The organism is Pantoea sp. LMR881 (assembly GCF_027157825.1).
Classification (GTDB): Bacteria; Pseudomonadota; Gammaproteobacteria; order Enterobacterales; family Enterobacteriaceae; genus Pantoea; species Pantoea haifensis.
Genome location: NZ_JAPVOK010000001.1, coordinates 168,928 through 226,598, shown reverse-complemented (window position 1 = coordinate 226,598; position 57,671 = coordinate 168,928). Strand labels below are relative to the sequence as shown.

The 57,671-nt window shown below is 47.8% G+C and carries 45 protein-coding genes and 13 pseudogenes (2 of these 58 only partly in view); 22 read left to right on the top strand and 36 right to left on the bottom strand.

Annotated elements, in window-relative coordinates:
• The 4 genes and pseudogenes from fdhF to O3W44_RS01270 form a co-directional block, all read left to right on the top strand.
• Positions 1-137, top strand: a pseudogene (gene fdhF, locus O3W44_RS01285) (formate dehydrogenase subunit alpha); it begins 2,835 nt to the left of the window's first position.
• Positions 137-622 carry a DUF1641 domain-containing protein gene (locus O3W44_RS01280; RefSeq protein WP_269291679.1) on the top strand — a complete coding sequence of 162 codons (486 nt, stop codon included), beginning with the start codon at positions 137-139 and terminating at the stop codon, positions 620-622. The pseudogene fdhF and the gene O3W44_RS01280 overlap by 1 nt, the downstream one beginning before the upstream one ends.
• Positions 615-1,988, top strand: a complete 1,374-nt coding sequence (locus O3W44_RS01275) for a cytochrome ubiquinol oxidase subunit I (RefSeq protein WP_269291678.1) — start codon at positions 615-617, stop codon at positions 1,986-1,988. Before O3W44_RS01280 ends, O3W44_RS01275 begins: the two co-directional genes overlap by 8 nt.
• 6 nt (positions 1,989-1,994) lie before the next feature.
• Positions 1,995-2,843 (top strand): cytochrome d ubiquinol oxidase subunit II, encoded by an 849-nt coding sequence (locus tag O3W44_RS01270; protein WP_269291677.1) that lies wholly within the window; start codon positions 1,995-1,997, stop codon positions 2,841-2,843.
• A 116-nt stretch (positions 2,844-2,959) separates the two neighbouring features.
• On the opposite strand, the gene O3W44_RS01265 is transcribed toward O3W44_RS01270, so the two are convergent.
• Positions 2,960-4,099, bottom strand: a complete 1,140-nt coding sequence (locus tag O3W44_RS01265) for an iron-containing alcohol dehydrogenase (RefSeq protein WP_269291676.1) — start codon at positions 4,097-4,099, stop codon at positions 2,960-2,962.
• Positions 4,100-4,391: 292 nt separating this feature from the next.
• Between O3W44_RS01265 and O3W44_RS01260 the strand changes: the two genes are divergently transcribed.
• Entirely contained in the window at positions 4,392-6,038 is a 1,647-nt protein-coding gene (locus tag O3W44_RS01260) for a dihydroxyacetone kinase subunit DhaK (protein WP_269291675.1), read from the top strand.
• Between the two features lie 46 nt (positions 6,039-6,084).
• On the opposite strand, the gene O3W44_RS01255 is transcribed toward O3W44_RS01260, so the two are convergent.
• The 3 genes from O3W44_RS01255 to O3W44_RS01245 all read right to left on the bottom strand — a co-directional run bounded on the left by O3W44_RS01255 (position 6,085) and on the right by O3W44_RS01245 (position 9,086).
• Positions 6,085-7,611, bottom strand: a complete 1,527-nt coding sequence (locus O3W44_RS01255) for an amino acid ABC transporter permease/ATP-binding protein (RefSeq protein WP_269291674.1) — start codon at positions 7,609-7,611, stop codon at positions 6,085-6,087.
• Positions 7,612-7,634: 23 nt separating this feature from the next.
• On the bottom strand, positions 7,635-8,462 hold the full coding sequence (locus O3W44_RS01250; protein ID WP_269291673.1) for an ABC transporter substrate-binding protein: 828 nt from the start codon (positions 8,460-8,462) through the stop codon (positions 7,635-7,637).
• Between the two features lie 108 nt (positions 8,463-8,570).
• Positions 8,571-9,086 (bottom strand): flavin reductase family protein, encoded by a 516-nt coding sequence (locus O3W44_RS01245; protein WP_269291672.1) that lies wholly within the window; start codon positions 9,084-9,086, stop codon positions 8,571-8,573.
• Positions 9,087-9,309: 223 nt separating this feature from the next.
• Here O3W44_RS01245 and O3W44_RS01240 point away from each other — a divergent pair, with 223 nt between their 5' ends.
• The 3 genes and pseudogenes from O3W44_RS01240 to argE all read left to right on the top strand — a co-directional run bounded on the left by O3W44_RS01240 (position 9,310) and on the right by argE (position 11,561).
• Entirely contained in the window at positions 9,310-9,729 is a 420-nt protein-coding gene (locus O3W44_RS01240; protein ID WP_269291671.1) for a RidA family protein, read from the top strand.
• Position 9,730: 1 nt separating this feature from the next.
• Positions 9,731-10,405, top strand: a complete 675-nt coding sequence (locus O3W44_RS01235) for a DUF1028 domain-containing protein (protein ID WP_269291670.1) — start codon at positions 9,731-9,733, stop codon at positions 10,403-10,405.
• Positions 10,383-11,561, top strand: a pseudogene (gene argE, locus O3W44_RS01230) (acetylornithine deacetylase). The gene O3W44_RS01235 and the pseudogene argE overlap by 23 nt, the downstream one beginning before the upstream one ends.
• Here the strand turns inward: argE and O3W44_RS01225 are convergent.
• Positions 11,558-12,505 (bottom strand): LysR family transcriptional regulator, encoded by a 948-nt coding sequence (locus tag O3W44_RS01225; RefSeq protein WP_269291669.1) that lies wholly within the window; start codon positions 12,503-12,505, stop codon positions 11,558-11,560. The pseudogene argE and the gene O3W44_RS01225 sit on opposite strands and share 4 nt — an antisense overlap.
• A 63-nt stretch (positions 12,506-12,568) precedes the next feature.
• Between O3W44_RS01225 and O3W44_RS01220 the strand changes: the two genes are divergently transcribed.
• Both O3W44_RS01220 and O3W44_RS01215 read left to right on the top strand, forming a co-directional pair.
• Entirely contained in the window at positions 12,569-12,700 is a 132-nt protein-coding gene (locus O3W44_RS01220; RefSeq protein ID WP_269291668.1) for a hypothetical protein, read from the top strand.
• A 195-nt stretch (positions 12,701-12,895) separates the two neighbouring features.
• A pseudogene (locus tag O3W44_RS01215) lies at positions 12,896-14,160 on the top strand (flavin-containing monooxygenase).
• A 53-nt stretch (positions 14,161-14,213) separates the two neighbouring features.
• Here the strand turns inward: O3W44_RS01215 and O3W44_RS01210 are convergent.
• A complete protein-coding gene (locus O3W44_RS01210) occupies positions 14,214-15,095 on the bottom strand; it encodes a LysR family transcriptional regulator (RefSeq protein ID WP_269291667.1) in 882 nt (293 codons plus the stop codon).
• A gap of 123 nt (positions 15,096-15,218) precedes the next feature.
• On the opposite strand from O3W44_RS01210, the gene O3W44_RS01205 reads away from it, so the two are divergent.
• Positions 15,219-15,944, top strand: a complete 726-nt coding sequence (locus O3W44_RS01205) for a pirin family protein (protein WP_269291666.1) — start codon at positions 15,219-15,221, stop codon at positions 15,942-15,944.
• Between the two features lie 292 nt (positions 15,945-16,236).
• Here the strand turns inward: O3W44_RS01205 and proP are convergent, their stop codons facing one another.
• Positions 16,237-17,712, bottom strand: coding sequence for a glycine betaine/L-proline transporter ProP (gene proP, locus O3W44_RS01200; protein ID WP_269291665.1), 1,476 nt, complete (start codon positions 17,710-17,712; stop codon positions 16,237-16,239).
• A 397-nt stretch (positions 17,713-18,109) separates the two neighbouring features.
• Positions 18,110-19,011: pseudogene (locus O3W44_RS01195) on the bottom strand (LysR family transcriptional regulator).
• Between the two features lie 100 nt (positions 19,012-19,111).
• Between O3W44_RS01195 and O3W44_RS01190 the strand changes: the two are divergent.
• A complete protein-coding gene (locus O3W44_RS01190) occupies positions 19,112-20,179 on the top strand; it encodes an SDR family oxidoreductase (RefSeq protein ID WP_269291664.1) in 1,068 nt (355 codons plus the stop codon).
• A 229-nt stretch (positions 20,180-20,408) separates the two neighbouring features.
• Here the strand turns inward: O3W44_RS01190 and O3W44_RS01185 are convergent.
• From O3W44_RS01185 to O3W44_RS01175, 3 genes and pseudogenes are all read right to left on the bottom strand, one after another.
• Positions 20,409-21,406 (bottom strand): annotated as a pseudogene (locus O3W44_RS01185) (RNA-guided endonuclease InsQ/TnpB family protein); the annotation flags it as partial.
• 81 nt (positions 21,407-21,487) lie between these two features.
• Complete coding sequence (gene fumA, locus O3W44_RS01180) at positions 21,488-23,134, bottom strand: class I fumarate hydratase FumA (protein WP_269291663.1); 1,647 nt, start codon at positions 23,132-23,134, stop codon at positions 21,488-21,490.
• A gap of 161 nt (positions 23,135-23,295) precedes the next feature.
• Positions 23,296-24,806: pseudogene (locus O3W44_RS01175) on the bottom strand (DASS family sodium-coupled anion symporter).
• Positions 24,807-25,393: 587 nt separating this feature from the next.
• Between O3W44_RS01175 and O3W44_RS01170 the strand changes: the two are divergent.
• Both O3W44_RS01170 and O3W44_RS01165 read left to right on the top strand, forming a co-directional pair.
• A pseudogene (locus O3W44_RS01170) lies at positions 25,394-28,170 on the top strand (flavocytochrome c).
• 63 nt (positions 28,171-28,233) lie between these two features.
• Positions 28,234-29,197 (top strand): annotated as a pseudogene (locus O3W44_RS01165) (FAD:protein FMN transferase).
• On the opposite strand, the pseudogene dcuR reads toward O3W44_RS01165, so the two are convergent.
• Positions 29,191-29,909 (bottom strand): annotated as a pseudogene (gene dcuR / locus O3W44_RS01160) (two-component system response regulator DcuR). The pseudogenes O3W44_RS01165 and dcuR sit on opposite strands and share 7 nt — an antisense overlap.
• A pseudogene (locus O3W44_RS01155) lies at positions 29,906-31,536 on the bottom strand (sensor histidine kinase). Before O3W44_RS01155 ends, dcuR begins: the two co-directional pseudogenes overlap by 4 nt.
• A gap of 277 nt (positions 31,537-31,813) precedes the next feature.
• On the opposite strand from O3W44_RS01155, the gene mqo reads away from it, so the two are divergent.
• Entirely contained in the window at positions 31,814-33,469 is a 1,656-nt protein-coding gene (mqo, locus tag O3W44_RS01150; protein WP_269291662.1) for a malate dehydrogenase (quinone), read from the top strand.
• An 80-nt stretch (positions 33,470-33,549) separates the two neighbouring features.
• Here the strand turns inward: mqo and O3W44_RS01145 are convergent, their stop codons facing one another.
• The 3 genes from O3W44_RS01145 to O3W44_RS01135 all read right to left on the bottom strand — a co-directional run bounded on the left by O3W44_RS01145 (position 33,550) and on the right by O3W44_RS01135 (position 35,543).
• Positions 33,550-34,836: a type II toxin-antitoxin system HipA family toxin gene (locus O3W44_RS01145; protein WP_269291733.1), complete on the bottom strand. Its 1,287-nt coding sequence runs from the start codon at positions 34,834-34,836 to the stop codon at positions 33,550-33,552.
• Between the two features lie 20 nt (positions 34,837-34,856).
• Positions 34,857-35,108 carry a type II toxin-antitoxin system antitoxin HipB gene (hipB, locus tag O3W44_RS01140; protein WP_269291661.1) on the bottom strand — a complete coding sequence of 84 codons (252 nt, stop codon included), beginning with the start codon at positions 35,106-35,108 and terminating at the stop codon, positions 34,857-34,859.
• Between the two features lie 150 nt (positions 35,109-35,258).
• On the bottom strand, positions 35,259-35,543 hold the full coding sequence (locus O3W44_RS01135; RefSeq protein ID WP_269291660.1) for a VF530 family protein: 285 nt from the start codon (positions 35,541-35,543) through the stop codon (positions 35,259-35,261).
• A gap of 210 nt (positions 35,544-35,753) precedes the next feature.
• On the opposite strand from O3W44_RS01135, the gene O3W44_RS24640 reads away from it, so the two are divergent.
• From O3W44_RS24640 to O3W44_RS01110, 6 genes and pseudogenes are all read left to right on the top strand, one after another.
• Complete coding sequence (locus O3W44_RS24640) at positions 35,754-36,317, top strand: DJ-1/PfpI family protein (protein WP_331283425.1); 564 nt, start codon at positions 35,754-35,756, stop codon at positions 36,315-36,317.
• Between the two features lie 134 nt (positions 36,318-36,451).
• A complete protein-coding gene (locus O3W44_RS24635; RefSeq protein WP_331283424.1) occupies positions 36,452-36,784 on the top strand; it encodes a helix-turn-helix domain-containing protein in 333 nt (110 codons plus the stop codon).
• A gap of 133 nt (positions 36,785-36,917) precedes the next feature.
• Positions 36,918-38,239: pseudogene (locus O3W44_RS01125) on the top strand (MFS transporter).
• 227 nt (positions 38,240-38,466) lie between these two features.
• Positions 38,467-38,619 (top strand): hypothetical protein, encoded by a 153-nt coding sequence (locus O3W44_RS01120; protein WP_269291659.1) that lies wholly within the window; start codon positions 38,467-38,469, stop codon positions 38,617-38,619.
• A gap of 299 nt (positions 38,620-38,918) precedes the next feature.
• Positions 38,919-39,374: an ATP-grasp fold amidoligase family protein gene (locus O3W44_RS01115; RefSeq protein ID WP_269291658.1), complete on the top strand. Its 456-nt coding sequence runs from the start codon at positions 38,919-38,921 to the stop codon at positions 39,372-39,374.
• The gene (locus O3W44_RS01110; protein WP_269291657.1) at positions 39,371-39,805 is read left to right on the top strand and encodes an ATP-grasp fold amidoligase family protein; all 435 of its coding nucleotides are present in this window, start codon (positions 39,371-39,373) and stop codon (positions 39,803-39,805) included. Before O3W44_RS01115 ends, O3W44_RS01110 begins: the two co-directional genes overlap by 4 nt.
• Here the strand turns inward: O3W44_RS01110 and O3W44_RS01105 are convergent.
• A complete protein-coding gene (locus O3W44_RS01105) occupies positions 39,751-41,223 on the bottom strand; it encodes a pyridoxal phosphate-dependent decarboxylase family protein (RefSeq protein ID WP_269291656.1) in 1,473 nt (490 codons plus the stop codon). The two genes, O3W44_RS01110 and O3W44_RS01105, sit on opposite strands and share 55 nt — an antisense overlap.
• Positions 41,224-41,237: 14 nt before the next feature.
• Complete coding sequence (locus O3W44_RS01100; RefSeq protein ID WP_269291655.1) at positions 41,238-42,620, bottom strand: diaminobutyrate--2-oxoglutarate transaminase; 1,383 nt, start codon at positions 42,618-42,620, stop codon at positions 41,238-41,240.
• Between the two features lie 559 nt (positions 42,621-43,179).
• On the opposite strand from O3W44_RS01100, the gene O3W44_RS01095 reads away from it, so the two are divergent.
• A complete protein-coding gene (locus tag O3W44_RS01095) occupies positions 43,180-43,368 on the top strand; it encodes a hypothetical protein (RefSeq protein ID WP_269291654.1) in 189 nt (62 codons plus the stop codon).
• A gap of 45 nt (positions 43,369-43,413) precedes the next feature.
• On the opposite strand, the gene O3W44_RS01090 is transcribed toward O3W44_RS01095, so the two are convergent.
• The 18 genes and pseudogenes from O3W44_RS01090 to sctN form a co-directional block, all read right to left on the bottom strand.
• Positions 43,414-44,214, bottom strand: coding sequence for a hypothetical protein (locus O3W44_RS01090; protein ID WP_269291653.1), 801 nt, complete (start codon positions 44,212-44,214; stop codon positions 43,414-43,416).
• A 94-nt stretch (positions 44,215-44,308) separates the two neighbouring features.
• Complete coding sequence (locus O3W44_RS01085) at positions 44,309-44,536, bottom strand: acyl carrier protein (RefSeq protein ID WP_269291652.1); 228 nt, start codon at positions 44,534-44,536, stop codon at positions 44,309-44,311.
• 306 nt (positions 44,537-44,842) lie between these two features.
• Complete coding sequence (locus tag O3W44_RS01080; protein ID WP_269291650.1) at positions 44,843-45,979, bottom strand: hypothetical protein; 1,137 nt, start codon at positions 45,977-45,979, stop codon at positions 44,843-44,845.
• A gap of 161 nt (positions 45,980-46,140) precedes the next feature.
• The gene (locus O3W44_RS01075; protein ID WP_269291649.1) at positions 46,141-46,935 is read right to left on the bottom strand and encodes a hypothetical protein; all 795 of its coding nucleotides are present in this window, start codon (positions 46,933-46,935) and stop codon (positions 46,141-46,143) included.
• A gap of 73 nt (positions 46,936-47,008) precedes the next feature.
• Positions 47,009-47,347: a hypothetical protein gene (locus O3W44_RS01070; RefSeq protein ID WP_269291648.1), complete on the bottom strand. Its 339-nt coding sequence runs from the start codon at positions 47,345-47,347 to the stop codon at positions 47,009-47,011.
• A 19-nt stretch (positions 47,348-47,366) separates the two neighbouring features.
• Entirely contained in the window at positions 47,367-47,975 is a 609-nt protein-coding gene (locus O3W44_RS01065; protein ID WP_269291732.1) for an IpaD/SipD/SspD family type III secretion system needle tip protein, read from the bottom strand.
• A gap of 98 nt (positions 47,976-48,073) precedes the next feature.
• Complete coding sequence (locus tag O3W44_RS01060; protein WP_269291647.1) at positions 48,074-48,490, bottom strand: hypothetical protein; 417 nt, start codon at positions 48,488-48,490, stop codon at positions 48,074-48,076.
• Positions 48,491-48,554: 64 nt separating this feature from the next.
• Positions 48,555-49,826, bottom strand: a complete 1,272-nt coding sequence (locus O3W44_RS01055) for a hypothetical protein (protein ID WP_269291646.1) — start codon at positions 49,824-49,826, stop codon at positions 48,555-48,557.
• A gap of 37 nt (positions 49,827-49,863) precedes the next feature.
• The gene (sctE, locus tag O3W44_RS01050) at positions 49,864-51,765 is read right to left on the bottom strand and encodes a type III secretion system translocon subunit SctE (RefSeq protein ID WP_269291645.1); all 1,902 of its coding nucleotides are present in this window, start codon (positions 51,763-51,765) and stop codon (positions 49,864-49,866) included.
• Between the two features lie 20 nt (positions 51,766-51,785).
• Positions 51,786-52,301 carry a type III secretion system translocator chaperone SicA gene (gene sicA / locus O3W44_RS01045; RefSeq protein WP_269291644.1) on the bottom strand — a complete coding sequence of 172 codons (516 nt, stop codon included), beginning with the start codon at positions 52,299-52,301 and terminating at the stop codon, positions 51,786-51,788.
• 127 nt (positions 52,302-52,428) lie between these two features.
• Positions 52,429-53,562, bottom strand: a pseudogene (locus O3W44_RS01040) (EscU/YscU/HrcU family type III secretion system export apparatus switch protein).
• Positions 53,555-54,336: pseudogene (sctT, locus tag O3W44_RS01035) on the bottom strand (type III secretion system export apparatus subunit SctT). Before sctT ends, O3W44_RS01040 begins: the two co-directional pseudogenes overlap by 8 nt.
• Before the next feature lie 13 nt (positions 54,337-54,349).
• Complete coding sequence (locus tag O3W44_RS01030) at positions 54,350-54,604, bottom strand: EscS/YscS/HrcS family type III secretion system export apparatus protein (RefSeq protein WP_269291643.1); 255 nt, start codon at positions 54,602-54,604, stop codon at positions 54,350-54,352.
• Positions 54,601-55,275 (bottom strand): EscR/YscR/HrcR family type III secretion system export apparatus protein, encoded by a 675-nt coding sequence (locus O3W44_RS01025; protein WP_269291642.1) that lies wholly within the window; start codon positions 55,273-55,275, stop codon positions 54,601-54,603. Before O3W44_RS01025 ends, O3W44_RS01030 begins: the two co-directional genes overlap by 4 nt.
• A complete protein-coding gene (locus O3W44_RS01020; protein ID WP_269291641.1) occupies positions 55,265-56,191 on the bottom strand; it encodes a FliM/FliN family flagellar motor switch protein in 927 nt (308 codons plus the stop codon). Before O3W44_RS01020 ends, O3W44_RS01025 begins: the two co-directional genes overlap by 11 nt.
• Positions 56,188-57,171, bottom strand: a complete 984-nt coding sequence (locus O3W44_RS01015) for a SpaN/EivJ family type III secretion system needle length determinant (RefSeq protein ID WP_269291640.1) — start codon at positions 57,169-57,171, stop codon at positions 56,188-56,190. The genes O3W44_RS01020 and O3W44_RS01015 overlap by 4 nt, the downstream gene beginning before the upstream one ends.
• The gene (locus O3W44_RS01010; RefSeq protein ID WP_269291639.1) at positions 57,161-57,613 is read right to left on the bottom strand and encodes a hypothetical protein; all 453 of its coding nucleotides are present in this window, start codon (positions 57,611-57,613) and stop codon (positions 57,161-57,163) included. The genes O3W44_RS01015 and O3W44_RS01010 overlap by 11 nt, the downstream gene beginning before the upstream one ends.
• Positions 57,597-57,671, bottom strand: partial view of a type III secretion system ATPase SctN gene (sctN, locus tag O3W44_RS01005; RefSeq protein WP_269291638.1) — the 3' portion only. 1,224 nt of this gene lie beyond the right edge of the window; 75 of the gene's 1,299 nt are visible here — the last part of the coding sequence; its start codon lies off the right edge, out of view; the stop codon is at positions 57,597-57,599. Before sctN ends, O3W44_RS01010 begins: the two co-directional genes overlap by 17 nt.

The window sequence follows — 57,671 nt, the reverse complement described above, 5'->3', positions numbered from 1 at the left end:
AGCCTAATCCGCTGCCTGAGCATAATTTCCGCTATGGTCAGCGCACACCGCTGGATCATTTACCCGTCGAAGATAAATGGCAGCAACCGGGCTATAAACAACCCCCTGCTCACGTAGAACACCCGGAGAAATTTTAATGGCTGAACGTATAAATTACGATGTGCCGCCTACGCGCACGGAACCGACCGCGAAAGAATCACTGGATAGCCTGCTTGAAAGTCTGCATGAGCACGGGTTTATACGGCTGGCTAACGATCTGGTTAAAGCCAACAGCGATATTGGTAAAATTCTGGTAGAGGGCCTTAACCGGCCCGGATCGCAGAATGCGATTCAGAATCTGTCATTGCTGATAATGGCTCTGGGCACGATTCCACCCGATCGCTTTAATCATATGATCATGGCTTTACGGGCCGGCTTAATGGCGCTGAAGCCCGCCAGTGAGCAAACACAGCAGCAAACGGCCGCGCCGGGGATCACAGGCGTGATGTCACTGCTCAAAGATGAAGCATTATGGCAAAGCCTGCGGCCACTGTTTGCCGGAATGGAAGCCTTCTCCAGAGAATTACAGCGTGAAGAGGAGCCACCGGTAACACGATACAGCGGAAAACCTACTCATGAATGACAGTGACTGGGTACTGCTGCTGTCGCGGGGTCAGTTTGCCGTCACGATGGGCATGCATATCACGCTGGCCGCTCTGACGCTCGGCCTCGCGCCTTTTTTGGTCTGGTTTGAGGCGCGCTGGCTGTGGGGAAAGCAGCCTGGCGCACGTGAAGCATTGCATTTTTGGTTAAAAATTTTTGCCTTAACTGTCGCAATAGGTGCAGTGTCAGGCGTGGTAATGGAGTTTCAGTTCGGCACTAACTGGGCGCCTTTTTCGCAACAGGTGGGCGGAATTATTGGCCCGCTGCTTTTTTATGAGGTGCTGATTGCCTTTTTCCTTGAATCTGCTCTGACAGGCGTCATGCTGTTCGGCATGGGACGGATACGTCCCGGCCTTCACTTTGCCGTCACCTGTATGGTGGCATTTGGCGCGTTTCTTAGCGCCTTCTGGATACTTGCTGCAAACTCCTGGATGCAGACTCCGATCGATTTCACGCGCGATGATGCGGGTGTTTTCCATCCCAATAGCGCAATGACGTTGCTGTCTGCACCCTCTTTTCCCTGGCGCTTCGCGCATATGCTGCTGGCAACGCTCGTTGCGGTAGCTTTCATGCTTGCGGGTGTTGCAGCATGGCGCGTGCTTCACCGACCCCAGGAAGCGGCGGCTAAATTTATGCTAACCAGCGCCATCACCTTTTGCCTGTTTGCTGTTCCACTGCAAATTGTGCTTGGTGATTTACACGGTGAAAATACGCTGCGTTATCAGCCAGCCAAACTGGCGGCAATAGAAGGGGGCTGGAGGCCACCTGCGCCTGGCGAGGGGGAGCCACTCAGGCTGTTTGCGATACCCGATCAGCAAATGCAGCGTAATCATGCAGAAATTGCCATCCCCAACGTCGGATCGCTCTATTTACGTCACAATCTTTCCGGACACATCAAAAGCCTGAGTGAGTTCCCGGCTGATACCTTGCCGCCCGTGTTAGCGGTGTTTTTTGCGTTTCGCGTTATGGTGGGACTGGGTTTACTGATGTTGCTCTTCAGCGTGGCTGCGAATGTGCAACGCTGGCGTGGCAAGCTATTCAATGGCAGGCGCTTGCTTTGGGGGCTGGTATGGATGTCACCCAGCGGCTTTGTGGCCATGCTGGCAGGCTGGTGCGTCACAGAATGGGGCCGTCAGCCCTGGACGGTTTATGGTCTGCTGCGCACGGCGCAAAGCGTTTCGCCGCTGCCGCTGAGCTGGATGATAGCGTCAGTGACAGGCGTGCTGTTGGTCTACATTCTCAGCTTTGCGCTTGGCCTGCGTTATTTGCTCCGCTATATCAATTCGCCGCTGCCACAGGAACCCGAGGTGGTCGCCAGCATGTTAAAAACGTCTTCATCGGGATAAGTGATCATGGAACTCGCCGATCTTTCCGCGCTGACTTTGCTGTTTACGCTGTTGATGTATATCTGGCTGGATGGGGCCGACCTGGGTGTTGGCATGCTGTTTTTTTGGTTCCGTGATGAACAACAGAAACAGCGTATGGTGCACAGCATTTTGCCGGTCTGGGATGCTAACGAAACCTGGCTGGTATTACTGGCGGGCGGGATGCTGGCACTTTTTCCGGCAGCTTACAGTAAATTGTTCAGCGTGCTCTATCTGCCGGTGTTTGTCATGCTGCTTTGCCTGTTTATTCGGGCGCTGGCACTGGAGTACCGCGTTCAGGCGGGGGGCAGTTTGCGGCGCTGGCTGGATAAATTATTGCCTTTTACCTCCGCCTGCGCGGCTTTTTGTCAGGGCTGGTGCGCGGGCATTGTGCTTGAAGGCCAGAGCTTGCTGGGATTCAGCCTCTATGCCCTGCTGTGTGGCTTAGGGTTGATGGTTATCTACCTGCTGCTCGGCTGTTGCTGGATCCGCTGGCGCATTGGTGAGCCGGTTGAGCTGCTGGCAAACGCCCTTACCTGGTTCTTCTGGGTTGTGGCGATAGTCCTGTTTTTGGCGCTGGTGTTGCTGAACCCCGATCCCTGGCGACAGGTCTGGAGTGGCGCAGGTAAAAGCGTTTGCCTGCTTATCGCCGCGTTATGGTTGATGTTGTTGTTTTCGCTGTATCGTTTTGGCCCACGGGTTCAGCTGGGCGTGACGCTGCTCTTAATTGCCGCCGTGCTGGCGGGCGTGGCCTGGGGAATTTATCCCTGGCTGATCCCCGGCAGCTTAATCTGCATGAAAGCGCGTCCAGTTCCGTTACGCAGGGATTTGTGCTGACCGGTGTGGCAGTAGTCATTCCAGTCACGCTGATTTATCACACCTGGTCATTTTGGGTATTTCACGGGCGGGTTAAATAGCGAAGGGGGCCGCCGCAGACTGGGCGGCACCTCCATTCAGTATTCGTGATACAGCACGATAATGTCCTGCAATTCAGGCTGGCGGGGATTTCCCGCCGTCGCTGCATCGTTAAGCGCGGATTGTGCCAAAAGTGGAATGTCCTGCTCGCGTAATCCGGCCTGTTTTAAAGATGAGGGGATACCTACATCGCGACACAGTTGTTTTACGGCATCGACTGCGGCCAGGCGGGCCAGATCGATTGACACAATATCTGCATGCGATACCCCCATAACGCGGGCGATGTCCCGATATTTATCCCCGGTATAAGGCGCATTCCAGGCCATTACGCGGGGCAATAAAATGGCGTGCGCCAGACCTTCTGGCAAATTATAAAATTCGGTTAAAGGATGCGCCATGCCGTGAACCAGCCCCAGACTTTGCTCAGCAAATCCCATGCCGGAAATATACTGGCCCAGCGCCATTTGTTCGAGGGCGTCTATATCACTTGTCACGGCATCCCGCAGTGACTGACTAATAATTTTGATCGCTTTGAGATGCAGCATATCAGAGACCGCCCAGGCATCGCGGGTGAGGTAGCCTTCTATCGCCTGCGCCAGCGCACCCATTGCCGTTGCGATTTTCAGTGCCAGCGGCAGGCTGGCCATGATTTCTGCGTCCATAATCGCGACTTTTGGTGTGTTATGGCGAGTGGCACAGACAAATTTGCATTCAGTGTCTTCATCGGAAATAACGTAACTCATGGTGACTTCAGCCGAAATGCCAGCCGTGGTGGGAATAGCAATAATATGGGTTGCCGGGCTGGCGTTGTCTGCATGGTTATCCGTTTGACGGTTGTGCTGGTGAGTAATCAGCGAGCGAAGGGCGTTGGTGGTTTCCTGCACCGCTTTACCCCCAATCGCAATCAGGTAATCAGCAGCAGACTGCTGAAATGCGGCAACACCGTGCGCAAGGCTATCGCAGGTCAGATGCGCTACCGTTGCGTGGCACAGTGACCAGGGTAAAGCGTGAGCATCCATAAATTCTGTTACACGCCGCAGCGTAACCGCAGCCAGTGGCGTTTTATCCGTTACGATAAAAGCTTTATGCACACCACGTTGCGCAATTTCTTGCGGTAAAAGACGTAAAGCACCGGCACCGAACCATGCGGTTTCATTCATTATTTTTTGTTGGGTCATCTAAATAGCCTGGGTAGCAAAAAGAGCCGATACCATCATTCATGAAGTAAGATAAATCTCGTTTATTCTTCAATATTCCTTAAATTAAGAATTGATTATTATCAACAAAGTGTTGAATTCAGCTGAGGTAAGGCATTTTTTGCTCATTACTCATGATACTGACTGCGTAGTGCTGCATGCCTTTAAGGCATTAACCTGAATTTCTTTGTTTTTGCCCACACCAGACAGCTCCATGTGCAACACTTCTTCATCATGCATTTGACATCGCATCAATCAGAGGAGGAACAGACCTGTGGCTAAGTTCATGATGAATAGCAAAGAAGATCTTGTTGCGGATGCGCTGGACGGCATCATTTACGCCAATCCGTGGCGTAATCTGGTGCGGCTGGACGTCGATCCCTGGATTCGTATTGTGATGCGTAACGACTGGCATAAGCAGCAGGTGGCGCTTATTTCCGGAGGAGGTTCTGGCCATGAACCGGCCCACGTTGGCTTTATTGGCAAAGGTATGCTGACAGCCGCCGTCTGCGGTGAGCTCTTTGCTTCACCCAGCGTAGAGGCGGTGTACAACGCTATCGTTAACGTAACCGGCGATGCAGGGTGTTTGCTTATTGTTAAAAACTACACCGGTGACAGACTCAATTTTGGTTTAGCGGCCGAAAAAGCGCGCAAAGCAGGGTTTAACGTCAATATGGTTATCGTTGGCGATGACGTCGCGCTGCCTGAAAATCCGCAACCGCGGGGCGTGGCTGGCACCCTGTTAGTGCACAAAATTGCCGGCTATGTTGCCGAACGGGGTGATGATCTGGCCGCGGTAACTGAAGCCGCTGAAGCAGCGAATCGCGCGCTGAGCACCATGGGCGTGGCAATGTCGGGTTGCCATATGCCAGGCGAAGAGGCTAAAGAGCGGGTGCCTGAAGGCAGTGTAGAGATGGGATTGGGTATTCACGGCGAACCTGGCGTAGAGGTTATAAAGATGCAAAGCAGCCAGCAAATTGCCCAACAGCTGCTGGAAAGCGTGCTGGATAGCCGGAATTCACAGCAGCCTTATGCGCTGTTAATCAACAACCTTGGTGGAATGTCCGCGCTGGAAATGAATCTGATTACACGTGATGTAGTTGCGTCACCGCTGAGTCAACATGTTCAGTATGTGATCGGCCCCGCTGCGATGATGACCGCACTGGATATGAAAGGTTACTCTGTCACGGCACTGGCATTAACGCCGTTATTTGAAGAAGCGATCTGCGCACCCGTTGAAGTCACAGGCTGGTCCAGAGCGGTGAAACCTGAAGCATTAAAACCCCAAAAAGCGGAAAAGCAGGCCAGCGACATCACCACAACGCCCTCTGACAACCCCGCAGTGGCGCGCATCGTCAAAGCGATTTGTGAAACATTAATCGCGAATGAAAATGATCTGAATAAGCTGGATGCGCAGGTGGGTGATGGCGATACCGGCTCTACTTTTGCATCAGGCGCGCGCCAGATCCTTAAGGAATGCCAGGAAAAAAGCCTGCCGTTTAACAGCTTACCGGATTTGTTTGCGGTGACGGGAGAACGTTTAGCAAACGTCATGGGTGGCTCAAGTGGCGTGTTAATGGCTATTTTCTTCACGGCGGCGGGTCAGAAATTAACGGAAAAAGCGCCGCTTGCTGCTGCTTTGCAGCAAGGGCTGGAGAAAATGATGCAGTACGGTGGCGCGCAGCCTGGCGATCGTACGTTGATCGATGCGTTACAACCCGCGATTGAAACCCTGCTAAACGGCGGCGATCTCGCTGCGGCCGCTGAGGCTGCACGTAAAGGCAGTGAAGCCACCGCGACCATGTCCAAAGCGAAAGCGGGACGCTCCTCCTATCTTAATAGCGATAACTTAAAGGGAATCGAAGATCCCGGCTCGGTGGCGATTGCGCGGGTGTTTGCCGCACTGAAAGATCTGGGATAAAACCACAGACCTGCGACGCCTTTGCTGTGTCGCAGGTCCAGGTATATTAAGCCGGAGCCAAGTCTACATCCTTCAGGAAGGCGTTAACGCGGGGATGATCGCCATTACGCAGCGCCTGCGGCGTGTCATCGCAAACGACGCGCCCTTTTTCCATAAATACAATGCGATCGGAAACTTTAAAGGCAAAGTTCATCTCATGCGTCACGATGATCATAGTGATGCCTTCTTCTGCCAGATTCTCGATCACCTGCAACACTTCATTGACCTTTTCAGGATCGAGCGCCGAGGTCGGCTCATCAAACAGCATAATTTGTGGGCGCATCATCAGGGCGCGTGCGATGGCAACGCGCTGCTGCTGTCCGCCGGAAAGCTGATGAGGGTATTTGTAAGCATGTTCCAGCATGCCAACCTTTTGCAATAAAATGCATGCCTGATGCCTGAGTTCGCTCACCGGGGCTAAACGGTGATAACGCGGAGCCAGCAGCAGGTTGTGCATTACCGTCAGGTGAGGGAACAGGTTGAATCCCTGGAAAACCATGCCGATGTTAAGACGATGTTCGCTGTGCTCAATAAAACGAGGCTTCTGCGCGCCCTGCTGAAGAAGGCGAATAAATGGCTGACCATTAATGGCAATTTCACCGTTGTCGATTTGCTCCAGCCCGTTGAGTAAACGGATAAGCGTTGTTTTGCCTGATCCTGACGGCCCAATCACCGAGACCACTTCTCCCGATTTTACATTCAGGCTGACGGCACCCAGCACTTCCACATTGTTATAGGCCTTGTGCAATTTGGCTGCCTGAAGCGCCGGCGTGTCGGACACCGGTGCAGTGCGCGTAACCGCTGGCAGCGGCTGTGCCGCTAAGGCCAGCAATGCGGGATCGAGTGCGCGTGCTGTTTTGCGTTGGGAAACATCCAGCCAGCGTTCAAGGCGTTTTAACAGGAAATCGAATACCGTAATGATGAACACATAGTAAAACGCAACTGCCGCCATGGTTTCCATCACCAGGAAATTTTGTGAGTAGAGACGTTGGCCTACCATCAAAATCTCAGTCAGTGAAATGACCGACACCAGTGAACTGAGCTTGACGATAGAAATGTACTCATTCGCCAGCGAAGGCAGCGCCACGCGAATGGCCTGAGGGATCACCACCCGCCACTGAATACCTGCATAACGTAAGCCAAGCGCCCGGGCGGCTTCACGTTGTCCTTTATGAATCGACAACAGCCCACCGCGGTGAATTTCAGCAATATAGGCAGTTTCACTCAGTACCAGTGCTATCAATCCAGCCCAAAACGGATCGCTCAGTAACGCCGAAGAGGCGGGAAAAGCCTGCGGCAGGTTATAAACAAAAATTAACAGTACCAGCAGCGGCAAACTGCGAAACAGCCAGATATAGCCGCGCGCCGGTAATGAGAGCCAGGGGTGCGTCGCCTGTTTTCCTAACGCCAGCACAAAACCCAACACGATGCTGATGACCCAACTCAACAGACTCAGTTTGATTACTGTCCAGGTGGCCCACCAAAAGTCTGCATCCGTCAGCAGACTCAATAAATAGTTCCAGTCAAAAGTCATACGCACGCTCCTGGCCGCGAAAATTACTGTTTCAGCGCCTGAATATCAGCATCGTCCGGCTCTGCCAGAGAATATTTTTGCAACAGGGTCGCATACTGGCCGCTCGCTTTATAAGCTGCGATACCGTCGATTAACTGCTGTTTGAATTCAGGATTGGTTTTACTGACGCCCAGGCCAACCAGCACCGGATAAAGCAGCGTGTCGGAAGTCACCTCCAGTCTGCCTTTCATCTTCGCAACAACCTGACTGGCTACCGCTGCATCGGTCATTTGCACTTCTACGGCATGTGAAAGTAGTGCCTGGGTCGTTTGCGGATCGGTGGCGTATTCGCTTACCTGAATGGGTTTCAGTCCCTGTTTGACGCAATAGTCTGTAGAAAGGGTATGCAGTTTCTCCAGCCAGTAGGTTCCCTGCATGGAACCGACTTTATGTCCGCAAAGCTCCTCGGGCTTTTTCGGTTTGAAGCTGCTGCTGCTTAATGCAATCAGGGATTCGCCGGTTTTCAAATAGGGCACTAAATCGATAACTTTCTGGCGTTCCGGCGTGATGAACAGCGCGGAGGCAATCAGCTCAAAACGTTTTGCCTGTAAACCTGGGATCAGGCTGGTAAAACGGGTATCAACGTAGGTCGGCTGCAATTTCATGGCTGCCGCGACACCATTCATAAATTCGATATCAAAGCCTGCCGGGGTTTTACCTTCAAGGTATTCATACGGTGGGAACGTCAGGTCACTACCCACAGTCAGTTTTCCTGGATTCATAACCGCAGCATGGCTTAATGCTGCGCTTCCAAGCGCCAGCGTCAGTGTCAAACAGCGTGTCAGCTTTTTAATGTGCAGGTGTGAAAACATGTTTTTTCTCCGGTGTCGTTTTTTTTAGGCGTGCGTTAAAAATTTCATGGCTGAGTAAAGAATGAAATTCATATTTTCCGTGGCTGGCTATAGCAAAAGACTGGCCTGTCACGCAGGCAGATCGCGTTGCAGCAAAACAAACTGGCGTGCCTGCCAGGCCAGCGGCATGCCGGGATGGATGTGGACATTCAGGGCCTCACCGATAAACAGCTGCTGTGTACCTGCTTCAAACTGGCTGTGCAGAGCGCATTCGATACTGGCGATAGCTGCATCCAGGCGCGGAGCACCCGGCCTCTCTTCTGTCCATATTGCAGGATCGAAACGATCGCCTTCACTGTCAGAAGAAAAAGTTTTTACCAGAGATTTTTGCTGTTCCGACAAGGTGTTAACGCTGAAAAGACGATTTTTATTTATCGCATCGCAAAGGGGATTAGCCTGATGCAGCGAAACCATCAACAACGCAGGTGAGGTAGAAACTGGCTGCACAGCAACACAGATCGCGCCCTGTTTGCCTGCCATCCCCGACGTCGCGACGATATGCACGCTGGTGACGCCGCGTTCCAGCGCACGGATAAAACTGTTTCGCATAAGCGTGGCAGGTAACGCTTCAACAATTGATGACATAAACCGCTCCTCAGCAATGAAGGCTCTGAGTATGTAAGCGGTAAAGCAGAAAGATAAATGCGTATTTTTATCGTTGCCGACACCAAAAAAACGAGCCTTTCTGAGGCACGTTTTTATGTATATGCAGGAGATAAAAAACATTCTTTATTTTCGTTCGGGCGATGTTCATAAATGCACTTACTGGCCCAAAGGCCGTTATTGCCATCATTGAAAGGAATTTACCATGAGTCAGCCGACCCATACGCGCATTCGCATGTTCAATACCAAAGATACTTATCCAAACCAGACGTTAAACAATGACCTGTGCCAGGCCGTTCGCGCGGGAAATACGGTGTATGTGCGCGGGCAGGTTGGCACTGATTTTTCAGGTAATTTAGTGGGGCTGGGCGATCCTGCGGCGCAGGCGGATCAGGCAATGAAAAACATTAAACAACTGCTGGAGGAAGCGGGCAGCGATCTGAGCCATATCGTCAAAACCACGACTTACATTATTGACCCACGCTATCGCGAAGCGGTGTATCAGGTCACCGGCAAATGGCTGAAAGGCGTTTTTCCCATCTCTACCGGGCTGGTGGTCTCTGCGCTGGCCCAGCCACAATGGCTGGTAGAAATTGATGTCATTGCCGTCATTCCGGAGGCGTAATATGACTTTTTCAATTGCCGGATTTTGTCCTCGCAGCGGTCAATATGGGATTGCCTTAAGCTCGTCGAGCATGGCTGTGGCCGCTCGCTGCCCCTGGCTGATGAGCGGTGTGGGCGCGGTCTCCAGCCAGAATATCACGTTACCCTCGCTTGGCCCTGCGATCCTGAACCGGCTGGCACAAGGCGAATCGGCTGCCAGCGCGTTAAACGCGGTGATGGCAGAAGAACCCTGGGCAGAGTGGCGTCAGGTCACGGTATTAGACGCTAAGGGGAACAGTGCGGTGTTTTCGGGAACACATGCACTCGGTGTGCATCATGCTCAACAGGGAGCACACTGCGTCGCTGCGGGAAACATGCTGGCCTCGACAGCGGTTATTGATGCGATGGTGGCGCATTTCTGCCGCGATCCTGAGCAGGCGCTAGGCGAGCGGTTGATCGGCGCGTTGCAGGCAGGATTGCAGCAGGGAGGTGAGGCCGGCCCGGTTTATTCCGCTGGCGTTAAAATTATCAGCAGCGAAAGCTGGCCGCTTACTGATTTGCGCGTTGACTGGCACGACTCGCCGGTTGATGAACTGGCGCGTCTGTGGCAGTTGTGGCAACCGCAAAGTGACGCTTACCTGACGCGCGCTATCAATCCCAAAGCCGCTCCCAGCTATGGCGTGCCGGGCGATGAGTAAGCTTTCCCGACGTCAGTTACTGGCGGATCTCGTTGCGTTTGATACCGTGAGTCGCCACAGCAATCTGGCTTTGATTGATTACGTAAAGCGTTACCTGGCAGATTGGGGGATCAGCAGTCAACTCATTCCCGCAGCCAGTGGCGAAAAAGCCTGCCTGCTGGCGGTTATCGGTCCTGAAAATTGCGCCGGAATCGTGCTGTCAGGCCATACCGATGTCGTGCCGGTAGAGGGGCAACGCTGGCAAAGCGATCCCTTTGTTTTAACTGAACGTGACGGACGGTTATACGGGCGCGGCACTGCAGATATGAAAGGCTGGCTGGCAGCTGTACTGGCGTGGATACCGCAACTGGTCGCCACACCGCTGCGGATGCCGGTGTGGCTGGCTTTTGAGTTATGACGAAGAAGTGGGATGCAAAGGCGTACCGGACTTGCTGGCGGTAATGGATAAACTGCCGCTGCGCCCAGCAGCCTGCATTGTGGGGAGCCGACAGAGATGCGCCCCATTTTTGGTCATAAAGGCAAAATCGCGATGCGCTGCGATATCACCGGCCACGCCAGTCACTCCGCCTATGCACCGCAAGGCGTTAACGCGATAGAGTATGCGGTACGCATTATTCAGCGCCTGATGGCGTTAGCCGAAGAACTCAGGCAACAGCAAAACCTGGCTTTCGATCCGCCATTTTCTACCGTGCAAACGGGCCTGATTAACGGCGGAGAGGCGCTCAATATCGTGCCTGCGCACTGCCAGTTTGATTTTGAAATTCGCACATTACCGGACGTGGATGCTGCACCCCTGTTAGCGGCGCTAGAGCAATGGTGTGCAGCGGAATTACTGCCCGAGATGACGGCAATTTCAGCAGGCTGTGCAATCAAATTCAGCCGCTTAAGCCACTATCCCGGACTGGAAACCCACTCAGACGAGACGATTGGCGCGTTGCTTACGCTGTTACCGGAACCAGAAAATTTGCACACCGTTGCCTTCGGCACAGAAGGTGGACTGTTTCAGCAACACGGCATGCCCACCTTAATCTGTGGCCCCGGATCAATGGCGCAAGGGCATAAAGCCGATGAGTTCATTAGCCTGGACCAGCTGAATGCCTGCGATGCGTTTTTACTGCGCCTGCAAAGCTGGCTTCAGGCGCAACGCAACGATTAAGCCACTGACAAAGGCGGCAGTTCAGACTCGCTGAGGTGTTCAGGTGTGAGTTCCTGTGCCCGGCAGTAATCCATAAAAAGCCGGGTCGGCCGTGTCGGCTCAGCATGGCGAAGGTGCGCCATGACGAGGCAGGAGCCTTCCATTTCATCACGGATGGTCACCCGCTTTACGCGCTTACCGTCGTAGGTAAAATCAGGAAATGGCCGTGTAACCAGCAGAGAAAAGCCAAATCCTTGCCCAACCATACAGCGTACCATCTCAATGGAAGGCGAGCTGAACGCGACGTTAGGTGACAAGCCTTTCTGTTTGAAGATATCAAGAAAGTAATTACGGCTGGGTACGACGTCCAGCAAAATCATTGGCTCATGGCTAAGCTCTTCAAGGCTGACGCTACTGCGCAGTGCCAGCGGGTGATCGGCAGGCAGCAGGGCGTAGGGTTTTTGTGGTGCTTTAAGCTGTTCGGCATGAATGCTGCTATCCAGTTCATGGCGGTAAAGGATCGCCATATCGAAACGTCCCCGATGCAAGCCCTCGGTTAACTCATGCTGTTCGCCATCATAAATTTGTACCTCAATATTGGGATACAGCTTTTTAAATCCGGCAATCAGTTTCGGCATATAGAGCGGTGCCGCCGTTTCAAAACAGCCGACAGAGAGCGTTCCGGCGACGAGGTCATTATCGGCCCGCGCATTTTGTTCAAACTGCCAGGACATTCTCAGCAGTTCGGCAGCCTTCTCATAAAAACGCCGGCCACTTGGCGTCAGTGACACACCCTGAGCGTGATGGCGAATAAACAGCTGAATATCAAAACTCTCTTCCAGGCTTTTAATCGCCGTTGAAATTGAGGGTTGTGCAATATGCAGATGCCGCGATGCCTCAGCAATGCTGCGATGTTCAACTACCGTAATGAAATATTTGAGCTGTCGCAGTGTGAAGTGTGCCATGCAGGTGTTCTCTCTGATTAATAACTATTTAGGTCAACGTCTTTGGATCTATAGGAAAAAACGATGCAGAGAGAATTTGCAATTTCTGTGCCAGTAAAAACCGGACCTGCACAAGCGATTTTTAAGCCCTCCGGCGGCAAAACGCACCAGCAACGTGCAGCAGGCGGGCTGTTTGCAGAATCAGGCTACATTTGAGGGCAGCGGGATCAGCGAAACAGCCTCAGCTGCGGCGACCTGAGTAAAGACTTTTCTGTGCCTTTCTGCATCACAAAATCATGGTCAGATGCTCGTTTTTAAATAATTTAACTTGCCTGCTCAGTTCAATACTCTGGAGCCAACAACAAAGTAATGAATGCTTAATGCATTAACGCAATTCTTAAGGGCGCAGAAATGACTGTGGAAATAACAGAGATTGATACGTTAGTAATTGGTGCAGGTCAGGCGGGCGTAGCCATGAGCGAGCATCTGACCCGACTCAATATTCCGCATCTGGTGCTGGAAAAAAACCGCATTGCAGAAGCCTGGCGCAGCGGCCGATGGGATTCGCTGGTAGCAAACGGGCCAGCATGGCATGACCGCTTTCCCGGCATGGCGTTTCCGGGCGTTGACACTGATGCGTTTGTGCCGAAAGAGCAAGTCGCTGATTATTTCGTTGCCTATGCAGAGAAATTCAATGCGCCCATTCGCAGCGGCGTTGAGGTGAAACGTGTTGAGCGTAATCCGGGGCGGGCGGGCTTCACTGTTGAAACGTCTGACGGTATTTATTCGGCAAAACATATTGTTGCGGCAACCGGGCCGTTTCAGCGTCCGGTCATTCCGGCCATTGCGCCTGTTGACAGCAACCTGCATCAAATTCACTCGGCGCACTATTTTAATCCGCAGCAACTGCCGGAAGGCGCAGTCCTGGTGGTTGGCGCAGGATCGTCTGGCGTGCAGATTGCTGATGAATTGCAGCGAGCCGGGAAAACCGTTTATCTCTCGGTCGGCCCCACGATCGCCCGCCGCGCGCTTATCGCAACCGTGATTTCTGCTGGTGGCTGGGCGTGCTGGGCTTATGGGACGCTGCGGCCACTCAGCCAGGAAAAGAACACGTTACGATTGCAGTAAGCGGAGCGCGGGGCGGCCATACCGTGGATTTTCGTCAGTTAGCACAACAGGGCATTAATCTGGTCGGGCTGACGAAAAGTTTTGCTGAGGGCAAAGTGATTTTTGCTGAGGATCTGGCGGAAAACATTGCGCGTGGTGATGCCAGTTATCTTTCTCTGCTGGACGCTGCTGATGCCTGGATTGCCCGCAACGGCCTCGACCTGCCAGAGGAACCTGAAGCGCGCGAGTTTTTGCCTGATCCTCTCTGTATGACGCAGCCCGTTCAACAGCTCGATTTTAAACAAGCAGGCATTACCACCATTATCTGGGCTACCGGCTATGTTGCGGATTACAGCTGGCTGAACGTTGATGCGTTTGACGAAAAAAATAAACCGCAGCATCAGCGTGGTGTCTCGTCTGAACCGGGTGTCTATTTCCTCGGCCTGCCGTGGTTATCCCGCCGGGGTTCTACCTTTATTTGGGGCGTATGGCATGATGCAAAATACATTGCCGATCATATTGAAACCCAGCGCAAATACAGCGAATACAGAGCCAGCAGCGGGCGTTAATAAAATATAAATGACCGATAAGGATGCGCATTATTCAATGCGCATCCTTATATTCACCTCACTGAAATCTTCTCTGTTAAAAATGCAAGCAGTGCACGGTTTACCTCGCTGGTCTGTCGATGTTGCGGATAGACAGCATTCAGACAGAGTGATGCCGGCATACAGGCATCTAATACGGTGACTAATGTTCCCTGTTGCAGTGCCGGAGCCACAATAAACTCGGGAAGCAGTACCAGACCCAACCCCGATATTGCGGCATCGCACAGCACTTCACCATTGTTGCTCACCAGCGGCCCCTGCACGGTAAACATCTTTTTTTTGCCTTCAACGTTAAGTTCCCAGCCATTCAGGCCTTCACGGCCATACCGCAAACAGGCGTGATGCCGCAAATCATCCGGCGTTTCAGGCTTGCCCGCGCGCGCTAAATAAGCGGGGCTACAGCAAATCACCCGTTTAAGCTCTCCCAGTCGCCGCGCTATTAGTGTCGAATCGCTCAATGTTCCGATGCGAATAGCCATATCAAACCCTTCGCCAATCACATCAACGTAGCGATCGGCCAGTTCAACCTGAAACTGAAGCGCAGTGTGCTGCGCCAGAAATTCAGCGATTAAGGGAGAGAGATAACTCATGCCAAAAGACATGGGCATGCTGATACGAAAAGATCCCTGTAACGCCCGGCGGTGTTCCGATACTGCCTGCTCTGCCTGCAGAATATCGTCCAGAATGCGCTGGGCATGTTGTGCGAAAACCTTGCCTGCATCGGTAACTGACAGCTTTCTCGTGTTACGGACCAACAGGCGCGCCCCAAGCGAAGCCTCTAACGCCGCCATGCGTCGGCTCACATACTGTTTTGACAGCATCAACTGTTCCGCTGCGGCAGTGAAATTGCCTGCGTTGATTACCGCTGTGTATATCCGAAGATCTTCAATCTGCATATTGTCCACTTATATGTGACAGTGATTCATATTTTAGCCAATTGTTGAGCAAATTAGTTTACGTATACTGCTTCTCTATCGGAAGGGCAAACGCACTTCCCCCTCAAAATTCAGGAGCACACCATGATCGAGCAAAGATTGTCAGCGCAACGCGGTTTAGGTGACCATGGTTGGTTACATTCACGTCATACCTTCTCGTTCGCAAATTATCGTGACCCGAAGCAGACTGGCTTCTCCGATCTGCTGGTCATCAACGATGATCAGGTTGCGCCCGCTCGGGGTTTTGGTGCACATCCCCACAGCAACATGGAGATTATCTCTTACGTTCTGACTGGCGCCCTGGAGCATAAAGATTCTATGGGCACTGGCTCGGTCATTGTCCCCGGCGATGTGCAGTTGATGAGCGCAGGCAGCGGCGTTACGCACAGTGAATTTAACCACTCCAGCACCGACAGCGTACATTTCCTGCAAATCTGGATTGTGCCATCAGAAAAAGGAACGCAGCCGGGATATCAGCAAGTCTCCGTTGCTGAAGCAGACAAACGCGGCAAATTTAGCCTGATTGTTTCACCGACAGGTGAAGGCAAGTCGCTCAGCGTGCGTCAGGATATGCGTATCTGGGCAGGTTTGTTTAATGGCAGCGAGCAGCAAACTGTTGCGTTAGGTGAAGATCGCTACGCCTGGATTCAGGTTGCACGCGGTTCGATCACAGTAAACGGTATTCGCTTTAATGCCGGTGATGGTGCACGTGTACGCAATGAAACATCGCTGAGCTTTAGCGAAGGTGATAATGCGGAAGTACTACTGTTTGATCTGCGCCCGGTGGAAGTCAATCATCCAACCCGTTAAGCCGCCTTTCACCGCCACGGGCTGACGAGATTGATCACATAAAAGCCAACGCCGACACGGTTTTTAACCAGGTCGGCGTTTTTACCTGTCAGCCAGGCGATGCCTTGCCCGATTTTGTCACCACTGCGATGGGTAAACTATTTGGTTACAACATACTTTTAACTGAACCTCTTACATTCCTGACCGCCTGAGATGACAGCGAAGCCAGATAGCGCGTTCTTTGCACTTTAGCAGTACGCGGATCGCGCAATATAAAAAAGCCGGGATCTTCCCGGCTTGTTAACACTGGATTTTATTTCGAAGGGGCTGGCATCGGTTGCGAACTGCTGTTACGACGACGCAGCTTGTCGATCAGCTTATGTGCCTCTGCCCTGGTGGCTACCGCAGGGGACGAGCCATTCAGCGGCTGGCGTGCGGTTTCACGTACCGTCAAAATTGTGATCAGGCCAATAAGACCTGCGCCCATCATGTAATAGGCAGGCATCATGGTGTTGTGAGTGGTATCAACCAGCCACGCGGTGATGAGCGGAGTTGTACCGCCAAACAGGGACACCGACAGGTTGAAGCCAATCGCCAGTGCGCTATAGCGAATATCGGTCACAAACAGCGCCGGTAGCGTTGAAGGCATCGTGCCGCTGAAACAGGTGTGCAGCACACCCAGAATAAACAGGCCAGCAAAGACGGCCCACATATTGCCGGAACCCAGCAGCATAAAGCAGGGGATCGACAGCACGATCAGGCCGACAGCGCCAAACGCAATCACCGGGCGGCGGCCAATGGTATCTGTCCAGCGGCCCCACAACAGGGTCAGCGGCATCATCACAAACATGGCAATCATCACCAGCAGCAGACCGCTCATCTCATTCATGCCTGACACGCCGGTCAGGTAGCTCGGCATATATGAAGTCAGCATATAGTTTGAGACGTTAAACAGCAGCACTAAGCCGATACACTTCAACATAGGTGCGCGGTATTTGCGGAGCATTTGCATTAATGTCAGGCGCGGTTTGCTCTGCTCAAGGGCTTCCTGCTTTTCCATATGCTGCTGGAATGCCGGGGTCTCTTCCAGTTTCAGACGTACATATAAGCCAAACAGACCCAGCGGTGCAGCGATAAAGAACGGTACGCGCCAGCCCCATGACATCATGGCATCCGTTGACAACACCATGGTCATTACCGTGACCAGGCTGGCACCCAACAAATAACCGCCAATGGTGCCGAACTCAAGAAAGCTGCCCATAAAGCCGCGGCGTTTATCGGTAGAGTACTCAGCAATAAACGTTGCGGCACCCCCATATTCGCCACCGGTTGAGAAACCCTGGATCAGGCGGGCAACCAGCAACAAAACGGGTGCCATAATGCCAATCGACGAATAGGCAGGTATCAGGCCGATACAGAACGTACCGATCGACATCATGATCATGGTCATCGCCAGTACTTTCTGACGACCAATGCGATCGCCCAGTGGGCCAAATACCAGACCACCAATCGGGCGCACTAAAAAGGCGGCAGCAAACGTACCAAACGTGGCGATCAACTGAACTGCGTTATTGGCATCCGGAAAAAATACCTTACCGATAATCACGGCCAGATAGCTATAAACACCGAAGTCGAACCACTCCATTGCATTACCCAGCGCGGCTGCGCCAACGGCACGCTTAAGCATACCGTTATCAATAACGGTAATATCATCAACGGTCAGCTCTTTTTGCTTCTTATTCCAGAAGTGTTTTTTCGGTTGATCAGATAAAGGTGTTCTGCTGGTCATATTCTCCTCATACAGCTTAATTAAGGGAGTCTTATAGCTTTCGCAGCCGCAAATATGAACGTGAGAAAAAGTGGAAAAGAAAGCTATAAGAAGCCCAAATCAGGGGTTAAGTGAAGCGGTAAACACCGCAGCCGCCCCACCTTAGTACATTAGTGTCAGTTTATGCAAGTTTATATCGGCAATTGCCTGAATCGTGGTTAATCATAGCGTCTTCAGGGTTATTAATAGCAGCTTACGCTTAAAAACATCGCGTTACATTCAAGGGAGCTAACGTTTCAACTCAGAAAGCGTTTATGAGCGCCTGACCAACATATTTTAAAAAATAATCTTATGGCTGCTGACGTTAATTGTTCTGCAAAGACAGGGTTATTCATGCCTGGCTTAATTCAGTAAGTAACTAACGAATCACCGACCTTTCCAGTACGCTCAGCAGTGCATCCACTTTGGGCAATAATTGCTTACGCCGAGGCCAGACCAGCGACAACATCAGCCCATCCGGCTGTGAGCCAGGCAGGATAATCTCCAGTTCCCCCTTTTTCAGGGCGCTGTTTATCAGCCAGGACGGCATTTGAGCCACACCCAGCCCGGCACACACCGCCTGTAACTGCGCATCAACATCACCCAATGCCATACGATGCGGCAAGGTGTGCCAGACGGGATAGCCCCCTGATGCATGAATAACCAGGGCTTGGTCGTGCCGTCGACGCGTTCGTAGAGAATGGCGCGATGCTTCAATAACCCGGCCTCGTTTTGGGGGCGGCCATAGTGGTTGAGATAATCAGGAGACGCGCAGAAAACCATCCGTTCCCGGCCCAGATGACGAACCCCGAGTGATTCAGGAAAGTCATGGATATCGCCAATCCGCACCGCCACATCAATGCCTTCGTCAAACAGATCGACAAAACGATCTGAAAAGCTCAGGCTCAGTTCAAGCTCCGGGTATTGCTGACAAAAAGGGATCAGCAATGGCATGACATTCAAACGCCCGAAGGTATTGGGTACGGCAAGCCGTAAGCGCCCCGAGGGAATGGTGCGCTGTGCCGCTAACACCGCTTCCGCTTCGGCTAACTCTTCCAGGATGCGAATGCAGGTCTGGTAGTAGGCAGTGCCGGCATCGGTCAGTTGCAGTCTGCGGGTAGTGCGTTCCAGCAGGCGTGAGCCCAGCCGCGCTTCGAGCCGACTGACGCTTTTACTGATTGCCGAGCCAGTCAGGTGCAGACGCTCAGCGGCAGCAGTAAAGCTGCCACCTTCTACACTGATAACAAAAGGAATGATGTCTTTTAAACGTTGATCGTGCATGGATTCATGAACTCAGGTTGGGAATGCTGTGAAAAATTAGCAGAGATAAGCGTCAAATTCTCTATTAGGCTAATTGTTATCTAACTGAAGGAGACAAATCATGCAAAAACAGGCTTTGATTGTGGGCATCAGCGGCGTTAACGGTCGTGCGCTGGCTGAAAAATTACTCAGCGAAGGCTGGCAGGTTACGGGGCTTTCCCGAGGACGCAGTGCGGTTCCTGAGGGATGTCACACGCTCACGGCCGATCTTACGGATGAAAACGCCGTGAAAAGCGCGTTGAAGGAGAGTAAGCCGGATGCACTGTTTTTTAGTGTCTGGGCACGTCAGGCCACTGAAAAAGAGAACATCCGCGTCAACGCTGCGATGGTGCGCAACGTGATTGAAGCGTTGGGCGATCGTCTTAAAGGTGCGCATGTGGCGTTGATTACCGGCCTGAAACACTATCTCGGTCCGTTCGAAGCCTATGGCAAAGGCGCGGTACCCGTTACGCCATTCCGTGAAGAGCAGGGCCGTCAGCCGGTAGATAATTTTTACTATGCCCAGGAAGATGAGATGTTCGCCGGTGCGGAAAAGTATGGCTATCGCTGGAGCGTTCACCGTCCGCATACCATTGTGGGCTATGCATTAGGCAACGCGATGAACATGGGACAGACGCTGGCTGTCTACGCCACGCTGTGCCGTGAAAAAGGCTGGCCATTTATTTTCCCAGGCTCGCCTGAACAGTGGAACGGTGTGGTTGATGTGACTGACGCGGGCTTGCTGGCAGAGCAGCTGGTGTGGGCCGCGACATCGCCAGAGGCCGCAAATGAAGATTTCAATACGGTGAATGGTGATGTGTTCCGCTGGAACTGGATGTGGCCGCGTCTGGCTGCCTACTTTGGTATTGAAGCAACCGATTACCCCGCGCAGATAATGCCACTGGAAAACCGTATGCAGGAAGCCGAAGCAGCCTGGCGTGAAATCGCCAGCCGTTATCAGTTACGTGAAGCGGACGTCAATAAGCTGGTTTCGTGGTGGCACACGGATGCCGATCTGGGCCGCCCGATGGAAGCGTTCACTGACATGAGTAAGAGCCGTAAGGCAGGCTTTATCGGCTATCGCAGCTCGCTGGATTCTTTTACCCAGCTGTTTGACAAGCTGAAAGCAGAGAAAGTGATACCAGATTAATATTTGGCTGCGCACATATTAACGTAAATTTAAAAATGCGCCTTTCGAGGGGCATTTTTATTCAACTATAAACCTGTCTTTGCAAGATACATTTGCGTCCTCTTTTTTTAAATTTTCTTATAAACAACCCCCGCTTGATTATCATTTAACCAGTACAACGTCACTGTCGTTGACATCCTCCCCGCCCTAAAGGGTAGGAATTCTTACAGCCAGACGGCAATGCCCTGCCACGAGACGCCTTCACATCGCGATTATGTAGCGTTCCGCACTCGCTACAGCGTTTTGAAGACGGAAAAAATGGTTAATAGAAACTACCGATTGCCCTGTCTATTCGCCCTTATATTCAAGCTGGAAAACAAATTCGCCCCAGCTTGCGTCTGCTATCGCTTTGGATAGCTTCGGATTGCGGATCATGTTTTTCACTTTCAGGGATTCGACGCAAACAACTTGGTTTTCGTTAATCAGTCTGCGAGATAGCTTGTGCAAGTTATCCAGACGGCAATCAGCAATTTTCGCGTGGAGGCGAGCGACTTTGGCGTGGGTTTTGGCGCGATTCTTTGAGCCTTTCTGTTGCTTGCTCAATCGGTGCTGTAGCAGGGCGAGACGCTTCGCATATTTAGCGGTATGGCGGGAAGTGCCGGTCTTGAATCCAGTATCAGTAACAAACAGGTCTTTTAAACCTGTATCAATGCCGACCGTTCTGGCGGTGATGGGCAGTGATACAGGTTCAAACTCACAAAGGCACGACACGAAATAGCGTCCCGCTGAATCTTTGGACACGGTGACGGTAGACAGTACGGACGGCAAAGGGCGGCTCCAGCGCACATCTAACGGCGCTTTGCTCTTTGCTATGTACAGTTTGCCATCACGGTATTTAAAAGCGGCATCTGTCAGCGTAGCCGCCTGTTTATGGCGCTTGGTTTAAAAGTGGGGTATTTCGTCCGGCCTGCCAGGAAGTTAGAAAAGGCAGCTTGTTGGTGGCGTAAGGCTTGCTTCAATGGAACGCTGGAAACGTCATTGAGCCAGGCAAATTCTGGCTCTTTTTTCAATGCGGTTAATCGTGTGCTGGCTTGCGTATAGCCGATTTTTTTCCTGGCGCTCATAGTACGCATCTGTACGCCAGCGAAGGAACGAATTGTAGACCACGCGCACACACCCGAACGTCTGAGGCAAAAGCTCAACCTGATCGGGGGTTGGATAGAACCTGTATTTATATGCGCGTTTCATGCCTTACATTTTTCGCCGCTTCCCGATAACTTTTAACTGAAACAGTAAGCAAAAAGCTCCGGATATCCGGAGCTTTTTTTGTTACTTAACGCACTTCGCACACAGATTGCGCTCAATATGCTGGAAGAAATCGTTGCCTTTATCATCCACGAGGATAAAAGCAGGGAAATTTTCTACTTCAATTTTCCAGATCGCTTCCATTCCCAGCTCTGCATACTCAACACATTCCAGGCGCTTGATACTCTGTTGCGCCAGGACAGCGGCGGGCCCGCCAATGCTGCCTAAATAAAATCCGCCATGTTTTTTGCAGGCATCCGTCACCTGCTGGCTGCGGTTACCTTTTGCCAGCATCACTTTACTGCCGCCGTGTGCCTGAAGCAGATCCACATAAGAATCCATACGGCCTGCGGTAGTCGGACCCAGCGAACCTGATGCATAACCCTCAGGCGTTTTGGCTGGTCCGGCATAATAGACCGGGTGATCTTTGATGTACTGCGGTAAACCTTCACCCGCATCGATGCGCTCTTTCAGTTTGGCATGGGCGATATCGCGCGCCACGATAATGGTTCCTGTCAGCGACACGCGGGTTGAAACCGGATATTCAGAGAGCTGAGCCAGAATCTCATTCATCGGGCGGTTGAGATCGACATCAACCACACTGCCTTCGCCCTGTTGACGCAGAGATTCTGGAATGTACTTGCCTGGATTATCTTCCAGCTTTTCGATCCAGATGCCGTCGCGGTTGATTTTAGCTTTGATGTTACGATCAGCGGAGCAGGAAACGCCCATGCCTACCGGGCAGGAAGCCCCGTGACGCGGCAGACGCACCACGCGAATATCATGCGCAAAATATTTGCCGCCAAACTGCGCACCTAAACCCAGCTGCTGCGCTGCTTCAAGTAATTGTTGCTCCAGTTGCACATCCCGGAAAGCCTGGCCGTGTTCATTGCCTTCCGTTGGCAGCGTATCGTAATAGTGGGTTGAAGCCAGCTTTACCGTTTTTAGCGTGCTTTCCGCAGAGGTGCCACCGACGACAAAGGCGATGTGATAAGGCGGGCAGGCCGCTGTGCCCAGCGAGCGCATTTTCTCGACCAGATAGTTTTTCAACTTACCAGGCGATAACAACGCTTTGGTTTCCTGATAAAGATAGGTTTTGTTAGCGGATCCGCCGCCTTTGGCGATACATAAAAATTTGTACTCTTCGCCATCCACACTGTAGAGATCGATTTGCGCAGGCAGGTTAGTGCCGGTGTTGACCTCTTTATACATATCAAGCGCGGCGTTTTGTGAATAGCGCAGGTTATCTTCGATATAGGTGTTATAGACGCCTTGCGACAGTGCGGCTTCGTCTCCACCACCGGTCCAGACGCGCTGGCCCTTTTTACCCATAATGATAGCGGTGCCAGTATCCTGACAGGTCGGTAAAATACCCTTAGCGGCGATCTCGGCATTTTTCAAAAACTGTAACGCTACATACTTATCGTTTTCGCTGGCATCAGGATCGTGAAGAATTGAAGCCACCTGCTGTTGATGCGCAGGGCGCAGCATGAATGACGCATCATGAAAAGCGTGTTGTGCCAGCAAGGTTAATGCTTGTGGATCGACTTTTAACATATCCTGACCGTCAAACTGGGCCACGGAAACATGCTCACGGCTCAGCAGGTAGTATTCAGTATCGTCAGGGGCAAGCGGAAAGGGGTTCTGATAATAGAAAGGTGTGTTCGACATTTTTTCTCACTTAATGATCCGTTGTTTCGCTTCTCAGCAGAATAAGGAACAACATCATTGGCGCTATTTATCTGTTGTCTTGCCAGGCCGTCGGGCGATGGTCTGGCAAGTGGTTGGATAATATAATATTTGCTACTAATCTACACGTGCAGATCCCGCAATCAGAACATCATCACCATCCATGGGTAGCCAATCAGCATCAGCGAGGCCAGGAAAATGGCGCCAAAGATAGTCCCCAGACGCCAGTAATCTTTGGTAGGCAGGTAGCCACTGCCGTAATAAATTGGGCTTGGGCCTGTACCATAAGGTGTGATAATCCCCATCACGCCTAACGATGTCACCATCATCAGGCAGAACACCGGCATATTAATGCCCGGAATTGATGCGGCGATGGTTAACATAGCCGGTAACAGTGCGGTGGTATGCGCGGTGGTGCTGGCGAATAAATAGTGCAGCAGGAAGAAGGCGATCATAAGCATGACGGCTGCCACCTGCGGATCAAAACCGCCCAGTAACTGACCGCCCTGTTTACCCAGCCAGGCGATAAAGCCGACGCGCGCCAGGCCATCGGCTAATGCCACCAGCGTGGCAAACCAGGCAAACGTATTCCAGGCGGGTTTATTGCTGGTGATATCGTTCCAGTTAAGCACGCCGGTCCACAACATCAATACCACGACCAGCAGTGCCGCCATTGCTGGTTCAATCCAGGCTGTGGCGAAAATCCACATCAACAGTGCGCAGCAGACAAACACCAGTAACAGAATTTCGTTGCGTGAGAGTTTGCCCAGTTTTTCCAGTTCGCTGCTGGCCCAACGTGGAACCTCATCGTTTACTTTCACTTCTGGCGGGTAAAACCAGTAAGCCAGTAACGGCATGGTCAGGATCAGTAAAATACCCAGCGGCAGAAAGGCCAGGAACCAGGCGCCCCAGGAAATTTCAAATCCGACAATGCTTTTCACGAGCGCCAGCGCCAGCAGATTCGGTGCCAGGGCTGATAAAAACATCGAACTGGTAATACAGGCTGCGGTGATCGCCACCCACATCAAATAAGAGCCGATTTTACGGGCGCTGGGATCGTTAGGCTTTGAACCATACAGCGGCGGCAGGTTGGCAATGATAGGGTAGATGGTGCCGCCACTGCGTGCGGTATTCGAGGGCGTAAACGGCGCCAGCAGCAGGTCAGCAAAGGTGATGGCGTACCCTAATGTCAGGCTGCGTCGGCCAAGATACTTAACCAGAATCAGGGCCAGACGACGACCAAATTGTGTTTTATCGTAGCCTGCGGCAAACATAAAAGCGCCGAAGATGAGCCATACGGTTGAATTACCGAACCCGCTGACGGCCCACTTAAACGCCTGCGTTGCCTGCTTAAAGCCTGGATCAGCCAGTTCTGTCGGGCTAAACAGCACCCACTCACTGAACAAGGCAATAACCACAACGCCGGTTAAGCCAATGACCGCTCCGGGAAGCGGCTCAAAGATTAACCCGACAATCACACCGACAAAGATAGCGAAGAAATGCCAGGCGTAAGGTTCAAGCCCTGCGGGCACCGGGACCAGCAGGAGCAGCACAGCCACCAGCACGGGCAGGAATAACATAAGCAGAGGTTTTTTTGCCCCTTTACAGCAGGAGCGGCTTTTGGCGGTTCGCTGGTTAAGGATTGTGTTTTCATAATCATGGTCTGCAAGTTAAGAAGGATGCGGTTACGCCCCGATACTTCGCCGCTGATTACTTAATCTCTTTTTATTTATTTGGCGAGTTAATCGTGACAGGTGAAATTTATTTTTTCCTTTAGTTTCCTGAAAATCAATTTTCAGTGCTTAGGAATATTCTGCGACTAATTAAAATATTGAAATTGATCTAGATCAATTTTTTATTAACCTGTTTTTATTTTTTATAAAAATTCACATTTATTACTTTTTTAAGGGATGGTTAATCCCCTTTTTGAATCACAAAAAGCGTAGTTTTCTTTTGTTGGAAAGTCATATTTATTTTTAAATTATTGATATTAAACGAATAAAATTTGAGTAAAAAGCTTGTTTGATTTTTGATAACTATTGGTTAACAATTAATGGTGCTAAAATAGTGGCATGCTCTGTTTTTATTGATTCATATACTTCAAAAGTTATATAACTAAAATCAGACTTTATAAAACTAAAGAAATTGTTATATTGGATGTATGACGTCGGACCACTTTATTTATTGAGAAATTTTGTCCGCAGCAAACTTCCAGGCTTTTAAATTTTGGAGTTGAAGATAATGAATACTCTCACCCCGCTATTGAATCCGCTCACCTTACCTGGCGGTGCCGTATTAAAAAACCGGCTGCTTATGGCACCCATGACCACCTGTACAGGCTATTATGACGGCACTGTGACCCGTGATTTAGTGGAGTATTATCGTTCTCGTGCGGGCAGTATTGGTACGGTTATCGTTGAATGCTGTTTTATCGACCCTAAAGGCCCGGCGTTTCCCGGCGCGATTGGCATTGATAGCGACAACAAGATCCCCGGCCTGAAAAGAATTGCCGATGCGATCAAATCTGAAGGTTCTAAAGCGATTCTGCAAATTTACCACGGCGGCAGAATGGTTGAACCTGAATTGATCGGCGGCAAAACGCCGGTCGCACCCAGTGCCATTGCCGCACCCCGTGAAGGCGCAACCACACCACAAGCGTTAACAGGCGAAGAAGTCGAGGTGATGATCACCAAATTTGGTGATGCAGTGAACCGTGCCATTAAAGCGGGGTTCGATGGCGTAGAGATCCATGGTGCCAACACCTATTTGATCCAGCAATTTTATTCACCCAACTCCAATCAGCGTGATGATAAGTGGGGCGGAAGCCGCGACAATCGTGCTCGCTTCGCCCTGGAAGTGCTCGAAATCACCCATAAAATGGCCGAACGCTTTGCCCATGAAGGGTTCATTATCGGCTATCGCTTTTCGCCCGAAGAGATTGAAGTTCCCGGTATTCGCTTTGATGACACGGTCTGTTTGCTGGAAAAACTGGCGGCACGCGGCCTGGATTATGTCCACTTCTCAATGGGCCAACTTTTGCGTCCTTCCATTGTGGATACGCGCGATCCCACTCCGCTCATCACTAAATTTCTCGCCGTACGTTCAGAAACGCTGGCAAAAGTGCCGGTGATAGGTGTGGGAGGTGTGGTGAATAAAGCTGATGCCGAATCTGCCCTGGAGCATGGCTACGATCTGGTCGCAATCGGTAAAGCCTGCATCGCTTATCCTGACTGGACCGATCGCATCATCAATAACGAACAGCTTGAACTTTATATAGACAGCACACAGCGAGAAGCCCTGAACATTCCGGAGCCGCTGTGGCGCTTTTCACTGGTGGACGCCATGATTCGTGACGTCAGCGACGCCGGGCGGAAATATAAAGCGGGCGTGTATCAGGAAAAAGTCGAAGCTGAGGCGCTGAAGTTAAAAATCAACGTTACGCTGGATACGGACCGCATCACTGACATCGCTCTGGTACCCGATGACACGCTGGATGTTGACTTTACAACAACATTTGAAAGCCTGCGTACCCGAATGCTGGTGGCTAACAGCCCACATGTGGATGCGATTACCGGTGCAACAACACAGAGTGAGGCATTAAAAAAGCCGTATCGCGTGCGCTGGCTACCTCCAGCAAAGAGCATGTCATTGAAGAGGGCGGTAACCCCGAAGCGCCGCTGAATTATGATGTGGTGGTGGTTGGCAGTGGCGGCGCGGGACTGGCGGCGGCGATTCAGGCCAGTGAGGAAGGGGCGCGCGTAGTCATCATTGAGAAGATGCCGACCATTGGCGGAAATACCATCAAGGCTTCTGTGGGGATGAACGCAGCGGAAACACGTTACCAGAAGCTGAAAGGCATCACAGACAGTAAAGAGTTGTTTTATGAAGAAACGCTGAAAGGCGGCAAGTTCAAAAACAACCCGGCGCTGTTGCGAGAGTTTGTCGAGTTAGCCCCGGAGGCGATTGACTGGTTAACCGAACACGATATTGTGCTGAATGACATCACCATTACGGGCGGCATGAGCATTGACCGTACCCATCGTCCCGCCGATCGTTCAGCAGTGGGTGGATTCCTTATCAGCGGATTGGTTAAAAACATCAACAAGCGCAACATTGAAGTCTTGCTTGAAACCGCTGTGGCTGAAATTTTGTTTGAAAACGGCACCGTCGCTGGTGTGAAAGTGGTTGATGAATACAACGACAGCCGTCTGCTGTACGCCAAAAGCGTGATTGTGGCAACAGGCGGCTTCAGCGCCAATCGTGAGATGGTGGTGAAATATCGTCCGGAGCTGGATGGCTTTGTGACCACTAACCATAAAGGGGCGACCGGTAGCGGAATTGCGCTATTGCAAAAAATTGGCGCTGACACAGTGGATATGAATGAAATTCAAATCCATCCTACCGTTGAACAAACCACCTCTTATCTCATTTCTGAATCAATTCGTGGCGGCGGCGCGATACTGGTGAGCCAGGCCGGACAGAGATTTTTCAACGAAATGGAAACGCGCGATAAAGTGTCAGCGCAGATTATCGCATTGCCAGAGAAAAGTGCCTGGATCATTTTTGATGAGCAGGTGCGCCAGAATAACAAAGCTGCTGATGAATATCTCGCGCGAGGATTCGTTAACAGTGCGCCATCCGTCGCTGAACTGGCGGTGAAACTGAACATGGATCAAAATGCCCTGAAAGCCACGCTGGATCGCTACAATCAGTTCGTGATCAAGCAGAGCGACGAAGATTTTGGCCGCACGACCGCGCTGCGCCATCCGCTGAACGAAGGGCCTTTCTACGCCATCCGTGTCGCCCCAGGCGTTCACCACACCATGGGCGGCGTCACGATTAACACCGATACGGCAGTGCTGGACAGCCAGAAGCAGGTTATCAACGGTGCCTGGGCGGCGGGTGAAGTGGTCGGCGGCATTCATGGCGCGAACCGTATTGGGGGTAACGCAGTTGCCGATATTATTATCTTCGGTATTCTTGCCGGACGTAACGCAGCGGCCTTTGCACGACGCTAAACCTCAACCTACTGTGCTCATGACGGCATGGGCACAGTGCCAACACTTTAAGCAGAGGCGTTCATGACAACTGACACTCCTGTCTATGCTTACTCTGCGGTGCTGATGGGATCGCCCATCTTATTGAAGCTGTTCGAGCATAATGAAAAGCTGGCCGGACAGGTTTTCCGTCTGATCAGGCAATATGAGAACGCGCTGACTGTTAACCGCGACCATTCCGACATTATGGCAATCAACCATGCCGCCGGACACCATCCGGTCAGCGTGAGTGAGTCTGTATTCAGCTTGATCCAGTGTGCTAAAGCGGTGAGTTTGTTGCCGGACACGCTTTTTAACTTCACCCTCGGACCAGTGGTGAAATGCTGGAAGATTGGCTTTCAGGGCCATCGCGTACCGCCAGCCGACACGTTACAGGCACGCCTGTCACTCTGTAACCCAGAAAACGTCGTGTTAGATGAAGAAGCGCACTCGGTGTTTTTAACCCAGTCGGGCATGGAAATTGATCTTGGCGCGATTGCCAAAGGCTATATTGCAGATCGAATCCAGAATTTTTTACGCCAGCAGGGCGTGGAGAGTGCCCTTATTAATCTGGGGAAACGTACAGACGCTGGGTGCGTCTGCCGGACAGGAACGATGGGCTATTGGCCTGAAAAAGCCCTTTGCCGCACCGGATGAGTTAGTGGGTATTATCCACGTAGTGAATAAATCGGTGGTCACTTCCGGGGTTTATGAACGCTATTTTGTGTTGGATGGTCAGTGTTATCACCACATTTTTGACAGCAAAACCGGCTATCCGCTCAATAACGAGCTACTCAGCGTAACGCTTATTTCAGATCGTTCCATTGATGGCGATATCTACACAACGCTGCTGTATGGCATGGGTGTTGAAAAAGGCATGGCTTATTTAGCGGCGCGTCCGGATATAGAAGCGATTTTTGTTACCCGCGATAAGCAAATTATTTGCTCATCGCAGCGACAGTTCACCTTTACCTTACTGGATAACAGCTATCGAACAGTGAGCTACTGACAATATTGCCTGAGTAACGAATGATACTCCGCCTGCAGGCGGTAGCGGTAAACCGGCCGGCCTGTGGCGCCGTAGTGAATAGTCGTAAACAGGATATTAATCTCAGCCAGCCAAATCAGATATTTTCGGCATGACACGCGTGAGATATTCACTTCGGTTGCCAGTTCATCGGTTGAAAATTCACTGCCCGGATGTGCATCAATCCACTGGCAAAGCGTCCGTAAAGTTTGCGGCGTTAAGCCTTTCGGCAGGCGCTTTTGATCGTGAGTCGTGGGGGATTGCCATGAATTAACTGATCCAGCTCGGCTTGTTGATAATATTGCTGGTTATCCATGAGCGTTCTTTTTTGCCGCCAGTGCGTTAAGGCTTCTTCAAAACGTGCGAACTGGAACGGTTTGATCAGGTAATCGACGACGCCGTAATTGAGTGAGGTTTTAATCGTCGCCGCATCGGCCGCTGAAGAGATAATGATGACATCCACCGGGCGCTTTGCACGGCGCAATTCGGGCAGTAAATCCAGACCGTTTTCCTGCTGCATATAGATATCCAGCAAGATGAGATCCACAGGCTGATCGGTTTGCATTAACCGCTCTTTCGCCTGTTGCAGCGTTGACGCGGTACCGCAGCAGGTAAAGCCTGAAATCTGATTGATATAGCAGCGGTTCAGCTCCGCTACCATGGCATCATCGTCAACCACTAACACATTGATCATGCAATTTTGTTTCCTTTGTTCCACGGGAGTTGTACGAAAAATTGGGTGTACACGCCCGGTTCTGATTCGACGCTGATGTTACCGCCAAGACTTTCTGTTTGTTGCTTTACCAGAAACAGTCCGACACCGCGATCGTCGCCTTTCGAAGAGAAGCCTTTTTCAAAAATGGTGGCCAGTAAGCTGTCCGGTATCCCTGGCCCGTCATCGCTCACCTCACAAGAGAGCCAGCCGTTTTGGCAGTGCAGCAAGACGTGAATTTCCCCTTCCTGCTGCTGCTCCAGTGCCTCAAGTGCATTTTCAATCAGGTTCCCCAACACGGTTATTAACACAGTAACCTGCTGTTCACTGCCACCGTCAGGCAAATAGCTGGCATCACTGAGCAGTAAACGATGTCCTTTGTCTGAGCTGCGGTTAATCTTGCTGAGCAAAAAACCGGCAATGACGGGGATTTAATACGTTGCAGCAGCGAGCCAATTTCTGTCTGGTAATTATTGGCGGTTTTTAAAATGTAGGTTTCCATCTGGGCGTAATTTTTCATATGAAGCAGCCCAAGAATAACGTGTAACTTATTCATGAATTCGTGAGATCGCTCACGCAGGGCATCAACGTAGTTTACCATGCCGTGCAGACGCTGCATTAGCTGGCTGATTTCAGTCTTGTCCCTGAAAGTACAGACGGCGCCGATAATGTGCTGGTGGTTGCGCACCGGAACCGTGTTGCTGATCATGATGCGGTTACCCACATTGAGTTCTTCATCATGTCGCGCTTTACCCCTCAGCAGGGCTTCGCGTAAGTGGCTCAGCATCACTGAATCTTCAGGAATGGCATCACCGCTGTGCGGGGCCTTACTGGCGGCCTCACGCAATAACTGCTGGGCTGCCTGATTAATCAGCGTAATACGTGCCTGTTCATCAACTGCAATAACGCCCTCTTTAATCGAATCCAGAATAGCCTGCCGCTGTTCAAATAAGCTGGATATTTCATAGGGTTCCAGCCCAAGCAAAATCCCTTTCAGCTGTTTTACCAGGATAAGTACACCCAGCAAGCCGACCAGGGCGCCAAGCAGGAGAGTCCATAAAACATTCCAGCGACTTTTGGTGATCTGCGCAGCCACATCGCTGAGTGAAATGCCAATGGCGACCACCCCAATTTGCTGATGTTGAGCATTGAAAACCGGCGTGAAAACACGCAATGCTTCTACTAATACGCCATGATTTACCGAAACGTTTTCATGCCCGGCGAGTGCGGGTAACAGATCATCGCCAATAAACCGCTGATTGATTAACTCCGCTCTGCGGTGAGAAAGCCGCATTCCCTTCATATCAGTTACAACCACAAACAGCAGATCGTTGCGCTTCTGTACCGCTTTGGCTATCGGTTGAATGAGGCCGCTTTCGGCGGGAGAAATCAGACCGCGCTGGATTTGAGGATCGTCTGCAAGCGTGCGGGCCACCGCCATCGCTTTGTCTTTCACATGCGAACGCGTGAAGTCATCAATCTGAACGAAATACAAAACATGCACGCTTAACAACACGGTAAAAATGACACCGACCATCATTAATGTCGTCAATGTGCTGAGTTTCATTGGGCGCTTGTTTTTAGATTGTGCTGGCTGGAGTGGGTTCATGGTGGTGTATCAACAGGTATTGGCTGAGTCGCCGTGCAACATACGCTATGTTTGTTTGTCAGTATAGGGTGGAGGCCCCGCTTGTGCGTTAAAAGGCAGAGCGGCGTAAAAGGGATCAGCGACAAACCACCAGGCACAAACGCTCTTTTTGTAACTAAAGAAACAACTGGCATTATTTTTTAATTAATTAACTAAATTTAAATCAACTTAAACGCAACAATATTTTAAACTTCGCGAACTTTTTTTAACCATAGTTATTTTAGTAGTGTAGAACTTAATGATTAAATTAACAAAAGCATTTCCTTCGCTTTCTCTTGCAGCATTATTAGTTTGTTCAGCGGTTCACGCTGAAACGTCACCAGAGAAAACAGATGTCCTGCTGATTGGCGGTGGCATCATGAGCGCATCACTGGGCACCTGGTTAGAAGAGCTTCAGCCTGACTGGAAACAGATCATGGTTGAGAAACTCGATGGTGTCGCGCTGGAATCCTCTAACGGCTGGAACAATGCGGGTACTGGCCACTCAGCAAACATGGAACTGAACTATACGCCTGAGCGTCCAGACGGTTCTATTGATGTCACCAAAGCACTGGAAATCAACGAAGCATTTATGATTTCTCGTCAGTTCTGGACCGCCCAGGTGAAAAGCGGCGTCCTGAATAATCCGCACTCTTTCATTAATTCTACGCCGCACATGAGTTTTGTCTGGGGCGATAATGTCGATTACCTGACCAAGCGTTACGCTGCATTGCAGAAAACGGTTCTGTTCCAGGGCATGAAATTCTCAACCGATCATAAGCAAATTGAAGAATGGTCACCGCTGATCATGCAAGGCCGCGATCCTAAGCAACGTGTTGCAGCGACCTGGACGCCAGTGGGTACCGATGTTAACTACGGCGAAATTACGCGTCAGCTGATCGGCAGCCTGAAAAAGAATGACAATTTCAGACTGGAAACCTCTTCTGAAGTAACTGACTTTAAACGTAACAGTGATAACTCCTGGCACGTTACTATCAAAGATGCCAAAAATGGCGAAGAGCGTGCGGTTGATGCCAAATATGTCTTTATTGGTGCTGGCGGCGGCGCGCTGAAGCTGTTGCAGAAAACAGGTATTCCTGAAGCGGATAACTATGCCGGCTTCCCGGTGGGTGGTTCGTTCCTCGTGACCGAGAACCCAGCCCTTGCCAACATCCACAGACAAAAAGTGTATGGTCAGGCTTCTGTTGGCGCGCCACCGATGTCTGTACCGCATCTGGATTCACGCTACCTGGACGGTAAGCAAGTGGTGCTGTTTGGCCCCTTTGCCACCTTCTCAACGAAATTCCTGAAAAACGGTTCGCTTTTCGATCTGCTGGGCACCACCACCACCAATAACTTTATGCCGATGACGCATGTGGGTCTGGATAACTTTGACCTGGTTAAATACCTGATTGGTCAGGTTATGCTGAGTGATGACGATCGCTTCGCCGCGCTGAAAGAGTACTATCCAAACGCGAAGAAAGAGGACTGGAAACTGATCCAGGCAGGTCAGCGTGTTCAGATCATCAAGAAAGACGCAGAGAAGGGCGGCGTGCTGAAACTGGGTACCGAAATCGTTACCGATCAGCAGAAAACGGTGGCGGCATTACTGGGTGCATCACCTGGCGCATCAACGGCAGCACCGATTGCACTTAACGTGGTTCAGAAACTGTTCCCTGAGCAGTTCAAGACCCCAGAATGGCAGGCTAAAGTTCATAAATTTGTCCCGAGCTTCGGTAAAAAACTGAACGACGATCCTGCGCTGGCTCAGCAGGTCTGGGACGACACCGCAGCAACCCTGCAACTGACTAAACCACCGGTTATTCACATGCCTGCAAAGGCTGCTGACGCACCGGCTCCGGCACCTGAAGCCGCGAAAGCAACCGAGTCTGCACAGCACGATATGGCGCTGTAAGCACGGTTAACGTTGTCTTAAGTTTGAAGAAAGGGCTGATAAACAGCCCTTTTTTATGCCTGTAGAACAGAAGCAGAAAACTACTTTTCGAGGCGGGCCAGCATTTTCAGGCTGTGCGTAAATATGGCATGCGAAATACGCGCTGGAATGGTATCCGGTAATGTCTCTTTCACGCGCGCTATGGCTTGTGGCAATCTGTCACTAAACTCATCAAAAATCTGTTGCATCTGCCCCTGATTAAACTTCACGCTTTTTGCCGTTTGCATAAAATGGCGTGGAAATATTTTATCAATTTCATATTTCTTACCTTTGGTGGCTTTCAGGCCCATCGCCAGCTTTAGCTCACGCAAATTCAGTCCTTTTCCGCCCAATACCGGGTAGGCTGAGATCACATCATAGAAAGGAGTGAGTCGGTAACTTCCTCCGCGTTCGATAAAGACAGAGACGTTTTTAGCGTGGCCGTCAGTGGCACCGATCAGCCACTGAAACACCTGGAATTTCATGAAATTATACCGGTCTGTCACTGCCTGACTTGAGCCCATCAGCAATTTCATTATCGCTTCAATGCCGGGCCCGCCATCGGACTCATATTTTAGTGACGAAGGTAAGCCAAAGGTCTGGCAAATATCTTCCTGTGGCAATCTCATCAGCCGGGTTCTGTCAGCGTTCCAGCGTCGGTCAAACCTTTCTACAGCTAATGCACGGATATTGCCTGCAACAATGATCGTGGCATCAGGTACGTCAAATCCCAGCTCCCGGGCAAGCGCAAGACAGACAAACTCATTTTCTACGCTTTCGCTCATATCCAGCGTGGCGGCAGGCTGTTTAATCTCACCAATAGGAAGTTTAATAATATGCGAGGTGGGTGTTGCGCCTTTGGGGATTGCCCAGCCTGTATCTGTTTTAAGCAACGCTGTTTTTTCCTGCGCACCGGCAACGGAGATACGGAAATCCTGCTCATCTTTTATCATGCCTAGCGGGATATCCATTTTATAAGCAGATAAAACGCGCGCTAATTTTTCCTCATTCAATAGCTCGAAGCGGGGCACTAAATCGGGGAGTGTTTCATCAGGTGGAAGTAACATCACCGCACCAACGCTGTCTCTGCCTGTTTCTTTTAGCAGGTCGAAGGGCTGGCGTGATTTTGTCTGATAACGCGCAACGATTCTGTCACGGATGACCGGGCTGTCTGGCAGCAGGTTATCAAAGTAATTAATCACTGCGGCAGACGAGTTTACCGGCAGTTGCAAGGGAAGAGAGAGCGATAAGGGTCTGGCAAGCGGGCTGTTTAGCCAGTCAGGATCGTACTGAAAGGCATGTGCACCGTTGCTGTGTTGAGTCAGAATGCCGATGCGCTCCCCATTCATCCAGGCAATCAGTTCCTGCTTCACCAGTCCGCCTCCGTATCAGAGCCTGTTGTAGACGGCGAAGAATTTTTGTCCTGAATCTCCATGGCGAGATCAAGCGACTGGATAATTTTGAACAGAGTGGCCAGCGTCGTCAGGTCTGGATTGTTTTCAAAATGTGAGAGCGTGGCCTGTTTTAGTCCCACTCTGTTAGCGAGTTCACTTTGCGTCCAGCGTTTTTTTTGCCGAATGAGTTTTAAATGGTTCGCGAGTTGTGTTGGGCTATATATCATGATGAACACCCGGATGCTTTTAAAGAGAGCCGTCTACGCTGTTTCGTATCAAAGGAATAACGTGTATCCCTTTCAGGGGATAAAGATGACATTATCCGCCAGAGAGGATAATGTCAATTTTATCCTGTCCAGCGGATAACAAGGGCGCGCTTACCGATGTTTATTTCGCGCTAATGCCCACGGATCTTCGCTGGAGGGGCTGGTTTCTGCTGTCTGTGGTTCATTCAAAGAAGCAAGATAGAGCGCCTCTACTTCAGCACGCGCCCAGGGTGTACGACGTAAAAATTTCAGGCTGGACTTGATACTGGGATCGCTTTTAAAGCAGTTAATTTTGATGCGTTTGCTCAGTTCAACCCAGCCATAACGAGCCACCAGACGGATAATTTGCATCTCCAGCGTTACGCCGTGTAAAGGATCTTTAGAAACAGGGGTCATCAGAATCTGTCCAGAGTGTAAAAAATTGCGCTCACCCTAACGGGCAGAAAGGCATTATGCAAGGAGCGGCAAAAAAGTGTGTTGGCAAACCGGTCGCTTTTCGTTATCTGTGCTGTGATTGCTACTACACCCGCACCCGACAGCACTTAAGAACAGCCGCAATTATTGTTAACCTATGGCAATGTACTCCGTTGTGACAGAGAGAGTTGTATGTTTACGCATGCCGCGCCAGGCGCCCTCGATCATCCTTTAAAACCAGACCTGCGTGTTGGCTTTTTATTAATTAATCACTTCACCCTGATTTCTGTCGCTGGGCTGGTGGAGTCGTTGCGTTTTGCTGCCGATGAATCCTTTTCCAGTCGACAGATCTTTTGCCAGTGGGAATGGATGACGTGTGACAATCAACCGGTTATTGCCAGTTGCGGTTTACAGGTAACACCCACTGCTCCGCTCGATCTCGACGCCCACTGGGATTACATCGTACTGGCGGGCGGTTTGCTGGAGGAAACGCGCAATCCACCGGGCTGGTTACTGGAGGCGGTATGCCAACTTCATGCACGTAAAATACCGATTATTACCCTGTGCAGCGGCTCATTTATTTTAGGCAATGCGGGTTTATTAAATGGCCGACAATGTGCCATTCATTTCACAACCCGTGATGAGTTTCGTCAGCGTTTTCCCTGGCTATACCCGTTATTGATAAAAGTTACATTAATGACCGAGGCATCATTACCTGCCCAGGCGGAACGGCAATTGACCTGGCGGCAGATTTAATTCGCTGGCACTGCGGTGAGATTCGCGCCCAGAAAGGGCTGAAATACCTGCTGGCAGACGAGGAGCCAGCAAAAAAAGCGCGGAGTAAACAGCGAGAGAAAAAACATCATCAAGCGGTATATGAGAACGATCTGGTGTTACGCGCTATTGAATTTATGAAACACCATCTTGATAAGCCTGTCCCACTGGAGCGGGTCGCAGAATTTGTTGGCGTCACATCACGTCAGTTAAATCGGGCCTTTGTTGTCGGCACCAGCGAAACAGCTTCGGCTTACTGGCGCAAATTGCGGCTGGAACATGCGCGTAAACTGATGGCCAACTCCAGCAACAGCATCAATGCAATCGCCAGTGCCAGCGGTTTTGCCGATGCTTCTCATCTGATTAGTTGGTTTCGTAAACAGTATGGCGAGACGCCTGCAACTTACCGTAAGCGGCGACGCGAAGTTGAGCGACTGCTGAAAACTTAAGGTGTTACGCATGTTTACGCTGTGCTGCGTTAACCTGCAACAGACTTAACGGTTTTGAGACCCGTTCAGGTATTCATCAACATATTGTGTTATGGATAAATCTCTGACGAATTTAAGAAAGGATCTCTTTACTATGACTGTCTCTGTTCAAGCGGAACATATTATCCCTGCACAAAAGCGCGCACTGATTGCGGGTTCAGTGAGGAATTTTATCGAGTGGTATGAGTTTGCCGTTTACGGCTTTCTGGCAACAATAATCGCACAAAACTTCTTTCGCTTAGAGGGCGAAACGGCATTAACAGGCATTATTCTCACCTATGCATCGTTTGCTATCGCCTTCTTTTTCCGGCCACTCGGAGCCATCGTGTTTGGTCGCATCGGCGACAGGATCGGGCGTAAACCCACGCTGATAATTGTATTAATTATGATGACGCTGGCGACAGCGGCGATTGGCATTGTGCCGGGTTATGCCAGCATAGGCATAGCGGCACCGCTAATTATTACCGGGCTGCGTATTCTTCAGGGCCTGTTTGCCGGGGAGAGTATGGCGGCGCTGTCTCCTTAATGACGGAATTTGCACCTCGCGGTAAACGTGGTCTGTTTGGCGCCTGGCAATCTTTTACCGTCGCCCTCGGATTACTCGCTGGTGCAGGGATTGTCGCGCTGCTTTCCGCCTCGCTGGAACCCGAGCAGATGTTAAGCTGGGGCTGGCGCATTCCCTTCTTTATTGCTTTGCCGCTGGGCGGCGTTGCATTATGGCTGCGCGTACACATGGAAGAGACGCCAAGCTTTATTAAACAGCAACAACACGCCTCTCTGCCTGAGGAAAAAGCCAGTCTGAGCGCCACCTTTAAAACCATACTGCTCGGGATTTGTCGCGTGATGGTATGGTCAGCTGCCGGTTACACGTACTTAGTGATTATGCCAACCTACCTGCAATCTTCATTGCATACAGGATTTAATCAGGCATTGCTGATCGCCGTGATTTCTAATTTGGGCTTTGCGTTAACCATCATTCCCGCCGGGATACTCAGTGACAAAATTGGTCGACGTACAGTGATGGTGACAGCAGCGGTGCTGCTGTTGGTATTAGCTCTGCCGTTGCTGAAAATCTTGCAGGCTGAATCTTCAACGTTATTGATTAAGGGCGCAGTGGTATTTATTGCCGGTGGTGTTGTCGGATTGTTGGCCGGTCCCGGCCCCGCGATGTTGGCCGAAATGTTTCCAACTCGCGTGCGCTACACCGGGTTGGGGTTGGCTTATTCGCTGTCAAACGCTGTTTTCTCTGGCTGTGCAGGTTTAATTATTACCGGGCTAATTAAGCAAACCGGTAATCTCGATATTCCCGCCTGGTATGTCATGGCAACGGCAGTGGTCAGCATTCTGGCACTGATGACGCTAAATAAAGATGATCATCTGCGCTTGCTGGATGAGCCAACGCAACCAAAAATTTAATATCTTCAACAAGCAGGGCTTAATAGTCAGGGCAGAAAAATCTTGCTGCCTGATATTAATGCCCTGAATTTAAGTTCTGCATTCTGTTTGCGCTTGCCACCTTATAGCACTTCTACTGCGTTATTTTGTACAAACAACAAAGGTGATAGCCTGTATCGTTTCACGATGGATGATAATTTTTATTATTGAGCGACAGTACAACTTCCTGTTTTTTCGAAGGAATGAAAATGCTGGCAAGTCAAAAAAGAATTGCAGAAGGTGTAAAGCTAAAAGAGATCTTGTTTATTGCATTATTATTAAGTGTTAATTTCGCAATAGCGACTGAAAAAAAGAAATATGTTAATAAAATAATTAAACTTGAATATGTGAAAAAATATTAATGTGACAGCCTGTTATTAAAACCTGCCTGTTTCTCATTCGTTAACTTACAAAGCAGAGGGGGCGATTTTATTTATCTGAGGTTTAATAAAGCAACGTTACGATGAGGTTTTGATATCTCAGGACGGAACCATGCAGTATCATAATTTTATAATAAAGAAAATTGAGTATTGTGGAAAAGTGATGCGGAGCTTTTTTGTCAGCGATTTGAGATACAGGCAATCAAAGTATTCGCGAGAGTTCAACAGAGTCGCCAGCATTATCAAGCCCGCCAGCCTGAACGAAAAAAATAAACCATCGCATGATTTATGATCACAATCCTGACTTCACTTTGTTAGCTGATAAGGTAAAGGTTCGTGATTATGTGCGAGATAAAATCGGTGAGCACTATCTGGTGCCTTTATTAGGCGTCTACGAAAAATTTGATGACATCGACATCAAGTTGTTACCGCAAAAATTTGTGATTAAATGCACACACGACAGCGGCAGCGCCATTATCTGTACTAATAAAAACCATTTTAATTTCAGCAAAGCAAAAAAGAAAATTGAGTTCTGTCTGGGGAGAAATATGTATTATGCAACGCGGGAATGGCATTATAAAAATATTAAGCCCGCCGTGATTTGTGAAAAATATATTGATCTGTTTTTGGAAAAAGATAAAAGCGTTACGCCAGAAATTTTTCGGTTACATTGCTTTTCCGGTCAGGTGCAGTTTGTTGAAGTAGATATAACGGACGAAAACAAAAAGAATTCGTGAATGTATACAACTGTAGCTGGCAGCTTTTACCTTTTACGGTTGGGTACCCTACTACAGATTATCCGCTCGAAAAACCCGTCAAATTTGCCAAATTGATTGCACTGGCAGAAAAACTGGCCGAAGACATCGACTATTGTCGCGTTGATATGTATGCCACCGATGACGAAATTTATTTCAGTGAAATTACCCTGGCTCCCTGCAATGGAAGAATAAAGATAAAACCGTTGTCATGGGATTTTCGTTTGGGTGAGCTTTGGGAATCGGCGAAAGATAAATCAGCCGAAGAGAAGATAGTGCGTTTTTTTGGGGGCGTCTCTAAACGTAACAATAAAAAGCCGATAAAATTATCGGCTTTTTTGCCAGAACTCAGCGAAAATCAGGCGCTGTGTAACGGTTGTGCAGTTTTCTCAACCAGTGCCAGTAGCAGCTGAATATCTTCCAGCGTTACGGTAGGGTTTAATAACGTCATTTTCAGGCAGGTTACGCCATTAAACTCGGTTACACCCACATTAGCGCGACCTGATTCGAGCAGGGCATCACCAATTTGCTGGTTTAACAACGCCACGGCTGCATCATCTGCCGATGCCATTGCGGCCGGACGATAACGGAACAGCACGCTGGCGAGCTGCGGTTGCATAACCAGTTCCAGCGAGGCTTGTTCATCAACGTAGTGAGCAACCTGTTTTGCCAGCGTCACACCGTGATCGATGATCTCGGCGTATTGCTTCTGACCTAAAGCTTCCAGGCCCATCCACAGCTTCAATGCATCGAAACGGCGGGTCGTCTGCAGTGATTTCGAGACCAGATTCGGTACACCTTGCGCTTCATCGAACTCAGAGTTCAGATAAGCCGCCTGATAGCGCATTAGCTCATAGTGACGCGCTTCTTTCAGCAAGAAAGCGCCGCAACTAATGGTCTGGAAAAATTGTTTATGGAAGTCCAGCGTGATGGAGTCAACCAGTTCAATCCCGTCCAGATAGTCACGATATTTCTCAGACAGCAATAACGCTCCGCCCCAGGCCGCATCGACGTGAACCCAGATATTATGTTCTGCCGCCAGTGTTGCGATAGCACGTAATGGGTCAATTGCGCCGGCATCGGTTGTGCCTGCGGTAGCAACGATAGCCAGAATTTGCTCACCGTTGGCTTTCGCCTGAGTGACTTTGGCGGTTAAATCGTTCAGATCCATACGGGCAAACTGATCGGTTTTCACCAGCGTCACAGACTGATAGCCGAGGCCCAGCAACGCCATGTTTTTCTGTACGGAGAAGTGTGCATTTTCAGAACAAAGCACTTTGATCTTACGCAGATCGCCCGTTAAGCCGTCCTGCTGGATCGAATGTCCCTGGCGTGCAAAGTAGGCATCGCGTGCCAGCATCAAACCCATCAGGTTACTTTGCGTACCGCCGCTGGTGAACACACCCGCATCGCCAGCCTGATAACCAACCTGAGTACGCAACCACTCAATCAGCTTCATCTCAATGATGGTGGCTGAAGGGCTTTGATCCCAGGAATCCATGCTTTGGTTGGTTGCATTGATCATGACCTCTGCGGCCTGACTTATCACCAGGCTTGGGCAATGCAAATGCGCCACACACTGTGGATGATGCACTGACAGGCTGTCTTTCAAAAAGTATTCAATCGCCCGCTCAATGGCGGCCTGGTTGCCCAGGCCTTGCGGATTGAAATCCAGTTTGATGCGTTCACGCAGTTCAGCAACGGTTTTACCCTGATACATCTCAGGCTGTTGCAGCCACTTCACAACCGCCTGGCTGCTCTGTTCAATTGCTTGCTGATACGCTTCGGTGCTTTGCGCTGAAGCGGCCAGAATTGGATTTAACCGGGACATCGAATTCACTCCATTCAAACCGGTTTAACGCCAGCTGAGAGCAGGGCGTTTTCAAATTTATCAATGAACACGTCGAGTTCTGCATTGCTGATCAGCAGGGAAGGCAGCAGGCGCAATACGCTACCGTGACGGCCACCGCGCTCCAGAATCAGACCGTTTTCAAAGCATTTCTTCTGCACCAGTGCAGAAAGCGCACCATCAGCCGGGAAGCAACCCATATGATCTGCTGCTTCGTCAGGTTTAACCAGCTCGATGCCGATCATCAAACCCAAACCACGCACATTGCCGATAACCGGATAACGCTTTTGCAGCTCAGCCAGTTTGGCTTTCAGCCATTCGCCTTGCTCAGCCACTTTGTCAGCGACATTATTATCTTTGAGGTAACGCAGCGTAGTCAGGCCCGTTGCCATCGCCAGTTGGTTACCACGGAAGGTGCCGGTATGGTGGCCCGGTTCCCAGGCATCAAACTGTTTCTTGATACCCAGTACGGCTAACGGTAAACCGCCGCCGACCGCTTTTGACATCACAATGATGTCTGGCTCAATACCCGCATGTTCAAAGGCAAAGAATTTACCGGTACGTGCAAAGCCAGCCTGGACTTCGTCGATGATCAGCAGAATGCCATGTTCCTGAGTCACTTTACGGATGCGCTGCAACCATTCAGCCGGAGCCGGATTCACGCCACCTTCACCCTGAACCGCTTCTAAAATGACCGCAGCAGGTTTACGCACACCGCTTTCAACGTCGTTGATCAGATTTTCAAAGTAATAGGTCAGCGCCTTCACACCCGCTTCACCACCAATGCCCAGCGGGCAGCGATACAGGTGCGGGTAAGGCATGAACTGCACTTCAGGCATCATACCGTCAACGGCTTCTTTCGGAGACAGGTTGCCGGTAACGGACAGTGCACCGTGCGTCATGCCGTGATAGCCGCCAGAGAAGCTGATCACGCCTGAACGGCCAGTGTGTTTCTTCGCCAGTTTCAGTGCGGCTTCAACGGCATCAGCGCCAGAAGGGCCGGTAAACTGCAGGCAATATTCTTTGCCCTGACCAGGCAGTAAAGAGAGCAGATAAGCGGAAAACTCATCTTTCAATGGCGTTGTCAGATCAAGAGTATGTAACGGCAAGCCGCTGGTAATGACATTTTGGATGCTTTGCAACACGTCAGGATGATTGTGACCCAGCGCCAGGGTTCCTGCGCCTGCCAGGCAATCAAGGTATTGCTTATTCTCAACGTCAGTGATCCATACGCCATTCGCTTTAGCAATTGCCAAAGGCAGCTTACGTGGATAACTTCTGACGTTAGATTCAAACTCAGCCTGTCTGGCCAGGTAGGTTTCGTTGTTAGTGACTGAATGCGCATCTAAACTATCAATACGGACTTTATCCGTCATCATATCTCTCCTACAACCAGGGCTTATCATTGTGCCTCAGTTGAATAATTGAATAAAAAGTAAACTACTGCTTAAAAAGCGCGGCCAATATAGGACTTTTTACCACCGGACTCAACGATTAATTTTGTGAAGATTTATTAATGGCTTTTTATTAATAATCAAAGTGTTGCTGCGTTTTTGACCACGCGGGGTGCCACTTTTTTGTTACTGAGTTATTAATAAAGCACTAAATGATCTGCTTCAGATGAGCACTGGTATCGTTAAATGTTTGTAAGAGGCGGTTTTAAAACAATTTAGTAAAGAGCCAAAAGAAAAGTACCAGCACTTTCTTTGTTAACAGAATGTGTCGGATGCTCTGCTATGAATTACGTTATTCACGCTAACGCACCGGACAGCGAGGAAGAAAAACGATGAGATTTTAATTCAGGTCGATAACAGTAAGGCAGGAAAAGGCAATTTCAGGTCAACCTGATTCTGATGCGTTAGTTGTGCCGTTGTCAGGCAGATGAAGAGAGGTGAAAGAGCACAACGCTGGCGCATAAGTTATTTAACATAAGATAGATTGCGCGCATTAAAATGGTGTCATGCTTCTTTAAACGCTTATGCAGCAAAAGTTGCCCGCTCAACGGCCCCTGTTACAGAAATGGCCGACCAGATGTTGGCCAGCCGTGAGGTATTTAGCGTCAGCCTAAGAAAAATTGCCTCGCTATTCTGTTTTTTAAAAAAAAAAGCCGAAAACGATATTGATTGAGTGAGTTTCAATTCAACTTGAAGAAAAGAAAGTTAAATCAATAGATTATAAACGAGTCTGTTCATTTTCAGGGATGTTTTCAATGGCGTAATAGGCTTCCAGCACAGAGAAGAACGCTTTTGAAATAGATCCTATCATGTTGGCGCTGCTCTCCTTGACTTTTTGTAGGTCATTTTCAGAATTTAATGAGGAATAATCCAGTTCGAAGAAAGAAAGAGGCAGACCACCCGTTTTTAAACATTCAAGGCTATAGAAAGCCTCTTTGTTATAAAGATTTTCTTCACACACCTGACGGTAAGCATTAAAAACGGTAAACGCAGATTTCAGCATAGCTTTTGCTTTTTCGGGCTCATCATCAACAGGATTGACTTTGCTTTCAAAGTAGGCGATCACTTTTTCATGATCTTGCGCTAAACTGTTTATTTTTGAAGCATCACTTAGCGTCATTTTCTTTACAAAAATATTTTGACATTGTTTCTTTATAAATTCGCTGTAGATTAGCGATGAGAAATTCGCATCGATTTTACTTGATTGGAAACGCGATGAAAACATCGCCTTCACTTTTTTGTCCTGTTCAAAGCTAAGGTTTTGACGAAAAATACCATTCGCATTTTTTGGATTGGCTAGTAAACGTTCAGAGGTCAGGTTACATAGGTTGGAAAAGTTAGCAATCTCATCAACTTTATTGTTTTTTCTGAAAGATTTTGCTGTATTGATTATTTTTTTTATAAAATAAATTATTCCCTTCCCACAGGATTTGTTTTTTTTGTTTTCAGCTGTCGATAAATTAACATCTGATATATTATCGACATAGAACGTTGCTTGTGTATATTCATTAATTTTCATCTTATTTTTTCTCTTTAAACTATTTTCTCATAAATCAACACCGAGATGAATCCTGTCATCTTGGTAATGCCAGGGCTTTGTCACATTGTAATCGCTAACAACATAACTTAACCAAATCGCCTACAGTCAGGTCAGCATTGATCTGCTCTTCTTGCAAAAAAAGACCCTGCTCTTCTAAACTGATAAGGAATTCAATTAGCTCAATAGAGTCCAGTTTTAGCGTTTTGATGAGACTATCTTCCATAGCAATTTGCCCGGCTGGCAACCCATTAATCTGACTTATCTTACTGCTTATAATATCTAACGCTTCATTTATTTCCATTTTACATTATCCAAAATGTTTATTGTTTTTTCTGATGTAAAGATGCGTTTATTTAGCATTGGACTAAACTTAATGAAATCATAGAAGCGAGAGTCCTTTATATTATCCATGTGACCCGCTTCTTTAAATAACGTTAACGCATCAGATATGGCTTTTTGTCTGATGTCATTTTTAGAGTCGCTTCCCACTACTGTAAGAAAGGCCGATTTAATATAATGTTCAATGCTGTTTATATAGCCTGCCTTCCCAGGTTAACTTTACTGATTAATGGATCATTTTCCAGGCCATTCAGGCGCAGTTCTGCTTTTAGTGTGTCCAGTAAAATCTCTTTGGGATTACTTTTGTTGAGGGGGTTGCTTCAGGGCGAGTTTCATGCCCTGAAAGTTGCTGAACACTTCGAACTACAACTTCTTTTTCTTGATTATCCGGGATCTGAATTTCAAGACTTTGTTCTGATAATTTTTCATTACGACTAGGTTTAGCATTGCTCATACGCTGTATATACGTTGCGTTACTATTTTTTATATCGCTTAAAGGGGCGAATTGATAAAGCGTTGAGCTTTTAGCTATGTCGTTTGTGTTAATACCCTTAGTCTCGATATTCGCACTGGAAAGAGACGCCCCGGAAAAATTCACCAATGTGCTATAGCGGTTAAAGGTGTTATTTATCTGTGTGTTTTTGCTGTGGTCAATTTTATTCACAGTTGTGTCGTCGCTTTCGTTGGCGCTGGTATCACTAACTATCCTGGCCCCTGTGGCCGACTGGCCGTTTTGTGTGTTAGCGGCGTCAGCCGTTGTGCCGTTCGCCGCAGACCTTATGCGATCTGTTTTGGCGTCTGAGACGTTATGACCAGTAGTCTTACTATCCTCATTAACGCCCCCGTTTGCGGCAGTAGCCGACGTCAGGCGATTGTCAGATGATCTGCTTCGCTCAGTGTCTGATGCATTATTAGCTTCGCTTCCTGTAACCAAAGTCTCCTGTTTATCTGATGATCGATGATCTGCTGCCGAAAGGCGATTTCGGTTATCTACAGCATGAGATGAATCGTTTTCAGGTGCTATATCAGTCTCATCATAGGATAGAGGGCTATCTGTAGTATCAAAAATGACTTGAGGTTTAAATTCAGGCCCGCTTTTTTTCCTGATATCAAGCTGATCAGAGTCTATAAATAAGGAGCCTGTCAGATGTTTTGTCAGGTCTTGAACAAGCGCATCTTCAGGATCCGTGGAGTCAACAAGATTCGTAATGCTCTCTAAATCAACCGTGTCCGTTGAAGAGAAGGTATTCACGCCTGTCTCACGCGTTTCCGGCTTTTCGATTTGTACAAAATCAATATTGCTGACAATTTTTTCACGATTATCAAATAAATTATGATAATCATCAGCCGTAATGACCGATTTATCACGGGAAGGCAGACTTGCGATAAGATCTTTCATTAACAAAAATGTCTGATCCTGATTCAGGTTATCTGAATTTAATATCAACTCTGCTAACCCAACATAACGATCTGCACTTTTGCTGTCTGGCGTATTCAGTCCAGATCGCTGATGGTTATCAGTCGTTTCGTTTTGGCTAAAGTTTGGGTTGTTATTATTAATAATATTTACAGGGCCGAAAGGAAAACCTTTGGAAGGGTCATTTGCCTGTAAGTTATTATTTCCCTGGGGCCCAGAGGGGAAGGCATTTGAGCAAGTGGCGGTTCTGCTTTAGACGCTTTATGCGTATTCAGTGTTGCAGGAATAGCACTAAGAGCGGCATTGAGTCGCCTCATGTCCTGCAGCATTCCTGTGCCGTTGTTCTTTGATAGTCTGGCTATATCTTCAACGATTTCGTCCAGAAGATTAAAGCAAGCGCGAATATCGGGTTTGAAAACCTTACCAAGATCATTCATAGCCTGTTCTCGTGAACAATCAGGATGATGATGACACCATGCATCAATTGAACTATCGACAATGTTAGCTGAAAGTTTCTCTACGACACTCTTACCGTACTGCTGTAAAAAAGGAATAAGCTTATTCCATGTTTTTTGGTCATTTACCTTTTCAGGATGTTGTGAAATAAATTTAGTTAGGTTGTTAATTTTCCTTTTTTCAGTTTCGGCAAAGCTGTCTTTTTGTAAGGCGAGCATTCCAATGGTATTTTTGAATAACTTACCATTTTCATAAGCATCCAGATTGTCTAATTTTTCAGAAAGAGAAGATTGAGCAAGGGTGTCGATAAATTTAGAGGCTGACGAAATGCTGTCTGGATTGGAAACATAATTTTGCCTGGCAAAAGTAAGGTGGCTGTTTTGTACTGCCTGAATGCATGATGTCAGGTTGTTGTGCAAACACTGCGTAACTGCTTCTTGAATTTTAAGTGCCGTCTGGTTCGCATACTCTGTATTTATTCCATGCATAACTATTTCCTCTGTTATTTTTCCGATGTACTCTTGCCTGAGCAAAAGGGGAATTTGTAAAGAAAGTTAATAATTAATTGCTTGAGGTGGCAAGAATGAGAAATTTCTTTATGCTCAACTGGCTTTGTCGCTTGTTGAACGTGAAAGGAATGATTAAGCCTGCTTTTGAAAGATTTATTATTGTAATGTACAGATGAGGTTGTCTCACTGAAGGGGGCAGATAAGAAAGCAAACCGCTCATTTTTTTATTTGCAGGGAGAGTAATAGTCAGTGGCTTGTGCGTTTTTGCTGTCAGGCTTGATAGGCTAAGCCATGAAAATTTTGCTGGTAAATTGATAGTGTGCGCAGAAACGAAACCACGCAGAGTAAAATACTCTTGATTAGATGGTTTGGTTTTACTGTTTTTTTGCATGAAAGTTTAACCCTTTCTATTACAAAGATTTCAATACCTGTTTTGCACTATCTGCAAGTGTTGATATAACACCGCTCAAGACTTTATTTAAATTATCAAAAGTACTGTTGGCCTGGCTGTAGCGTTGGGCAAATGATTGCATATTACTTTGGAAACTGCTTCCTAAGGCGTTAAAAGAAGCTAACCAGGCTTGATAAGCTGTGGTTGAAATCTCTCCCGTTGTAGTGGGAAGCTTAAGGCTTGCATTATATTGATCAAGATTGAAGGAGATTTTTCCATTCTGATCGACTTTATAAGCTGGCTCAAGTGTACCCGTCATTTCAGCTTTTTGCTCCGAACTCATATTTTCCCAACCCGGAACAGAGCCAAATTGTTGAGCGTTAACCCAGGTGTCAAAATCACGCCAGCCTTTTTCCATAATATTTTTGTCGAATTTAATAGTATTACCATCCTTACCTGAAGTGATGGCCTCTCCTGCTGCCTTCTGTACAGTTTCATTAAACTTTTCATACATAGAAGTATAGGTAATCATTAAGTCTGCATAAAAATCGACGTAATCCTTTTTAATGCCCCCTATAGCAATTGCGACTCTCGCCCGTAACTCGGCATAGCTGGTATTGACATCAATGCCAGTTCTGCTCTCTTCAGCTTTTGCCTGTGAAACCTCTTTTCTGATAGCCGTCGTAAAAATACTATAATTCTTTTGTGTATGAAGCTGGTCATCTCTTACTGTGTCACGTACGAAGCTGAGTTTTTTTGCAACGTCGCCTCTGATGTTATCAAGACTTTTTCTGCAGTACTGCTTGTTTTAGGTTGTTCAGAATAACTGGCTGGAATAACATGATTAATTAATTTATCAAAGCGAGTGTTTTCAGCTTGACGTTGGCTGGCAACGTCTGGTTCATGGTTATTCAAAAGCGTATAAAGGGCATTTATTTTTAATGCGGGTGAGCTTTTATTTCCCGGATTGTCGCCGCTTTCTTGATTAAGTAGTACGCCAATGAGTTTTTTCAAAAAAGAAATGTTTTTATTTGGTGAAGTACTGTTGACAATGGGATCAACTAATTGCTTACTTTGAGATGACGTATTATTCATCCATAAAGAATCATTTTTCATAGGGTTCTGTAAGTTGATATTCATCATGTCTCCAGGTAAATGATAAAAGCGGGGAGCGATCGTCCCCGCATACATTAAAAAACAGCGCGTATTAACCCATACGGTTGGCAATAGCACTGACAGCATCGTTGTTATTATTCAGAATTGACATTAATGCCTGGCGGAGTCCGTTTTCGGAATCATTGGCTTTCTTAGCGACTTGCTGGAAGGTGTTGTCAACTTCATTCGTGACGCTTTGATTGCCACGCGCAATATCAGCTTGCTTACTCTCTTCGGCTGCACTTACTTCATAGGTTCCCTGAACAATAGAGTTTGTTGCATGGCCGCCCTGAGTCATCAGTTCGGCCGTAACACGTGTTTTTGAGGTGTCATTACTGATCTTCTGATGCGCGTTACGTAGCGTTGCACTCTCAAAATTCATTTGAGGATGGTGTTGCGACATACGACCCAAAACTTCAGGACTCATCTCCTGACCATTTTGAACCATTTTGTCACGACTGTTTTTGATGGCATTTTCTGACTGCGTAAGTTTAAACTCAGTTTTCGTGGCGTTAGATAAATTATTTTTAATAGAGCGAGATTCGTTATTCAGTGCTTTCAGAGAAGCGCCAGTCGAGGCACCTTGCATCCCCAGACTTAATATGCCGCCAGTGATGGTACCATTCATGCGTTGCTGGGCAGCATCAATTCCTTTGTTGCCAGCCAGAATAGCGGAATTCATGGTATTCTCAGACCACTTTGCAGCCAGCTTATTAGCTTCATTTTCATGTTTATTTAATACAGACATAATCGTCATGAAGGCTTGCATCGTTCGCATGTTACCCATGACATTTGAATAAACATGAGAAGTGCTGTCTGCCGCAGTGATATCGACCCCACCTTCCAGTGCAGGTTGTGAGCGAGTCTGGCTTGAAGATGAAGGATGTGCTGAATTTACAGCCTCTTTAGAGGCTGCTTTGGCGCTGTCATTTGTTTTTAAATGCGCAAGAGTAGATAACAGCTGGGAGCCAAAAGTTGCGGCAACAAAGGCAACAGCTTGATCTATATTATCAATGTCTTTACCTGATTTATTATTTTCAATCGCCTGGAGTATTTCAGATTTCGATGAGGCAGGGAGGGTTTTATTACTATAACTCTCAGGTATTTTCAGTTGAGCCTTGCCATCGATGATAGTTAATGAGTTGACAGTTTGGTTTAGTACTGAAGTTAAAATGCCGTCGGTTTTAACAGCGGCATGATCTAAACTTTTTGCAGTGTTTACATTACCTTTGTTGTCCTCTGCATTACCTGTATTGACAGTTTCAGGTAGATGATTATGAGTATAGGGTTGTGTTGCAAGATTAGCTGCGTTCATTATTGACATAATCAAAGCCTTATTAATCGCATGATAAGTTTTGGAGTTAAGCAGTGATGGAGCTTAATTGATGGCTAATGTATTTCCCCGCTTGAAAACTATCTTCTGCAGCAGCAGACATATCAGAAATAATAGAGTTAGCGACGCCTAAACGCTGGCTAAAATTATTTACCACCCTATCCATCATATCTGACAATATTTGCTGAAGTGCTGCATCGCGCATCATTTGCGCGCGTGCTGTTTCTGCTTTTGTCATAAGCGCGGCAACGCTGATGCCACCGGCAACCTGTAGCGTTGTATTGGCCATTGTTCCGCCAGCCAATCCCATTTGTGTGCGGGTTACGACGGTGGCCATTTTGGCTTCGTTCATACCTAAATTACGACCGAGCCCATTACTGATGCGTTTAAAAACTTGTCCAGTCGTGCTGGTAGCAATCCGGGATAACTGACTGGCGAAATGTGTTCCAATGTTGCTCATTGCTTTGCTGGCTAGCTTACTTGCTGCACTGCCTGCGACATAAACGCTTGCAATCAAAATGACTGCTGCAGCAATAGCACCTAAGATTTGTCCAACCATAGCAGCGGTAGAAGCGTCAACGCCCATTTGTTCCAGTAGCCTGGTAAGCATGTTACCGATGAGCTCCATCAATGGCTTAACGATAGAATCCATAATGGGTTGTAAGGCTGCTTGCATAAAGGATTTACCCGTCACAGCCTTGCCGACCTCATCTGCAAGCATTAACGACAGGGCAACAGCCGCGAGGGCAAGAGAGGCTCCTCCCGTGAAGATAGCGGCAGCGAAGCTCACTGCGGTAATAACCCACCCTAAAACCTTACCAATACATCCCATTGTTTTTTGGGTTTCTTCTGCTTTCCTCATTTGGTCGTCATACTCTTTTGCTTTCTTCTCAGCATCTTTCGCTGAGGCTTCAGCAAGTTTCTGTTTCAGCGCGGCATTGACTTCCAGATCTTCATTTGCGGCTTCATTGATTAATTGTGCCATTACAGCCATTAAATAGGTCAGGCTTTTGGATTGCGCGTCTTTTTGTATACGCTGCACTTCAATAACAGTAATTTGCTGCGTCGAAAGCGATCCCACTAATTTAACTGCCTCTTGCTGAGTAGTTTGCAGGGCATTTTTACTGGTTTTCTCAGTCTCAATGGCAGGTGTTAAGGTGCTTTTAACAAAGGAAGTATAAGCAACCCTGGTTGCTTCATATTTGGCGGATGCCACGTTCACATTAAGCTGAGCAGCAGCAATTTCTGCCTGCAGCTCAGGGCTAACACTGCCGAAATTCGCATTTTGCATTGCTGCCTGACTTTGCAAGCTTGCAAGTGTGGTTTTAGCACTTTCAAACTCATGCCCGGCGCTGGCTTTATCCGCAGATAACTTGTCAGCCTGTTTTTGAATGTGTTTGAGATGGTCGCTGTCAGCGGTCCACGTGAGTCCCTGTTTTTCTAGCTGGGTCGTGAGTGTTGCACTGGCCTCACTGGAGCCTTTCATCAATGAGTTATAAGCAGACAATTGATTAATGAGGTTTTGTACAGAAGATTCTGTCATCAATTTCGACATGGCAGCGAGTATGCCAGTCAGACGTGCCGAGGCATTTAAGGTCTTATCTGTGGCAGAGCTTGCCATTTCCGCTTCTGCTACGGCCGGATGCAACTGAATCGGGTCAGGCGAAAGTTTAGGAGTAAATTCCCTTTCAAACCCATTAACCACAGAACCCGAATTTTTAAGCGTGTTACTTGCATTTTTTAAAATGGTTTGTAATTGCTCCGGCTGTAAAACTTGTAAGGCTTTTTCAACCTGGCCACCTAAAACATGCTCCTTATATTGTTTATTACCAAAGCGTCTGGCCTGATCGCTGTGTTTTTTTAATTCTGAGTGACTGGCCTTTTCCAGAGAGGCATTTTTGTTAAACGAACTTATACCTTCTAAAGACATGGAATTTACTCCTTGTGTTTTTATTCTTTTGAATTTTCTTCGCTTTGCTCTGATTCATTTATCGCCGTAAGATAAACCTGAGCTTTTTCCTGCAGGTGGGCATCATTGCTTCTTTTTATTACAATTTCGAAACACTGCCGAGCTTGTACTGAACGGCGAAGCATTAAGTTACACTCTCCCGCATAGAACATAGGCCTGAAATCATTTTCAGAAAGCGTGTAAGAGAGAGCATAAAAATCTATAGCTTTACTGTAATTTTTCTTAAGTTGATAAACTGCTGCTAAACCTAAAGGGTATTCAGGATTATAAAAATCATAGATGCAGAGAAAGCGGAACAGCGATTCAGCATCATCGAGCTTTCCCTGATGGTAATATTCATAAGCGAACTTATAAACATCATGCATTGTTTGATTCGAAACGCCGTGAACATCTTTTAATGTTGATCCATTTTGGATAGCATCTAAAAGTTGAGCTGAATACTCCTCAACCTGAGTGTCGTCATAAGTTTGGCTTTCTTCACTATGATGTGTGTTCATAAATTACCTCTAAAAATTAACAGGAAACGTATCGCTGAATGTGATGAACTTGTTTGTTAATGAAAATAGTCATGAACACAGGTTAATCATAACGCTCGTCATTAAGGAAAAATATAAAAAAACAGCATTACTGGTCTGGCCGTTTTTCTTGTTCGGTCGACGAGTGCTGATGTACCTGTGCGGGCATATCATTAGAGACATTGATGTCAGCTTGTTCAAACGCAGAGACCTCTGCGTTTTCAACCTGACGCAACCAGATCAGTATATTAATAACCTCCATTAATGCTTCATCATTTATTGAGACGAAACTATATTGCTTATAATCTCTGAACAGTTTACGTGTGAGGGAAACATATCTTATAACGGGTACGCCAGTTAGTTCAGCATAAGCGATAGCAGCGCGCGCCTTCATATTTGTACAGCGTAGCGCAATAAAGGGAAGCATCGCGACTTCAGGGTTGAAATAAATGCCAATGGCAATATGGGTAGGGTTGGCAAGTATGACTTCAGAGTTTCTAATCGCTGCTCTTTCTTCCCCTGATAATATTTCCATATGAGCGCGTCTGCGTGCGCTCTTGATTTGAGGGTTACCATCAGTCTCCTTATGCTCCTGCTTAACTTCATGTTTATCCATTTTTAAATCTTTAAAGTGCAAGAAGTATTCTGCAATAAAGTCAGCTATCAAAACAAAAACAGACCAGGCGAGAAAAGCAAGAACGGTTTTTAGTGTAAACAAACTCCAGGCAGAAATAAGCTGACTGATATTGCCTTTGTAAACAGAAAGAATAGCGGGAAGCTCATGGTGTATTAAGTAATAACATGTACAAACCAGAACGGCTAAATAGCACAAAGATTTAACAAACTCTTTGACGGTACGCATGCTGAATATTTTTTTAAATCCCTCAACGGGGTTTAGCGATTTAAAATTCAAACGGATAGCTTCCGAAGCTATAGTAAACTTTGTTTGTAGCAAGGTTGCTGCCATGCCTGCGATAACGCATAACGCGATGAAGGGATAAGAAATTTCAAAAAAAACTAAAGTTAACTCGGCAAGATAATCAGAAATTTGCATTTGCTCGTTATGTAATGCTGCCGCTTGAAAGAGCACGGCAAACTGATAAAAATCTACCGCAAATACTAAGTAAAATATTCCCGCAACTAATACGATAGTTGTTATCAGATCGCGACTTTTGAAAGTTTACCCTTTTTTTGCTGAATCTCGTTTTTTCTTTACCGTAGGCTTTTCAGTTTTTTCAGCCATGATGATTTTCCTCAATGAAGAATTGCTCAAAGGCATTAGGTGAAAACATATGGAGTGGCTTTTCTGTCATTGAATGGAAGCCATACAGCATGAAAACTAAAAAAGCGATGCTACTTTTGACAGCGAGTGATAATGAGAATGGATTCAGTTGCGGACAATAACGTGCAAAGATGCCAAGCATAATTTCCGCTAACATCATAACGATCATGACGGGGGCCGCCAGCAGAATACTGCCCTCCGCTAGTTGCATAAGAAGTTCACCGGCCTGAGACCAGTTGAAATCGGCAAGCAGGCTTCCTGTGGGAAATGTCGTATAACTCTGGACAAAGGAGTCTAAAAGTATACGCATTCCCCGGTTGAAAAGAATATTGCACCAAATGCAAAGTTCATGAAGCCAGACAATATTGAACTTTGCACGCCATTTACCGGATCGATGCTATCGCTGATCGTAGCGCCACGTTGATTATCAAGAATTTCACCGAGTGCAATAATCAGCCAAAAAGGTAAGCAAAGAGTAAGTGCTAGCATCAAACCAACAATTGCTTCCTTAACCAAAACAGTAAGCCAGCCTTGCTCAAATGCAACCGGTGAATCCAGATAGGGCCATAAGCCTATTATTACCAAATAAATAACCGTATTTTTAACAATAAGATTCGAGAGAACACGCTCTCCAAGCACGGGTAACATATAAAAGACAATAGCCAGCCGCGCATAAGCAAAAACTAACGTTAAAATGCTGTGCTGAAAATTTAAATAGAGCGTAAATATTGACATGCCTTTACTCTTTTTAGCTGAAGCCCATGGTAAAAGCTTGAAATGCAAAATTCATCGTTTCGGCTGAAAACCATTCTAAAAGCATAAAAATACTGGCGAACACAGCGAGCATTTTTAAGCCAAAAGGCAGAGTTTGTTCCTGAATTTGCATCACAGTCAGAAATAAACCAACAATAAGACCGACCAGTGTAGCGAAAACAATGGGGACTGCTGTTAACTTTAAGACAAGCAATAAAGCGGAATTGCTAATAAAAAGCACAGTATTCATAGTGTCATCAACTCGGCATATTGTGAAATAAGCCCTTTGGTTACCAGCGCCCACCCATCCATTGCTACAAATAAAATGAGCTTAATGGGAATGGAGATGGTAACGGGGCTCATCATCATCATTCCTAATGCTAAAAGGATGCTTGAAACCACCATGTCAATCACAACAAAAGGCACATATATATAAAAAGCTATTTTGAAAGCACTCTGTATTTCGCTTAACGCATATGCAGGCATAAGCGTCATTAAAGGCAATGAACTCATTTCAAAATTTTCTAAAACAGGTTCAGGTTCGCCTTCACGATGTTTCTGCTGTATTTTGTTAAAGTATCGAATGAGATCAGGATCTGAATACTTAACGAGATAATCACGATAACCGACCAACCCATTATCCATAAGCAGCGATACTGACCTTGAACTATTGAAATCAATATTATTTTTTTCAATATACTCCGTTATGCTTTGAGTGACAGGCATCATAACAAATGCAGTTAAAATGATAGCAATACCGTTCAGCGTTAATGTTGAAGGTACCTGTTGAATACCAAGCGCGTTTCGCACCATAATTAGTACTATTGAAAATTTTATGAAACATGTTCCTCCAGCAATAATAAAAGGAAGTAACGTGAAAAATGAAAGTAAAGCAATCAGGGATATATCATTAGTCAACATTCTGATCTTTCGCTACGCCGTTTGAAAAATTATTGATTTTATTAACTTCTACAGCTAACGAACCATTTTCTAAAGCGACTAATTCACCCTGGGAAAAAAACTTCTTATTGAGGTAAATACTGACTTTTTTTTCGGCATTGGGCGTTAATGGAAGCAGACTACCCTGTTGAATGGTATCTAACTCATTCAAGGTGAGATTAAAGCTATCAAGTACAATTTCCACTTCGACCGGTAAGCTTGTCCATTCAAAAATTACACCTTTATCCTGGCTTTCCATTTCGTTTGTAATGTCTAATTTTTGTTCCACAATAATGTCCATTTCTGCTGTGATGTTTAATTTGAAAAGTGAAAAATTTCCGATTTTTAGTTCAGGGTTGACAGTCATTATTCTGATTAAATCGCCCTGTTGTATATCAATGAGCAAATCCAGGGGTAAATAGCTTATGCCAATCACATAACGTGCAATGAAAGGAACTTCATTTATTGCCAGTTTATTTTGAGATGAGATATCGCTGATCGCTTCTGGCCATTCACTTAAATATAAATCGCAGGGGTTAGCGGGTAAGCCAACAAGCAATGCCGGTAGAGGTAACGTTGGGACCCTGGCATTTTTGATTTCCCACGATCTGCCTAAAACCGTGAAAACTACGTGCTGTCCTTCAAGCCACTGAGCTATATATCGTATAGAAATGCGTTCCCAGGGCATTTTGGGAAAATTTGTGCCTTCTGCATGCAGCAATTCATCAGCATCGACCCAAATCGAAACAGACTCATCTGATTCACTTACCATTTCAACCCGTAAATAACGATGCTTGCAGTCAGTCTGTATGAGTGAGCTGCCAGGTAAGCTGGATTGCAGAGTTTGCAGAGCAGAATATTGTTGATTAACCTGACGCAGGCATGTGCTTAACTTCATTCCTGCTCCTCTTCTTGATCTTGACCCTGAGAGTGATTTTCGCGTTCCTCATCATCGCGTTCCAGATGATAAATTTCAGGGGCTTGTTTAGGCCAATGCTCGATGTGTCGCTGCATTGCATCAGCCGCCCTTGAATCAGATGCCTGAAGAATGACATTACCCTCACGGAAATTTTCCTGCGGTAAAGAGACTTTTACTGAGTGATCGCCTGACCAGCGTTGAAACTGAAAGTTAAAACTGATTGGTTTTTGTGTTTCATTCATATTCTCAGTATAATTTACGCGATTTTTGATTTGAGATAATTGCGCTGTCACTAACTTATTATTCAGTTTTTCGTTATTTTCAATGTTGCCCTTTTTGTTTGATAACGTTGCAGGCATGATGTTCAGGTTTCTGTCATACGCATACATTAGAACGGGGTCATGGTTAATGAAAATTTTTGAATTATGATTTCTGTCTTCTGATGAAGTCAGAATAAGCCTGGTTTCTTCTGTTAGTGTTTTCTTGAGGTTGGTGAATGTGGCGTTTTTATCTAAGCTTGTATTTTCAAAAAGCGAATTGCAACCCGCTGATTCACTTTTTACAGGCATGGGTTTGATGTCTAATGTTGGCTTTTTCTGTTTCAAGTTTGAATAAGGCGACATCAACTCCTTTTTAGAGTTAGTGACACTAATAACGTGCGATAAATTTGAGGAGTAACTTTGTTCTTGAAATGCCTGCCATTCCTTTCCAGTCTTTGAAACGTATTTGTTTTTATAGTCTGGATTTTGTAAAGTGAAACCACCTCTTTCTCCCTTTGCGTTAAATGGCAATGGCGTCATCAATTGAGGTAGCATTGCTGCCAAAGACATTTCCTCTGGTATCTGACCTTTTAGCTTCTTTTGTTTAGCGTGCTGTAGGAAGCTTTCCTGCATATCATTATTAGCGGATTTTTCTGTGTGCGCTAAATGGGTTGCACCTTGAATGCTTTTATTTACCATAAACAGCTATCTCTTGGATTTCATTTTCAAGTTGAAAATCAATTTGGATGTTTGATTCATATTTTAATTTCAACACCCATGAGGAAATTTTAGCCTGCCTTTTATCTAACATTTTTTTCGCATGGCAACATTTCGCCATCATTGCCTCTAACTCTTTTTTGTTATCCTCAAGCGAAAGGATATACTGAACAATCTCTTGCTGACAGCTAAGCAACATACCTTGAGCTCTAATCATATTGTAGATTTGTTCACGGCTCTGCACGCCTGACGGTATAATGTCTTCAAGCTGTTTGTTAAGATGTTCAATTTCACTCATGGCATTTTTCAATTTATCATCAATGGTAATTAATTTGCGATTGATACAATGAATTTCCCTGTTTAAAAGAAATTGTTTTTTCTCAAGAAACATTAAAAAAGAACGTCCTTTATGTAAGGCATTCATATAATCTTTCCCAGCAAGTTATAATGGCGGTTTTTTCTGCAAGTGGCTGTTTTAAGAA

Coding starts and splice junctions, on each gene's coding strand:
- O3W44_RS01060 (WP_269291647.1), bottom strand. CDS start 48,490: ATGATGAATATCAACTTACAGAACCCTATGAAAAATGATTCTTTATGG.
- O3W44_RS01100 (WP_269291655.1), bottom strand. CDS start 42,620: ATGATGACGGATAAAGTCCGTATTGATAGTTTAGATGCGCATTCAGTC.
- O3W44_RS01030 (WP_269291643.1), bottom strand. CDS start 54,604: ATGAATACTGTGCTTTTTATTAGCAATTCCGCTTTATTGCTTGTCTTA.
- O3W44_RS01055 (WP_269291646.1), bottom strand. CDS start 49,826: ATGTCAATAATGAACGCAGCTAATCTTGCAACACAACCCTATACTCAT.
- O3W44_RS01010 (WP_269291639.1), bottom strand. CDS start 57,613: ATGAATGCCTTACATAAAGGACGTTCTTTTTTAATGTTTCTTGAGAAA.
- O3W44_RS01235 (WP_269291670.1), top strand. CDS start 9,731: ATGACTTTTTCAATTGCCGGATTTTGTCCTCGCAGCGGTCAATATGGG.
- proP (WP_269291665.1), bottom strand. CDS start 17,712: ATGACCAGCAGAACACCTTTATCTGATCAACCGAAAAAACACTTCTGG.
- O3W44_RS01120 (WP_269291659.1), top strand. CDS start 38,467: ATGCTGGCAAGTCAAAAAAGAATTGCAGAAGGTGTAAAGCTAAAAGAG.
- O3W44_RS01075 (WP_269291649.1), bottom strand. CDS start 46,935: ATGCATGGAATAAATACAGAGTATGCGAACCAGACGGCACTTAAAATT.
- O3W44_RS01275 (WP_269291678.1), top strand. CDS start 615: ATGAATGACAGTGACTGGGTACTGCTGCTGTCGCGGGGTCAGTTTGCC.
- O3W44_RS01245 (WP_269291672.1), bottom strand. CDS start 9,086: ATGTCATCAATTGTTGAAGCGTTACCTGCCACGCTTATGCGAAACAGT.
- sctE (WP_269291645.1), bottom strand. CDS start 51,765: ATGTCTTTAGAAGGTATAAGTTCGTTTAACAAAAATGCCTCTCTGGAA.
- fumA (WP_269291663.1), bottom strand. CDS start 23,134: ATGTCGAACACACCTTTCTATTATCAGAACCCCTTTCCGCTTGCCCCT.
- O3W44_RS01210 (WP_269291667.1), bottom strand. CDS start 15,095: ATGCAGATTGAAGATCTTCGGATATACACAGCGGTAATCAACGCAGGC.
- O3W44_RS01270 (WP_269291677.1), top strand. CDS start 1,995: ATGGAACTCGCCGATCTTTCCGCGCTGACTTTGCTGTTTACGCTGTTG.
- O3W44_RS01085 (WP_269291652.1), bottom strand. CDS start 44,536: ATGGAAATAAATGAAGCGTTAGATATTATAAGCAGTAAGATAAGTCAG.
- O3W44_RS01135 (WP_269291660.1), bottom strand. CDS start 35,543: ATGACCCCTGTTTCTAAAGATCCTTTACACGGCGTAACGCTGGAGATG.
- O3W44_RS01015 (WP_269291640.1), bottom strand. CDS start 57,171: ATGGTAAATAAAAGCATTCAAGGTGCAACCCATTTAGCGCACACAGAA.
- O3W44_RS01190 (WP_269291664.1), top strand. CDS start 19,112: ATGCAAAAACAGGCTTTGATTGTGGGCATCAGCGGCGTTAACGGTCGT.
- O3W44_RS01225 (WP_269291669.1), bottom strand. CDS start 12,505: ATGGCACACTTCACACTGCGACAGCTCAAATATTTCATTACGGTAGTT.
- O3W44_RS01025 (WP_269291642.1), bottom strand. CDS start 55,275: ATGTTGACTAATGATATATCCCTGATTGCTTTACTTTCATTTTTCACG.
- O3W44_RS01255 (WP_269291674.1), bottom strand. CDS start 7,611: ATGACTTTTGACTGGAACTATTTATTGAGTCTGCTGACGGATGCAGAC.
- O3W44_RS01115 (WP_269291658.1), top strand. CDS start 38,919: ATGATTTATGATCACAATCCTGACTTCACTTTGTTAGCTGATAAGGTA.
- O3W44_RS01250 (WP_269291673.1), bottom strand. CDS start 8,462: ATGTTTTCACACCTGCACATTAAAAAGCTGACACGCTGTTTGACACTG.
- hipB (WP_269291661.1), bottom strand. CDS start 35,108: ATGATATATAGCCCAACACAACTCGCGAACCATTTAAAACTCATTCGG.
- O3W44_RS01070 (WP_269291648.1), bottom strand. CDS start 47,347: ATGCAAAAAAACAGTAAAACCAAACCATCTAATCAAGAGTATTTTACT.
- sicA (WP_269291644.1), bottom strand. CDS start 52,301: ATGAACACACATCATAGTGAAGAAAGCCAAACTTATGACGACACTCAG.
- O3W44_RS01205 (WP_269291666.1), top strand. CDS start 15,219: ATGATCGAGCAAAGATTGTCAGCGCAACGCGGTTTAGGTGACCATGGT.
- O3W44_RS24640 (WP_331283425.1), top strand. CDS start 35,754: ATGTTTACGCATGCCGCGCCAGGCGCCCTCGATCATCCTTTAAAACCA.
- mqo (WP_269291662.1), top strand. CDS start 31,814: ATGATTAAATTAACAAAAGCATTTCCTTCGCTTTCTCTTGCAGCATTA.
- O3W44_RS01265 (WP_269291676.1), bottom strand. CDS start 4,099: ATGACCCAACAAAAAATAATGAATGAAACCGCATGGTTCGGTGCCGGT.
- O3W44_RS01280 (WP_269291679.1), top strand. CDS start 137: ATGGCTGAACGTATAAATTACGATGTGCCGCCTACGCGCACGGAACCG.
- O3W44_RS01090 (WP_269291653.1), bottom strand. CDS start 44,214: ATGAAAATTAATGAATATACACAAGCAACGTTCTATGTCGATAATATA.
- O3W44_RS01145 (WP_269291733.1), bottom strand. CDS start 34,836: ATGAATGGGGAGCGCATCGGCATTCTGACTCAACACAGCAACGGTGCA.
- O3W44_RS01240 (WP_269291671.1), top strand. CDS start 9,310: ATGAGTCAGCCGACCCATACGCGCATTCGCATGTTCAATACCAAAGAT.
- O3W44_RS01020 (WP_269291641.1), bottom strand. CDS start 56,191: ATGAAGTTAAGCACATGCCTGCGTCAGGTTAATCAACAATATTCTGCT.
- O3W44_RS01220 (WP_269291668.1), top strand. CDS start 12,569: ATGCAGAGAGAATTTGCAATTTCTGTGCCAGTAAAAACCGGACCTGCA.
- O3W44_RS01105 (WP_269291656.1), bottom strand. CDS start 41,223: ATGTCCCGGTTAAATCCAATTCTGGCCGCTTCAGCGCAAAGCACCGAA.